The sequence below is a fragment of the Bradyrhizobium sp. BRP22 genome (assembly GCF_020194175.1).
In the GTDB taxonomy this organism is placed as follows: domain Bacteria; phylum Pseudomonadota; class Alphaproteobacteria; order Rhizobiales; family Xanthobacteraceae; genus Bradyrhizobium.
On record NZ_JADYVX010000001.1, the window covers coordinates 1 to 56947 of the forward strand.

At 61.8% G+C, this 56947-nt stretch carries 49 protein-coding genes, 1 tRNA gene and 2 pseudogenes (1 of these 52 cut by a window edge); 26 read left to right on the forward strand and 26 right to left on the reverse strand.

Going from position 1 to position 56947, the window contains the following annotated elements:
• Positions 1 to 12: 12 nt before the first annotated feature.
• On the forward strand, positions 13 to 2025 hold the full coding sequence (locus I6F35_RS00005; RefSeq protein ID WP_225116009.1) for a HAMP domain-containing methyl-accepting chemotaxis protein: 2013 nt from the start codon (positions 13 to 15) through the stop codon (positions 2023 to 2025).
• Between the two features lie 53 nt (positions 2026 to 2078).
• Here the strand turns inward: I6F35_RS00005 and I6F35_RS00010 are convergent, their stop codons facing one another.
• Positions 2079 to 2450 (reverse strand): DUF3175 domain-containing protein, encoded by a 372-nt coding sequence (locus I6F35_RS00010; RefSeq protein WP_225115593.1) that lies wholly within the window; start codon positions 2448 to 2450, stop codon positions 2079 to 2081.
• Between the two features lie 194 nt (positions 2451 to 2644).
• Between I6F35_RS00010 and I6F35_RS00015 the strand changes: the two genes are divergently transcribed.
• From I6F35_RS00015 to otsA, 3 genes are all read left to right on the forward strand, one after another.
• Complete coding sequence (locus I6F35_RS00015; protein WP_225115594.1) at positions 2645 to 4147, forward strand: MFS transporter; 1503 nt, start codon at positions 2645 to 2647, stop codon at positions 4145 to 4147.
• Between the two features lie 6 nt (positions 4148 to 4153).
• The gene (otsB, locus tag I6F35_RS00020) at positions 4154 to 4990 is read left to right on the forward strand and encodes a trehalose-phosphatase (RefSeq protein ID WP_225115595.1); all 837 of its coding nucleotides are present in this window, start codon (positions 4154 to 4156) and stop codon (positions 4988 to 4990) included.
• 205 nt (positions 4991 to 5195) lie between these two features.
• Positions 5196 to 6641: an alpha,alpha-trehalose-phosphate synthase (UDP-forming) gene (gene otsA, locus I6F35_RS00025; protein WP_225115596.1), complete on the forward strand. Its 1446-nt coding sequence runs from the start codon at positions 5196 to 5198 to the stop codon at positions 6639 to 6641.
• 955 nt (positions 6642 to 7596) lie between these two features.
• Here the strand turns inward: otsA and I6F35_RS00030 are convergent.
• Positions 7597 to 7887: a hypothetical protein gene (locus I6F35_RS00030; RefSeq protein WP_225116010.1), complete on the reverse strand. Its 291-nt coding sequence runs from the start codon at positions 7885 to 7887 to the stop codon at positions 7597 to 7599.
• 245 nt (positions 7888 to 8132) lie between these two features.
• Between I6F35_RS00030 and I6F35_RS00035 the strand changes: the two genes are divergently transcribed.
• Positions 8133 to 8222: transfer RNA gene (locus I6F35_RS00035), tRNA-Ser, on the forward strand.
• A gap of 370 nt (positions 8223 to 8592) precedes the next feature.
• Here I6F35_RS00035 and I6F35_RS00040 read toward each other — a convergent pair.
• Entirely contained in the window at positions 8593 to 9684 is a 1092-nt protein-coding gene (locus I6F35_RS00040; protein WP_225115597.1) for a histidinol-phosphate transaminase, read from the reverse strand.
• 466 nt (positions 9685 to 10150) lie between these two features.
• Complete coding sequence (locus I6F35_RS39880; RefSeq protein WP_249792319.1) at positions 10151 to 10582, reverse strand: AraC family transcriptional regulator; 432 nt, start codon at positions 10580 to 10582, stop codon at positions 10151 to 10153.
• An 872-nt stretch (positions 10583 to 11454) separates the two neighbouring features.
• Here I6F35_RS39880 and I6F35_RS00050 point away from each other — a divergent pair.
• The 4 genes from I6F35_RS00050 (at position 11455) to I6F35_RS00065 (ending at position 15432) form a co-directional block, all read left to right on the forward strand.
• The gene (locus tag I6F35_RS00050) at positions 11455 to 12849 is read left to right on the forward strand and encodes a Rieske 2Fe-2S domain-containing protein (RefSeq protein WP_225115598.1); all 1395 of its coding nucleotides are present in this window, start codon (positions 11455 to 11457) and stop codon (positions 12847 to 12849) included.
• A complete protein-coding gene (gene benB / locus I6F35_RS00055) occupies positions 12788 to 13279 on the forward strand; it encodes a benzoate 1,2-dioxygenase small subunit (protein ID WP_225115599.1) in 492 nt (163 codons plus the stop codon). The genes I6F35_RS00050 and benB overlap by 62 nt, the downstream gene beginning before the upstream one ends.
• Before the next feature lie 25 nt (positions 13280 to 13304).
• Positions 13305 to 14330 (forward strand): 2Fe-2S iron-sulfur cluster binding domain-containing protein, encoded by a 1026-nt coding sequence (locus I6F35_RS00060; RefSeq protein ID WP_225115600.1) that lies wholly within the window; start codon positions 13305 to 13307, stop codon positions 14328 to 14330.
• Between the two features lie 172 nt (positions 14331 to 14502).
• Entirely contained in the window at positions 14503 to 15432 is a 930-nt protein-coding gene (locus I6F35_RS00065) for an alpha/beta hydrolase (protein WP_225115601.1), read from the forward strand.
• A gap of 349 nt (positions 15433 to 15781) precedes the next feature.
• Here the strand turns inward: I6F35_RS00065 and I6F35_RS00070 are convergent, their stop codons facing one another.
• The 4 genes from I6F35_RS00070 to I6F35_RS00085 all read right to left on the reverse strand — a co-directional run bounded on the left by I6F35_RS00070 (position 15782) and on the right by I6F35_RS00085 (position 20160).
• A complete protein-coding gene (locus I6F35_RS00070; protein WP_225115602.1) occupies positions 15782 to 16411 on the reverse strand; it encodes a hypothetical protein in 630 nt (209 codons plus the stop codon).
• A gap of 9 nt (positions 16412 to 16420) precedes the next feature.
• Positions 16421 to 18676: a molybdopterin cofactor-binding domain-containing protein gene (locus I6F35_RS00075; RefSeq protein WP_225115603.1), complete on the reverse strand. Its 2256-nt coding sequence runs from the start codon at positions 18674 to 18676 to the stop codon at positions 16421 to 16423.
• Position 18677: 1 nt separating this feature from the next.
• Positions 18678 to 19142, reverse strand: coding sequence for a (2Fe-2S)-binding protein (locus I6F35_RS00080; protein WP_225115604.1), 465 nt, complete (start codon positions 19140 to 19142; stop codon positions 18678 to 18680).
• A gap of 82 nt (positions 19143 to 19224) precedes the next feature.
• A complete protein-coding gene (locus tag I6F35_RS00085; protein WP_225115605.1) occupies positions 19225 to 20160 on the reverse strand; it encodes an AraC family transcriptional regulator in 936 nt (311 codons plus the stop codon).
• 498 nt (positions 20161 to 20658) lie between these two features.
• Here I6F35_RS00085 and I6F35_RS00090 point away from each other — a divergent pair, with 498 nt between their 5' ends.
• From I6F35_RS00090 to I6F35_RS00105, 4 genes are all read left to right on the forward strand, one after another.
• Positions 20659 to 21672: an aldo/keto reductase gene (locus I6F35_RS00090; protein WP_225115606.1), complete on the forward strand. Its 1014-nt coding sequence runs from the start codon at positions 20659 to 20661 to the stop codon at positions 21670 to 21672.
• Positions 21673 to 21762: 90 nt separating this feature from the next.
• Positions 21763 to 22617 (forward strand): VOC family protein, encoded by an 855-nt coding sequence (locus I6F35_RS00095; protein WP_225115607.1) that lies wholly within the window; start codon positions 21763 to 21765, stop codon positions 22615 to 22617.
• Positions 22618 to 22709: 92 nt separating this feature from the next.
• The gene (locus tag I6F35_RS00100) at positions 22710 to 23024 is read left to right on the forward strand and encodes an antibiotic biosynthesis monooxygenase (RefSeq protein WP_225115608.1); all 315 of its coding nucleotides are present in this window, start codon (positions 22710 to 22712) and stop codon (positions 23022 to 23024) included.
• A 414-nt stretch (positions 23025 to 23438) separates the two neighbouring features.
• Positions 23439 to 24779 (forward strand): winged helix-turn-helix domain-containing protein, encoded by a 1341-nt coding sequence (locus I6F35_RS00105; RefSeq protein WP_225115609.1) that lies wholly within the window; start codon positions 23439 to 23441, stop codon positions 24777 to 24779.
• Between the two features lie 124 nt (positions 24780 to 24903).
• Here the strand turns inward: I6F35_RS00105 and I6F35_RS00110 are convergent, their stop codons facing one another.
• Positions 24904 to 27705, reverse strand: coding sequence for a winged helix-turn-helix domain-containing protein (locus I6F35_RS00110; RefSeq protein ID WP_225115610.1), 2802 nt, complete (start codon positions 27703 to 27705; stop codon positions 24904 to 24906).
• 246 nt (positions 27706 to 27951) lie between these two features.
• Here I6F35_RS00110 and I6F35_RS00115 point away from each other — a divergent pair.
• Positions 27952 to 28176 (forward strand): annotated as a pseudogene (locus I6F35_RS00115) (DNA helicase); the annotation flags it as partial.
• 274 nt (positions 28177 to 28450) lie between these two features.
• Here the strand turns inward: I6F35_RS00115 and I6F35_RS00120 are convergent.
• The 3 genes and pseudogenes from I6F35_RS00120 to I6F35_RS00130 all read right to left on the reverse strand — a co-directional run.
• Positions 28451 to 28672: a hypothetical protein gene (locus I6F35_RS00120; RefSeq protein ID WP_225116012.1), complete on the reverse strand. Its 222-nt coding sequence runs from the start codon at positions 28670 to 28672 to the stop codon at positions 28451 to 28453.
• 66 nt (positions 28673 to 28738) lie between these two features.
• Complete coding sequence (locus tag I6F35_RS00125; protein ID WP_225116028.1) at positions 28739 to 28984, reverse strand: hypothetical protein; 246 nt, start codon at positions 28982 to 28984, stop codon at positions 28739 to 28741.
• Between the two features lie 62 nt (positions 28985 to 29046).
• A pseudogene (locus I6F35_RS00130) lies at positions 29047 to 29262 on the reverse strand (aminoglycoside phosphotransferase family protein); the annotation flags it as partial.
• A gap of 685 nt (positions 29263 to 29947) precedes the next feature.
• Between I6F35_RS00130 and I6F35_RS00135 the strand changes: the two are divergent.
• A complete protein-coding gene (locus I6F35_RS00135) occupies positions 29948 to 30238 on the forward strand; it encodes a hypothetical protein (protein ID WP_225115611.1) in 291 nt (96 codons plus the stop codon).
• A gap of 58 nt (positions 30239 to 30296) precedes the next feature.
• On the opposite strand, the gene I6F35_RS00140 is transcribed toward I6F35_RS00135, so the two are convergent.
• A complete protein-coding gene (locus I6F35_RS00140; protein WP_225115612.1) occupies positions 30297 to 31256 on the reverse strand; it encodes a LysR family transcriptional regulator in 960 nt (319 codons plus the stop codon).
• Positions 31257 to 31273: 17 nt separating this feature from the next.
• A complete protein-coding gene (locus tag I6F35_RS00145; protein ID WP_225115613.1) occupies positions 31274 to 31750 on the reverse strand; it encodes a MarR family transcriptional regulator in 477 nt (158 codons plus the stop codon).
• 276 nt (positions 31751 to 32026) lie between these two features.
• Between I6F35_RS00145 and I6F35_RS00150 the strand changes: the two genes are divergently transcribed.
• Together I6F35_RS00150 and I6F35_RS00155 are read left to right on the forward strand one after the other, a co-directional pair.
• Positions 32027 to 33610 carry a porin gene (locus I6F35_RS00150; RefSeq protein ID WP_225115614.1) on the forward strand — a complete coding sequence of 528 codons (1584 nt, stop codon included), beginning with the start codon at positions 32027 to 32029 and terminating at the stop codon, positions 33608 to 33610.
• Positions 33611 to 33944: 334 nt separating this feature from the next.
• Positions 33945 to 34448, forward strand: coding sequence for a MarR family transcriptional regulator (locus I6F35_RS00155; RefSeq protein ID WP_225115615.1), 504 nt, complete (start codon positions 33945 to 33947; stop codon positions 34446 to 34448).
• A 52-nt stretch (positions 34449 to 34500) separates the two neighbouring features.
• Here I6F35_RS00155 and I6F35_RS00160 read toward each other — a convergent pair whose 3' ends face one another.
• From I6F35_RS00160 to I6F35_RS00175, 4 genes are all read right to left on the reverse strand, one after another.
• On the reverse strand, positions 34501 to 35592 hold the full coding sequence (locus tag I6F35_RS00160; RefSeq protein ID WP_225115616.1) for an amidohydrolase family protein: 1092 nt from the start codon (positions 35590 to 35592) through the stop codon (positions 34501 to 34503).
• A gap of 107 nt (positions 35593 to 35699) precedes the next feature.
• Positions 35700 to 36575, reverse strand: a complete 876-nt coding sequence (locus I6F35_RS00165) for a helix-turn-helix domain-containing GNAT family N-acetyltransferase (protein WP_225115617.1) — start codon at positions 36573 to 36575, stop codon at positions 35700 to 35702.
• Positions 36576 to 36641: 66 nt separating this feature from the next.
• Positions 36642 to 37652 carry a tripartite tricarboxylate transporter substrate binding protein gene (locus I6F35_RS00170; protein WP_225115618.1) on the reverse strand — a complete coding sequence of 337 codons (1011 nt, stop codon included), beginning with the start codon at positions 37650 to 37652 and terminating at the stop codon, positions 36642 to 36644.
• Positions 37653 to 37697: 45 nt separating this feature from the next.
• The gene (locus I6F35_RS00175) at positions 37698 to 38384 is read right to left on the reverse strand and encodes a cyclase family protein (protein ID WP_225115619.1); all 687 of its coding nucleotides are present in this window, start codon (positions 38382 to 38384) and stop codon (positions 37698 to 37700) included.
• Positions 38385 to 38527: 143 nt separating this feature from the next.
• On the opposite strand from I6F35_RS00175, the gene I6F35_RS00180 reads away from it, so the two are divergent.
• A complete protein-coding gene (locus tag I6F35_RS00180) occupies positions 38528 to 38695 on the forward strand; it encodes a hypothetical protein (protein ID WP_225115620.1) in 168 nt (55 codons plus the stop codon).
• A gap of 180 nt (positions 38696 to 38875) precedes the next feature.
• Positions 38876 to 39265, forward strand: coding sequence for a c-type cytochrome (locus I6F35_RS00185; protein WP_346283128.1), 390 nt, complete (start codon positions 38876 to 38878; stop codon positions 39263 to 39265).
• 33 nt (positions 39266 to 39298) lie between these two features.
• Here I6F35_RS00185 and I6F35_RS00190 read toward each other — a convergent pair whose 3' ends face one another.
• From I6F35_RS00190 to I6F35_RS00200, 3 genes are all read right to left on the reverse strand, one after another.
• Positions 39299 to 40468 carry a LysM peptidoglycan-binding domain-containing protein gene (locus tag I6F35_RS00190; protein ID WP_225115621.1) on the reverse strand — a complete coding sequence of 390 codons (1170 nt, stop codon included), beginning with the start codon at positions 40466 to 40468 and terminating at the stop codon, positions 39299 to 39301.
• Between the two features lie 154 nt (positions 40469 to 40622).
• A complete protein-coding gene (locus I6F35_RS00195; RefSeq protein ID WP_225116014.1) occupies positions 40623 to 41216 on the reverse strand; it encodes a hypothetical protein in 594 nt (197 codons plus the stop codon).
• A 71-nt stretch (positions 41217 to 41287) separates the two neighbouring features.
• Entirely contained in the window at positions 41288 to 42694 is a 1407-nt protein-coding gene (locus tag I6F35_RS00200) for a selenium-binding family protein (protein ID WP_225115622.1), read from the reverse strand.
• A gap of 408 nt (positions 42695 to 43102) precedes the next feature.
• Between I6F35_RS00200 and I6F35_RS00205 the strand changes: the two genes are divergently transcribed.
• Positions 43103 to 44695: a class I adenylate-forming enzyme family protein gene (locus tag I6F35_RS00205; RefSeq protein WP_225115623.1), complete on the forward strand. Its 1593-nt coding sequence runs from the start codon at positions 43103 to 43105 to the stop codon at positions 44693 to 44695.
• A gap of 119 nt (positions 44696 to 44814) precedes the next feature.
• On the opposite strand, the gene I6F35_RS00210 is transcribed toward I6F35_RS00205, so the two are convergent.
• Complete coding sequence (locus I6F35_RS00210) at positions 44815 to 45609, reverse strand: thioredoxin family protein (RefSeq protein WP_225115624.1); 795 nt, start codon at positions 45607 to 45609, stop codon at positions 44815 to 44817.
• Between the two features lie 213 nt (positions 45610 to 45822).
• On the opposite strand from I6F35_RS00210, the gene I6F35_RS00215 reads away from it, so the two are divergent.
• Entirely contained in the window at positions 45823 to 46086 is a 264-nt protein-coding gene (locus I6F35_RS00215) for a hypothetical protein (RefSeq protein WP_225115625.1), read from the forward strand.
• Between the two features lie 89 nt (positions 46087 to 46175).
• Here the strand turns inward: I6F35_RS00215 and I6F35_RS00220 are convergent, their stop codons facing one another.
• Positions 46176 to 46736, reverse strand: a complete 561-nt coding sequence (locus tag I6F35_RS00220) for a carboxymuconolactone decarboxylase family protein (RefSeq protein WP_225115626.1) — start codon at positions 46734 to 46736, stop codon at positions 46176 to 46178.
• Positions 46737 to 46895: 159 nt separating this feature from the next.
• Positions 46896 to 47360, reverse strand: coding sequence for an Lrp/AsnC ligand binding domain-containing protein (locus I6F35_RS00225; RefSeq protein WP_225115627.1), 465 nt, complete (start codon positions 47358 to 47360; stop codon positions 46896 to 46898).
• Between the two features lie 161 nt (positions 47361 to 47521).
• On the opposite strand from I6F35_RS00225, the gene I6F35_RS00230 reads away from it, so the two are divergent.
• Positions 47522 to 48535, forward strand: coding sequence for a 1-aminocyclopropane-1-carboxylate deaminase (locus I6F35_RS00230; protein ID WP_225115628.1), 1014 nt, complete (start codon positions 47522 to 47524; stop codon positions 48533 to 48535).
• 306 nt (positions 48536 to 48841) lie between these two features.
• Positions 48842 to 50068, forward strand: a complete 1227-nt coding sequence (locus I6F35_RS00235) for a trypsin-like peptidase domain-containing protein (protein ID WP_346283130.1) — start codon at positions 48842 to 48844, stop codon at positions 50066 to 50068.
• A 25-nt stretch (positions 50069 to 50093) separates the two neighbouring features.
• On the opposite strand, the gene I6F35_RS00240 is transcribed toward I6F35_RS00235, so the two are convergent.
• Positions 50094 to 51035: a metallophosphoesterase gene (locus tag I6F35_RS00240; protein WP_225115630.1), complete on the reverse strand. Its 942-nt coding sequence runs from the start codon at positions 51033 to 51035 to the stop codon at positions 50094 to 50096.
• Positions 51036 to 51088: 53 nt separating this feature from the next.
• Complete coding sequence (gene recQ, locus I6F35_RS00245; RefSeq protein ID WP_225116015.1) at positions 51089 to 52948, reverse strand: DNA helicase RecQ; 1860 nt, start codon at positions 52946 to 52948, stop codon at positions 51089 to 51091.
• 100 nt (positions 52949 to 53048) lie between these two features.
• Here recQ and I6F35_RS00250 point away from each other — a divergent pair, with 100 nt between their 5' ends.
• The 3 genes in view from I6F35_RS00250 to I6F35_RS00260 are tightly spaced (each overlapping or abutting the next) and all read left to right on the forward strand, a layout consistent with a single transcriptional unit that may run on beyond the window.
• Positions 53049 to 54395, forward strand: a complete 1347-nt coding sequence (locus I6F35_RS00250) for a cytochrome c (RefSeq protein ID WP_225115631.1) — start codon at positions 53049 to 53051, stop codon at positions 54393 to 54395.
• Positions 54395 to 54886: a (2Fe-2S)-binding protein gene (locus I6F35_RS00255; RefSeq protein WP_225116016.1), complete on the forward strand. Its 492-nt coding sequence runs from the start codon at positions 54395 to 54397 to the stop codon at positions 54884 to 54886. Before I6F35_RS00250 ends, I6F35_RS00255 begins: the two co-directional genes overlap by 1 nt.
• Positions 54883 to 56947, forward strand: the 5' portion of a protein-coding gene (locus tag I6F35_RS00260; RefSeq protein ID WP_225115632.1) for a molybdopterin cofactor-binding domain-containing protein. The gene runs 164 nt beyond the window's last position; only the first 2065 of its 2229 coding nucleotides appear in the window; its start codon is at positions 54883 to 54885; its stop codon lies beyond the right edge, outside the window. The genes I6F35_RS00255 and I6F35_RS00260 overlap by 4 nt, the downstream gene beginning before the upstream one ends.

Below are 56947 nucleotides of genomic sequence, written 5' to 3' on the forward strand. Positions count from 1 at the left end.
CTGCTGGGGCGTATGGGGTCGCGAATGCCGCCCCTTCGATTTCGTGCAAAAATTATCCTGGGCTTTGCCGCGGTGCTGGCGATTACCGCAGTCAGCATGGGTTTTGCCTATCTCGGCTTTGAGCGTGTCTCCGCCGGCGTCGCCGCCTACCGGGCGAGCGTGCGGGAGGCCGACCTGGCGCGCAATATCGACCGCGAGCTGATCTCCTACCGCTCGCTGGCACGCTATTATGTGGTGACCGGCAAGGAGGATGACGGCAAGGCGGCGCTCGCGGCCGAGGCCAACCTCAAAGAGGCCATCATCCAGGCGATGAAGGGCACCACCGACCCCGCGCGGCTGGAGCAGGTGACAAAGCTCGAGCGCGAGTTCCGCGCCTTCACCAAGATTTTTGCCGAGATCCTCAAGGTCAAGGAGGAGAGCTCACTGATCGCGCAGAACCAGCTCGCCCGCGGCGGCAACTCGCTGCGCTACAAGCTCGACGATCTCGCTTCCACCGCGACCGAGGCGGGCCTGGCGGCAGTCGAGATGGGCGCCAAGCAGGTCGCCTCGCAGTTCCAGGCGGCGACCGCACTCGCCAATACCTTCGTGGCCAATTCCGACAAGATCACCGGGACGAGCGGGGTGGCGCGGCTGAAATTCGTCGAGAACTCGCTGAAGGCGATCTCTTCGACCGACGAGAAGATCGTTCTCGCGCTCAAAGAGCTGACGAAGATGCTCGAAGAGTATCGGGAGGCGCTGACCAAACTGATCGAGAACGCCAAGTCGATCGACGAATTGACGATCGAGATGACGGAGTCGGCATCCGCCATCAACCGGGGCTCCGGCGTGATGAAGTCGGACCTGCTCGCCGACCAGAAGCGCATGGAATCCGAGTCGGATGCCGCGATCGGCGCGACCGAGCGGTTCATTCTGATGCTCGCCGCTGGTGGCTTCGCGCTCGGCGCCGTTCTCGCTTTCCTGTTGGGCACCGGCATCTCCCGCCCGATCCGCGCGATGTGCGCCGCGATGCGCGAGCTCGCCGCCGGCAATTTCGACGTCGTGCTGCCGGGGCTTGGCCGCAAGGACGAGCTCGGCGAGATGGCCGGCGCGGTGGAGGAATTCAAGCTGCAGGCGATTGCCAAGGCCGAGCGCGACGCCGCAAGCCATGAAGCGCAGAACAAGGCGAGCGCCGCGGCGCGCCGTGCCGAACTGATCCGCTTCGCCGATGAGTTCGAGGCGGCGGTCGGCTCGATCGTCGGCAATGTCTCGGCCTCGGCGGTGCAGCTCGAGACTGCGGCGGGCACGCTGACGCGGACCGCCGAGACCACGCAGAACCTTTCAAGCCAGGTAGCGGGCGCCTCCGAGGAGGCCTCCAGCAACATGCAGTCGGTGGCCTCCGCCACCGAGGAATTGTCGGCTTCCGTCGACGAGATCGGACGCCGCGTGAAGGAATCCAGCCGGATCGCCGATGCTGCGGTGCGGCGGGCCGAACAGACCGACGCCCGCATCGGCAAGCTCTCGCTCGCCGCGCAACAGATCGGTGACGTGGTCAAGCTGATCACCGCGATCGCCGAGCAGACCAACCTGCTGGCGCTGAATGCGACGATCGAAGCCGCACGCGCCGGCGATGCCGGGCGCGGCTTCGCAGTGGTCGCCTCCGAGGTGAAATCGCTCGCCAGCCAAACCGCGCGGGCGACCGAGGAGATTTCCAGCCACATCTCGGGCATGCAGTCGGCGACGCAGGAATCCGTGGCCGCCATCAAGGAGATCGGCGACACCATCGGCCAGATCTCGGAGATCGCCGCCAACATCGCCGGCGCGGTCGAGCAGCAGAGCACGGCGACGCAGGAGATCGCGCGCAGCGTGCAGAATGTCGCGCAGGGCACACAGGAGGCCGCCACCAGTGTCACGCTCGTCAACCGCGGCGCCACCGAGACCGGCTCGGCGTCAGAGGAGGTGCTGAACTCGGCGCGCTCGCTGTCAACCGAGAGCACGCGCCTGCGCGACGAGCTCGACCGCTTCATGGCGAACATCCGAGCCGCGTAACCTCCGTCGTCCCGGGTCAAGCTCGGGACGACGGTGGAGAGTGGGCTACGCGCTCACTCCCGCCCGAACTGGTGCTTCAGCTCCGTCTTCGCGCGCTCGAGCCGGGCGCGCTGCGCCTGCGGCAGCGTCTTGCCGGCGCGATTGATGTAGAAGGTCAGCATCGACAGCGCCGAGCGGTAGGCGCCGGACTTGCGGCGCGAGCTTCGTTCGGCAGAGCGCTTCAGCGATGCCGCGATCTTCTTCGCGCTGGTCTGCTTAAACACGCCACGATCGAGATCGAGCGCGTCGCTCCGCTCCGTCACCCGCTGCGACCAGCGCCGCGATGACTTGCGTGTGCCCGACTTTCGCCGGGCGGTGGTGGTTTTTCTGATCGTGCGCTTTCGCGCGGTGGTTTTTCGTGCGCTGGTCTTGCGACTTGGTGCCATTGCAAGCTCCTGTTTTCAGGTGGAAACATCGGCAAATCCCTCCGGGTTCCTATGCCGTGACGCCGGAACCGACGCCGGAACCATGGTGCTTTGCAGACGTTGTCGTGCGTGGCGGGCATCTGTTTGCCGCAAATGTTGGGGATGACCACCTTGGGGCAAGCTGCGTTCCGAGGTGATTCCTTGTTGGTTCCGTGATGGATTTGCAGCCGATCCAGCCCAGTCCTCCGCCTGTTTCTGCAAATGTTGGCGCTGACGCGCCGCCATTGCAGGATCATGATCGCATCATCGAGACCTCGATTCCCGTGCGTCTCGACAATCTCTATTGGAGCGGCTTTCACACCCGCGTGGTGACGGCGCTCGGGATCACCTGGATCCTCGACGGGCTCGAGGTCACGCTCGCCGGCGCGCTGTCGGGAGCGCTGAAGGAGAGTCCGACGCTGCAATTCTCCAACTTCGATGTCGGCTTCGCCAACAGCGCCTATCTCGCCGGCGCCGTGCTTGGCGCGATCGGGTTTGGCTGGCTCACCGACCGCATCGGCCGCAAGAAGCTGTTCTTCATCACGCTCGCGGTTTATCTCAGCGCCACCGCCGCGACCGCGCTATCGTGGAATGTCGCAAGCTACGCGCTGTTTCGCTTTTTGACCGGCGCCGGCATCGGCGGCGAATATACCGCGATCAACTCGACCATTCAGGAACTGGTGCCGGCGCGCTATCGCGGCTGGACCGATCTCGTCATCAACGGCAGTTTCTGGATCGGCGCTGCGATCGGCGCTGTCAGCGCCATCGTCCTGCTCGATCCCGCCGTGATCAATCCCGATCTTGGCTGGCGGCTCGCCTATCTCACCGGCGCCTGTCTCGGTCTCGTCGTGTTCGTGATGCGGATGTGGATTCCGGAAAGCCCGCGCTGGCTGATGATCCACGGCCGCCCCGATGAAGCCCATCGCATCGTCGACGACATCGAGCGCTCGGTGAACGGCCAGGTCGAGGCGAAATCGCAGGCCTTGCCGAAGATCAAGCTCAGGATGCGCGACCACACGCCGCTCCGCGAAGTGGCGCACACGCTGCTTGTCACCTACCGCCAGCGCGCGCTGGTCGGGCTCGTGCTGATGAGCGCGCAGGCGTTCTTCTACAACGCGATCTTCTTCACCTTCGCGCTGGTGCTGACCGACTTTTTCGGCATCCCGGCAAGCCATGTCGGCTGGTACATCCTGCCCTTTGCCGCCGGCAACTTCTTAGGTCCCCTGTTGCTCGGCCGCCTGTTCGATACGCTCGGACGCCGCACCATGATCACGTTGACCTATGGTGTGTCGGGCCTGCTGCTCGCGATCTCGGGCTATCTGTTCTCGATCGGCGCGCTCAGTGCGCAGGGACAGACGATCGCCTGGATGGTGATCTTCTTCTTTGCCTCGCCCGCCGCAAGCGCCGCCTATCTCACCGTCAGCGAGACGTTTCCGCTTGAGGTGCGGGCGCTCGCGATTGCGCTGTTCTACGCGATCGGCACAGGCATCGGCGGCGTGATCGGACCTGCCTTGTTCGGCGCGCTGATCGATACCGGATCGCGCAATTCCGTCTTTGCCGGCTACCTCCTGGGGTCGGCGCTCATGGTCGTCGCGGCCTTTGTCGCGTGGCGCTACGCCATCGCCGCCGAGCGAAAATCGCTTGAAACTGTCGCACGGCCGCTAGCTGTTGTGGAGTAGTATGAGATGACTGAGGAACTGGTTGACATGCCACTGGACGAAGAATTCCTCCCCGAGGACGACGCCTCGCCGGAAACCGTGCCGGTGCCGAGCGCTTTGGTCGGGCATTTGAGCGAAACCGCTGTCTTGCTCGACGTCGACGGCACCTTGCTCGATTTCGCGCCGACGCCGCGCGAAGTCTGGGTGCCGCCGGGGCTTGCGAAGACGCTCAAGCGCCTGCTCGAGCGCACCAACGGCGCGCTGGCGCTGGTCAGCGGCCGTTCGGTGAATGACCTTGACCTGATTTTCGCGCCCGACGTCTTTCCCGCGATCGGCGGCCACGGCGCGGAGATGCGGCTCGATCTGCAGAGCGATGGCGCTGGCGGCCACGCGCTGACGCTGGACAAGGAGCTGAAGCGCCGGCTTGCCGCCATCGCCAAATTGAGCCCGGGCATTCTGCTCGAGGACAAGGGCTATTCGCTGGCGCTGCACTATCGCCTCGCGCCGCATGCGGAGCGGGCGATCTACGAGGCGGTGTCGCTGATCCGCGCCGATCTGCCGGACGCGCCGATCGAGGTGCTGCCGGGCAAGCAGGTCTGCGAGATCAAGCTCGCCGGCTTCACCAAGGCGACCGGCGTGCGCGAATTGATGAAGCATCCGCCGTTCAAGGGCCGCAAGCCGTTCTTCATCGGCGATGACGTCACCGACGAGACGGTGTTCGCGATCATGCCCGAGCTCGACGGGCTCGCCTTCTCGGTCGGCCGCCGGGCCAAGGGCGTGGCCGGACATTTCGATGCGCCGAGCGATGTGCGCGAATTTCTTGCGCATCTGCTCGATGATGAGCGCGAAATCGCCGCGCCTTAGCCGAAACCTCAACCGCAAATTGGCGCGGAATCACCGCAGTTCCTGCTGGTAGGGGCAGCTCGCTCGCAAAAATTTTTCTTTTTGTGAGTTGACAGCCGGTTCCATGCGATCATGCCTGAATTTGGTTTCAATTCGGAGAAAGCGTGGCCAGGAACCATATTGATGAATGGTTGTTAATACGCGAGTGCCAACGGGAGGGGACCTATTGAACCTCGTCGTCGTTTCAAACCGCGTCGCGCGTGGAAAACCGAACGAACCCATGACGGGCGGCCTTGCCGCCGCTCTTTTGCCTGTCGTCGAGAAGTCCGGCGCGATCTGGGTAGGCTCCAGTGGCCGGGTCCGCGACGGGAACCAGAAGGAGCCCTTCGCGGAGGTGGAAGCGCTGGGTGCCGGTGCGCTGGCGATGCTCGATCTGCCGGCCGCACATTACGGCGGCTACTACGAAGGCTTTGCTAACTCCGCGCTGTGGCCGGCGCTGCATTCGCGCGCCGATCTGATCCGCGCCTCGGAAGAGGACTATGCCAGCTACCGCGAGGTTAACGCGTTCATGGCGCGCGCGCTGCTGCGCTTCCGCAAAGAGGACTCGGTGTTCTGGATCCAGGACTACCATTTCCTCGCGCTGGGCGCGGAGCTGCGCGATCTCGGCATCGACAAGCCGATCGGCTTCTTCCTGCACACGCCATGGCCGGCACGCGCGGTGATCGAAGGCGTACCGCATCATCGCGAACTGATCGAGGCGATGCTCGCCTATGACCTCATCGGCTTCCAGACCGAGGAGGATTGCGAGAACTTCCTTCGCTATGTCGAAGCCGATCTCGGGCTCGCTGTGCGCAATGGCAGCGTGATTTCGCGCTATGGGCGCAGCCGCGCGGCGGTCTTCCCGATCGGCATCGATCCCGGGAAATTCGCGCAGCAGGCGACCAAGGCGATGACGCATCCCGACGTCTCACGATTGCGCCGCAGCCTCAACGGCGAGCGGCTTGCGATCGGCGTCGACCGGCTCGATTATTCGAAGGGCCTGATCAATCGCATCAAGGCCTTTGACCGGATGTGGACGATGCATCCCTCGCTGAAGCGCACGATCTCGCTATTGCAGATCGCGACGCCGTCGCGCGGTGGCATCGAGGCTTACGGCAATCTGCAGAGCGAAGTCGCAAAACTCGTCACCGACGTCAACGGCATCCATGGCGAGGTCGACTGGACGCCGATCCGCTATCTCAACAAGGGTTTCAGCCAGGCGGTGCTGGCCGGCCTTTACCGCACGGCGCAGGTCGGCGTGGTGACGCCGTTGCAGGACGGTATGAACCTGGTCGCGAAGGAATACGTCGCGGCCCAGAATCCGGCCGATCCCGGCGTGCTGGTGCTGTCGAAATTCGCCGGCGCCGCCAATGAGCTCGACGCCGCGCTCATCGTCAACCCGCATGACGTCGATGGCATGGCACGCACGATTGCCACCGCGCTTTCGATGCCGCTCGCCGAACGGCGGCTGCGCTGGGAAGCGATGATGGACAAGATCTGCACGCATACCATCCAGCAGTGGTTCGCCGATTTCGTCGAGGCGCTGCAGGACACCGGCGACGAAAAGCCCGAGCGCTCGCCGCCGCTGGCCGAACCCACGCACTTGCCCTTCCGCAGCGCGCGCATTCACTAGCTGCATCATCGCGATTGTGCGCCATCGATGTCGTCCCGGCGAAAGCGGGGTCGCAATGACGGGAGGCGTTCTGATTTGAATGTCAAACAGCTCTCCGCCGTCATCGTCCGGCTTGACGGGGCGATCCAGTATTCCAGAGACGGTGGTGCTTATGCCGAGAGGCCGGTGGTTACTGGATGCCTGGCCTGCGCGGGGCATGACGGTGGAGTGGATGTGAGTTCGCGTTCTCGCGGCGCATGGTGCCCGAGGTTTGCGTCTCGCTTCACCCTCTCATCGGATAGAGGGCGCAGGGAAAGCCGGGTGCCGGTTGCACCGTGGGCCCCGTGCAACAGAAAGCACGGGGGTAGGACCACAGGTCAACCGGAGCAACACCGGCTTTCCCTGCGCGATGGTTTACGGCTTACTTCGCGCTCTTCCCGGTGACCGGGCTTTCTTGCCACCGTCATCTCTCGCGCGAACTTCTTCGCGCAAAAAACTTAGCGCCAGCGTCGGGGCGCCAGAACCACACGACTTCGCCGTCCGCTGACGTTGCGTTCGTCTGTCGCAACGCCAACGTCCACCGCATCTCACCGCAACGTTCGTGACGATCGCGACCCGCCCCTCATTTAGGTGAGACGCGCGGAGTTAAATCACTGATTTGCCCGACGACGGAAGCGGAATATTTTTTACTGCGAGGCTGGACGGGGCAAATCACGTTGGAATTGCTTGGATAATTTCTCTCACCGCACACGCGCTAGTAACCCCTCATGGTGAGGAGCGCGTCTTCGCGCGTCTCGAACCACGAGGCCCCAGTCTCACCCGCGGCCATCCCTCGAGACGCCGCTAGAGCATTTTCGGTTCTGATTGAATCAGAACCGAAGCTCTAGATTCTTGTTTTGACGCGTTTTCTTCACGCGAACCGGTGTCCACTTCGCTCGAAAACGCTCTAGCGCGGCTCCTCGGGATGAGGAGCGGATCAATAGCAATAGGGAACACCATCGAGCACCGGGCAGCGCGCCCGCCGCGGGTCGCTTGGATTTTCCATCGGCACCACGCCCTTGCCCTTGCCGACGAACACGCCTTGCCCGACCTTGACTGAGGATCGATCGCCGACGATCACGCTCGGATGCGGCGAGGTCAGGCTCGAGCGCGTGCCGTCGCTCCAGATGATGGTATCGCCGGAAAGCACCCCGCGCCGCCCGTCGTCGCAGCTCACGTCCGTCCCCGCCTTGGTGCAACTCTGCGCCAGCGCCGGATCGGCGCCCATAGCCGCCGCCACGACCAGGCCGAGAATCGCAATTGTCCGCTTCACGCCGCCCTCCACCACTGATTTGCCTTGCGGTCGTCCCCGCCCGCGGGATTCCGGTTCAACTGGCCGACCCCTGGGCCCCGATCCCGGCCGGAGATCCCCCAAAAAAAGCCAAGCTATTCCAAAAGTTTAAGGAAATTTCAGCTTCCAGCCCCTCTCTCCCTTGCAAAATCCGCCCCATCCCTTCAAGAGAGGGCGCTCCCGGAGAGATGGCCGAGTGGCTTAAGGCGCACGCTTGGAAAGCGTGTGTGCGGGAAACCGTACCGTGGGTTCGAATCCCACTCTCTCCGCCATACGTATTGATTCTAAAGAATAATCTATCGTGCGGCGGCGTCGGATTTCAGACAAGGCCAGGATCTTCGGCAACCATTCATCGGAAATTGAATAGCGCAGGCGTTGGCGGTCTTTCGGTTCTTAATGACCATGACGGCCATGAAACCATCCGGAGCCTCGTCCGGCGACGTTTGAAGCGTGCCCCGCCTTTCGGTGGAAGGCCGGCATCTGGACGCGTGTGGTGGACGCACCCTTGTATCGTGCTCAATGGCGGAAAGCAGGCGCTCTACGCATCCTCGATTGGGCGTGGTGACCTGGGCCCCGTCCCTCTTGGCCGGTTCAAGGCAGGCGGCGAACTGGACCGCCCGTATCGGAAAGGCCCGAGGATCCTTACCCCAACAGCTCGGCGATGACGGCCCGTGCCATTGCATTCTCGTGCGGCAGGCCGATCGAAATTCGGACCCAATCGTCAAGTGGCGGGAAAGCGCGGCCGACCTCGATGCCCTTAGCGCGCATTGCGGCAGCGATTTCGTGGTGCGGACGTCCCGTCTCAAAGAAGACGAAGTTCCCGCGGGAATCTGAATGCCGGAGCGTCATGCTGCCCAGCAGCTCATGCCATTTGGCCCGCTCCGCCGCAACCTTTGCGCGCGTCGTGGTCACATAGTTGGCATCCTGAAGGCTCGCTAATGCCGCCGCAAGCGAAAGGCGATCTACTGCGTCGGCGGATCCCACCCCGGCGTTCTTGAGCGAAGTGGCAAGCGCTTTGGGCGCGATGCCATAACCGACCCCAAGACCGGCCAATCCGAAGATCTTGTCGAAGGTTCGGAACACGACCACGTTCTCGCCCTCTCGGACGAGGCCGATAGCCGTTCGCTGTTCGAAATCGGAATCGAATTCCAGGTAGGCTTCGTCGACAATGACAAGCGTTCGTTTCGACATCTCGCGAACAAAATCGATAAAGCTCACAGTATCACTGACTGTGCCGGACGGGTTATGAGGGTTAACCAGATAGACTGCCCGAGTCCGCTCGTTCACCTTGGAGGCGATGACTGGAAGATCATTCTCGAGTTCATAATTGAGCGGCACACCGATCACGACGCCGCCGCTGGGGAGTACGGCATCCACCAGCGCGGTATAACCCGGCTCAGAGTAGACGAACTCTCCTCCGCTTGGGCCGTCCTGAGCGAGACGAAATCCGAGTGGCTCAAGGATATCCCCGATCATAACCTCGTCCATTGATAAACCTTCGCGCGCGGCGATCCTTTGCGTAAGGATGTCACCGAGTTCCCGACCGTAGCGACAGAGTTCGCTAAGCTCGTCGCGAACCACCGCAAGAGCCAGCGGCGAGGGGCCGAACGGGTTTTCATTGAGCGACAGTCGTGTGCGAGCCGGCTGTCTTGCGCCTTCGGCACTGACCCTGATGAGGCTCGCTGGTCCGCCCAGCGCGAGCCCGATGGGGAAAGGATGATTGCGGCGGTTCAAGACCGTGATCCTATGCGATGTTCGACTGAAGGGTGCGCAACTCTATGACGCGGCGGTTAGTGGATGATTGCAAACGCGCCTAGTGTGGTTACGACTGTAAGGCGATCAAGTCGTTTCCGGGTTCAAGACCGGGCATATCCGGCGAAAGATCAAACGACTATAAACTTAACGGCCGCGACATTGCCGGTCGCCTAAATCGCCATTTCGGCAGGTATTTGCTTTCATCGCTGATGACGTTTGATAGTGGCTTGAAACCTCGCAGCATCGGTAGCCAGATTACTGGACACAAAACAGCGACCTGAGCGCGAGGCAGCTACCGCTCGGACGGTTAGCCCGGGCCGATCAGGCGACAGGTAGGCAATGACTCTATTTCCGCACGTCGCTTGTTGGACACCATCGAGCCAATCGCCTAGCCTCCAACATGTCGCGTTGAAGACGCTTGTCAGACTGTGCCGTATGGATTGAGCTAGCCAGGATCTCGCAAGAGAAAACTCGGATGTTGTCCGAACTGTCTGCGAAACGATCGATTGAAATAGGCATAGTCGCCGAATCCGCTCGCGTACGCGATCTCGCGAATAGGCTGGCCGGTTTTCAGAAACGATCGTCGTTTCAACAGAAATGCCGCACGTTCAAGGCGGACTGAGTTTATGTATCGGCTGCAGGTCGAATTTCTCGTTGTAAAGAGCTTCTGAACATAGCGTAGGGAGATACCGGCCTCGCGGGCCACATCGCCGGGGCCAAAATCAGGATCGGCAAAACGTTCCCTGATGATGTCGCAGATACGTCCGAACAGCTTATCCGTGTGAACTGAACTATGTCCTGGCTCGGAGGGGGCGAATAGCGCGCCCAACAAGTCCAAGAGCGCTAGACGCATGTAATCCTTGGTTGAATCTGACATTGATTGCTCGTCGTCAACGCTATCCTGCAGCAGTCGACGGAGCTGTCGTGCGACAGCGATTTCGCTGGATCGAAGCGGGCACCGCGGCTCCAAACCAAGGTAAGACAAGAGGGTACCACGCGGTAGTTGCACGGAGGCCCAGTGGTTACTTTCTTCCTCAGACAGATACGCGATGGGCCGGGCCGCATCCACGAGTGCGACATCACCGACGCTTAGTTCTATGGTTTGATCGTTCTGAACTATTCCAGAGTGACCGCTCATCTGAAACACCGCGTAGTAGTGATCCTTCGCGTCGGTACGGACGTCCCGGTTCGTTCGCTCGAACCGATGGGCGCTGCAACTGAGGTCGACGGCCCTCAAGCCGTAGATACTTCGGGCCTGCACTCGACCCGAAAACGCGCTGGGTTCGACCATGCTCGGCGTGTACCGCCCGCATATCGATTGCACAGCACATTGCCACTCCTCGTAATCCATACTTGAACTTGCGAGAAATTCGCTGCTTGAGTGCATCGCCGCCGCCTCTATCAAGCGTTCTCGATGGCTAGAAAAGCGCTCTTAAACATAGGTCAACAAGAGCGTCCTCAAACGGGAAATATTTCAAGCCGCATATTGAGGATAACAAGACCAAACCATTTCTTGGATCACAGATGATCACCTCCCCGAGAAATGGGTGTGAGGCCAATCGATTTGTATGGAAGTCCCTTGCCGTCTCACGACCGCTGATCAGCATTGTGCGCGTGTGTCCATCTGGAACGGGCGCGAGAGTCTCACGACGGATGAGGAATCCGGCCGTAGAGTCGGGGCCGTGTCGTCGATAGTTCCAATACATCGTCGATCATCAACCGACGCAGGCAATTGACGAGGTCAGGCCCATGGCAGCGAGCATCATTGAGCGTCTTGACGCGGCATTGATTGAGGATTCCACGAACGGGTTGTTTCGTTGTGACCGCACGATCTTTACCGACAAAGAACTCTTCGAATTGGAAATGGAGCATTTGTTTGAGGGTAACTGGGTCTATCTCGCGCATGAGAGCCAGATTCCAGACCGGAACGACTATTTCACGACCTGGATGGGGCGGCAGCCCGTCTTTGTAACACGCAACAAAGACAACGAACTTGGCGCTTTCATCAATGCTTGCAGTCATCGTGGCGCGATGCTTTGCCGCTACAAGCGCGGCAACAAGCCGACATTTACCTGCCCATTTCACGGCTGGACGTTCAGTAATGCCGGTAAATTGCTGAGAGTGAAGGATCCAGACGGCGCCGGCTATCCGAGCCAATTCGGCAGCAACGGCTCACACGATTTGAAGACAGTTGCGAGGTTCGAATCCTATCGGGGCTTTCTGTTTGGGAGTCTCAATCCGGATGTGCAGCCGTTGCCCGAATTTCTCGGTGAGGCAACAAAGATCATCGACATGATGATCGACCAGGCGCCTGACGGACTGGAGGTGCTACGCGGCTCTTCCAGCTACATCTATGACGGCAATTGGAAGTTGCAGACTGAGAATGGTGCCGACGGCTATCATGTGTCCTCAGTGCACTGGAATTACGTTGCGACGACGGGCCGTCGCAGTGCGGAAACGGATGACGTCAAGGCAGCCGATGTGGGCAAATTGGCCAAGCAGCGGGGAGGGTACTATTCGTTCAACAACGGCCACCTGGTCCTCTGGTCCCGGTGGGCCGATCCGACCAGCAGGCCAGCCTATGCTCAGCGGGAGACACTTACCGCGAAGCACGGCAGAGCCAAAGCCGAATGGATGGTCGAGACCCTCCGCAATCTTTGCATCTATCCGAACCTCTATCTGATGGATCAGATGAGCTCCCAACTGCGCGTGAGCCGCCCCCTGTCCGTGGATAAGACCGAGGTGAGCATCTACTGCATCGCGCCGAAGAATGAACCGGCGGAGCAGCGCGCTCGCCGCATTCGCCAGTACGAAGACTTCTTCAATGCCAGCGGAATGGCGACGCCCGACGACCTTGAAGAATTCCGCGCCTGTCAACAGGCTTACATGGCCTCTTCCATGCGGTGGAATGACTTATCGCGCGGCGCAACGCACTGGATTGAAGGTGCCGACGAGGCAGCGCGGGCCATCGATCTTCATCCGGTGAGAAGCGGCGTGAAGATCGAAGACGAAGGTCTTTTTCTCGTTCAGCACAGGCATTGGTCTTCGGCGCTTCGCGCGGCTGTCATCAAGGAGAGCAAGCATGAGCACTATTTCCCTGTCCGCTGTCGAGGCGTTCCTTTATGCGGAAGCCCGCGCTCTTGATGATCGGAATTGGGACGCGTGGCTCGCCTTCTACGCTCCCGATGCGAGCTTTTGGATGCCGGCTTGGGACGACAACGACAGGCTTGTTGAGGATCCTCAAAGCGAGATCTCGTTGGTCTACTATGCGCGCCGCAGCGGCTTGGAAGACCGAGTGTTTCGCATCAAGACCGAACGGTCGAGCGCAAGCACCCCCGAGCCGCGGACATCGCACAACATCTCGAATGTCGAGATCCTTTCTCACGGCGATGGAAAGGTTGACCTTAGGTTCAACTGGTTGACGCTCAGCTATCGGTACAAGATCGTCGACACATATTTTGGAGTTTCCTTCTACACGCTCGAGATTGCCGGTGAACGTCCAATGATCAAAGCGAAGAAGGTGATTCTGAAGAACGACTACATCCACCATGTGATCGACGTCTATCACGTGTAACGATGACAGGCATTAGAGCGGATGCATGCCCAGGATAGCTCTTAACTTCGAAAATGGAATCACCAGGTTCATCGATGCAGGTGAAAATGAGAGCATCGCCGACGCGGCTTATCGGCAGAGCGTCAATGTGCCGCTCGACTGTACCAACGGCGTTTGCGGCACATGCAAGGCCTTCCGGCAATCCGGACAGTTCGATCCGGGATCGCCGTCCAAGGATGTGTTGAGCGACGCAGAGGCAAGCGAGGGCTATATCCTCTGTTGCCAAACAAAGGCCAGGAGCGACATGGTGATCGACATCTTGGCATCGTCCGACGCCTGCAAAGTGAAGCCCAAGAGGACCATTTGCGAAGTCGTCAATCTCGAGCCTTTATCGGACCATCGTCTTAGGCTTTCGGTCAAATCGCTCGAGGGCGAGCTCCCGATGTTCTTGCCGGGACAGTACGTCAACATTACCGTTCCGGATGAAGGGATAAGTCGGCCGTATTCATTCACCTCGGCGCCGGGTAGCGACGTGGCAACCTTTCTGATCCGGAATCTGCCCAACGGCAGGATGAGCGTGTATCTTAAAGCAAGGGCCAAACGAGGAGAACGGCTCGTTCTCGACGGCCCGTTTGGCAATTTTTATCTTCGCGTATCCACACGGCCAGTGTTGTTCATCGCTGCTGGGACCGGCGTCGGACCATTCTTGTCAATGCTTGAATACCTTGCCATGACGGGAAACCGCGACCAGCCTGTGCGGCTTCTTTACGGCACGCGCGACCCCGCTGATCTCGTCGAGCTCGAGCGGGTCGAGGGGCTTCGAGCGCTCCTTCCAAACCTCAGCTATGTCACGACCTGCTCGAATCCTGCAAGCCAGCATCAGCTATCCGGGCGCGTTACAGACCATATGAGCGCCGAAGCGCTGAATCATGGCGACGCGGACGTTTACTTGTGTGGACCACCCGAAATGGTCGAGAGCGCTCGACAGCACGCAGCGAAGTGTGGCTCACCGCCTGCAAACATCTATTTCGAGAAGTTCGCTCCGGCTGCGGCGACATTGTATCAGCCCTGAACGGTCGAAATCCACGCTCGCATGATTGTGGACGTCATGGCGTGTCAGATACCGAACTCCGCTGCACAACGGGAGCGATTTTAGCAAGGCCGAGAACGGTCTTGAGCAGTGACGGAAGTCCCGCCGTCGACAAATGAAAAACACTACGTGAGCAATCAAGAAGGATGGAATCATGTCCGTCATCGACGCACTTGCGCCCGGTAGTCACAACATCTGCATTGACGGGGTCGAACAGTGCTATCATGTCGCTGGACAGGGCCCGCTTTGTATCGTGCATCCAGGCGGCCCTGGCGTCGATTGGGCCTACCTCAAAATGCCTGAGGTCGAGCTGCACCTGACAATACTCTACATTGAGCCCATTGGAACGGGTGGCTCGGGACGGCTCCCCGAACATCCTGAGGGATATAATGTCGAACGCTACAGCCATCAGCTTGAAGGTCTCGTCGATGCGCTTGATCTCACCGACTTTTTCCTGCTGGGCCATTCGCACGGCGGGCTTGTCATCCAGCAATATGCCCTCACGCATCCCGATAGGGTCGCGGGAGTCATAGTCTATGGCAGCTCTGCAGTGGTGGGGGCCGAGTTGCTAAAGGCGGCTGGCCAGAACATACTAGCATTTGCGCAGCGCGAGGCCGGCTTGCCCGAAGCCGACGAGGTTGTGCAGGCCTGGAGATCGATCCCCTCCGCTGTTAGCGACGAGGTCTATACGCAAACGCTTCGACGGCTGCTGCCTGCATGTTTCGCCGATTACCGGCGAGCCGACGTCGCTTACCGGCAGTTACGCTCCAGTTTGCGCGCGACGTTTGTGGTGGGCGACGACAAGCCGTTCGATGTCCGGAAAACGCTGCAAAACCTGTCCATCCCAGCTCTTGTCCTCGCCGGCGCGCATGACTTCATATGTGGTCCAAAATGGGCCGAGATCTTGCATGCGGCTCTTCAAGGATCGCAATTAGTCGTTTTCCAGCTTTCAGGCCATATGATCCATGTCGAGCAGCCGGTCGCGTTCGCCGGAGTCATTAGCGCTTTCGTGTTTCGTAATCGGAATAGTCGCAGGCGTCGGCGGTCATCACGTAACAGCAAAGTCATTAGACTACTCAATTGATTCATCTTGCCGGATGATCGGCGGAAAGATCGTTAACGGCAGACCATTTGGCGAACCGATAGCAGTATATTCTTGTTGCCCGCTAGGGGGACGCCAACAGCCAGCGCTGCGAGATAGGCAGCCGCTAAGCGTTCGCTTGGCATCTTGATGGATTGTCGTCGCTTAGGAACAGGTTATTAAGGCGAAGCAATAAGGAAGCGACAAAAGCGGCAACGCTCTGCCGCCCTCTTAACCCGCTCGCCGGCCCGGAGCTTTCTTCGTCTCTCGAGTGTCGGGAAAGGCGGTAGCGCTCCCCGCCCTCGCTTTAGACGGCAGCCTCTGAACTTTGCCGACGAGGACTGCCAATTGATCAGTTCGGACACGGCTGTCCGGCAGCTCCCCACAGGGCCATGTCTTTGACGTGATCCTCGAACGTCCCCGGCGGGGTCGAGCGGCCTGCCCCAGGCGCCCATCCGCGTGGAATGAAGCCGTTCAGCGATGCATCGTGCCGCAAGTGCTCGACGAGACCAGCGGCGTCGCGGCCGCCATTGCGCCTGGGATCCTTCAGTTGCGCACAAATCTCGGCGCCGGTCTTGCCGAACCAGATGAAAGCCACTGGAGCAAGCTGCCAGTCGATGCCGGCGCGGGGCGGCGCCGGCGCCGGCTCGTTGGCCTGGGTGGATGTCATGTGACAGGTCGAGCAGGGGATCGCCTCCGCGCCGGTGCGGCTCTCTCCGCCATGGATGTTCATGCCGTGCACGCGCGGCCTGGTTTCGCCTGCCGGCGTCCATATCGGAATCGCCTTGGCGTCGACGTGGCAGTTGGCACAACGCGGATGCGTCACCACCGCTTCAATCCGCTTCCAGGCCTCCAGCCCCTCGGCGCGGCTGACGCTGCCCGGCGGCGCATCCTTGGCGGCCTCGTCCTTGGCCGCGACAATTCCGGTGAGGGCCGCGACTGCCGAAGCCGCAAAGGCGGCCGCAATCAGAGATTTCTTCATGGCTCGCCCTCACACGAAATCAATGAACTTGTTGAAGGGCATTTCGCGGATACGCTTTCCGGTCGCCGCGAATATCGCGTTGGCGAGCGCCGGTGCGGCAGGAGGAACGGGCGGCTCCCCGACACCTCTCACTTTTGGATCGTTCTCGAGCCCGCGTACTTCGATGACCGGACATTGATAGATCCGCATGGCTTCGTGATGATTGTAGTTGGTCTGCTGCGCTGCGCCTTTTGAATAAGTGAGCTCGCAGTTGATGGCGTGGCCGAGTCCCCAGACGACGCCGCCCTGCACCTGGCTCTCGAAGTTGACGGGATCGATCACCTTGCCGACGTCGGCCGCGACCCAGACCTTGTCGATCCTGATGCCGCGGTCCGTCGCCGTCACCTCGACGACCTCCGCGGTCGGCGTCCCGAACGACTCCACGAACGCGACCCCCCGGCCCCTGCCGTTGCCGAGCGGCCCCTTCCAGTCCGACATCTCCGCGACCGTCTCCAGCACCTTGCGATAGTGCGGCACGGTGCACATCGCGATGCGCGCCTTCATGGGATCGAGGCCAGCGGCATGGATCAGTTCATCGATGAAGCTTTCGGTGAAGAAGCCTGATGTCGATGCGCCGACCGAACGCCATGTCGTACTGGGCGATAATCCCTGCGCTTCGTAGCTGGTGGCTCGGAAATTCGGAATGTCGTAGTACACATTCCACAAGCCGGCGGCCAACTGCCCGTCCGGATCCTTCGAGGGTGTGCCCGAACGCTCGAGCAATCCCTTGAGCGGAGCCGTCGAAGCCAGCTGCAGATCGGCCGCGACGATCTTGCCCTTGTCGATGCTGCCGCGGTGCCGGGCGATCGCGATCTGCCGCGGGATGTCCTGGAGAAAATCCTCCTCGCGCGAGAACACGAGCTTGATCGGCGTACCCTTCATCTGATTGGCGATCTCGGCGAGAACGCGGACGTTCTCATATTCGAGACGGTGGCCAAAGCTTCCACCAGTCCACTGATTGTGAAAGGTGACCTGTTCGGGCTTGAGGCCGATCGCGGTCGCCGCGACCCATTGCACGAAGCGCGGGCTTTGATGGCCGACCCAGATCTCCATCCCCGTATCGGTGACGAGGCCGATCCCGTTGAGCGGCTCCAGCGGCTGATGTGCCACATAGGGCGCGCGATATTCGGCCTCGACGCGCGTACCGGTCTTCAGGCCGGTTTCGATATCGCCGATCTTGCGCCATTCCTTGCCCAGGAATTCCGGCTTGAACGAGGATTCCAGAACCTTCCAATGGTCGGCCTGCTCGGCGGGATACGCCGACGGCGCCCATTCGCATGCGATCGCGTCGACCGCCTCCATCGCGTACCAGCTGTTGGTGGCGATCACCGCAACGCCGTTCTTGATCTCGAGGATCTTCTTCACTCCCGGCATCGCGCGCGCCTTGCTGGCGTCGTAGGATTTCAGCGGCTGTCCCTTGCCGGGGTTCAGCTTGACGGAGGCGTAGAGCATGCCGTCCATCTTCATGTCGATGCCGAACTTCAGCTCGCCCATCACCTTCGCACGAATGTCGAGGCGCTGCATCGGCTTGCCCAGCATGCGCCATTTCGAGGGGTCGCGCGGCTTGGCATCGAGCACCGGCGGAATTTTTGCGGCTTCGGCCGCCAGCGCGACATAGGCAATCCTGGAGCCGTTGGGCAGGATCACGTGACCGGACTCGGTGCGCAGGTCGGCCACGGCGATACCCGAACGCCTGGCGGCAGCCGCCTTCAGCGTCTCGCGTGCCACGGCGCCGGCAACGCGCAGCTTTTCATAGGTGTCCGGCATCGAGCTTGATCCGCCGGTCATCTGCAGCCCGGACTTGCGCAACCATTCGAGCGTGGCGGCACGCGCCTCCTCAGCCGCCGGACTCTGGTCCGCCGCCACGAAGGGCGCGAACTCGTCGGCAAAACCGGTGTTGAAGTAGGCGGGGCTCGGACTAGCGAAACGGATTTCGAACTGGCCGGGATCGAGGTCCATCTCTTCGGCGATCATGATCGGCTGCACCGAGCCGACGCCCTGCCCGATGTCGGCGTGCTGTGCGATGAGCGTGATCTTGTCCGGACTGATCTCCACCCAGGGATTGAAGGTCACGGAGTCCGGCCCGAGGCCCGCAGCCAACGGATTGTCGCTCGCGCTCGGCGCCGCGGCTTCGGCATTGCCATAGGCGCCGAAGGCGATGCCGCCGGCGACGGCGGCGGAGCCGAAGACGAAGGCCCGACGCGAAAGGCTCTGCATGTGGCCCATCTCACTTCTCCGCCATCTTCCTGGACGCCGCCGCATGGATCGCCGCGCGAATGCGCGGATAGGTCCCGCAGCGGCAGAGATTGCCCGACATCACCTGATTGATCTGCTCGTCGGTTGGTTTGGAGATCCGTGCAAGGAGCGAGATGGTCTGCATGATCTGACCGGTCTGGCAGTAGCCGCATTGCGGAACCTGATGCTCGATCCAGGCCTGCAGGACCGGATTCTGCTCCTTGTTGTCCAGCCCCTCGAGCGTGACGACCGATTTGCCGGCGACCTCGCCGATATGCGCCTGACAGGAGCGCACCGCCTTGCCATCGATGTGAACGGTGCAAGCGCCACATTGCGCAACGCCGCAGCCGTATTTGGGACTGGTGATGCCGAGCTCGTCACGCAGCACCCAGAGCAGAGGCATCTCGGGAACAACGTCGACGCTACGCTTGATCCCGTTCACCATGAGCTCGATCATGTCGATATGTCTCCTAACGGATCTGGTCGGCACAACAGCACTGCCTGATGGACGCCGAGCCGTATTCCCGATTCCTGCGGAATCATGCGCAATCCCTGCGGAGTGCCGTATCGGAACGAGCGCTCTTCACGTCGGCCTGGCCGCAGCACAATTCGCGATACTGCCCCGGCGTGAGACTGGCGGCCTTGCGGAACACGCGCGTAAAATTGGCCTGCGAGCCGAAACCGAACTCCAGGGCAATTTCGACCAGGGACAAGCGATCGCGCGCAAGTTCGTGCCGCGCCGCCTGGACGCGGCGATCGGTCACGTAACGGTGCGGCGACAGTCCGGTCGCCTCGCGAAACAGCCGCGAAAAATGATAGGGGCTGAGGCAGGCCTGAGCCGCCAGATCCTCGAGCCTGACATCGCCGCCGAGAGAGGCCTCGATATAGTCGAGCACGCGCTGAAGGCGTCGCGGATCGAGCGATGGCGCCTTTTCAGGCGCGCGCCAGCGGTCGATCGTGTAGTGCCCCAGAAGATGCGCGGCGAGCGCGACCTGGATTCCCTCCACGAACAGCGCATCGGTCGGCTGGCGGGGACGATGGAGCAGGTCGCGAAGCGGCGAGCAGAGGTGGAAAAGGACCTGGTCCGCGAGGCCATGGGCATAGGCAATCTCGATCCTTGCCGGATCGATATCAAAGTCGGCGAGGGCGCTTTGGTCCAGCAGCGCCGGAGGAAGATAGAGGTGAAGACATTCCATCCGGTCCGAAAGTTCGAGATGGCTCTCCTGCGTTCCCACGGGGACGAGGTAGCTCATGCCCGGCCGGGCAAGACTCTTCTGAACTTCGCCATTGCCGGCGCGGCACACCATCCCCCCGCCTGACAGCAGCATCACAAGCTCGGTGCAGATAGGAACGGGCGTTTCCTGCCGGCCTGCGTCGAACTTCCGGTGTTCGATGCTCAATGCCGGCCAGTCGCTGGCCTCCGCGAGCTTCTCGCTGTTCCGATATTTCTGATCTCCATGCGTAACGAGCACCATCATGAGCTCCGCTAGAGCTGCGGCGAATCCCGGCCCGTATCGTGAGCGAGCGATCATTCTATCCGGCACAGAATCGCAGCCCGGTCGCTGCCGCGCCGATGCGAATTTCTCACAAGCCGCGGCACGGGAGTCCAGAGGCGGCGCCGTTAAAAGAAGTAAAAGACAAGCACGGCAAAGGCCTGGTCGTGCACGCCACGAGGCTGCGCCAACCTGACCCTGTGCTATGTAAGCAAGATGCGTCCGTCATGGCGCAGGAATCGGAAATACCGCGTGATCGCATGGCCTCATGATGGCTCATCGAGCGGCAATGTCGCCGTATCGAGGATCGGAGCCTGGTATGACGCCGCTTATCTCCGCGCTTGCCGCAATGTCGATTGCAACGGCCCACGCCGGCACTGCGGCCGCGGCCGAGAGGTCTCTGCTGATTGAAGTCTGATCGCGGCAGAGCGGCGATCGCGCCGCGTACGGCTCGTCTGTCAGACACAAAGGACTCGCGGTATGGCCCTCAAGGATATTCTGCCGGGTAGACTGGGTTTCGGTGCGGCGCCTCTTGGCAACATGTTTCGCGACATCCCGGAGCAGGAAGCACTCGCGACAGTGAATGCGGCCTGGGACGACGGCATCCGCTATTTCGACACTGCGCCCTTCTATGGCGCAGGTCTCGCGGAGATCCGCATGGGCACCGCGCTGGCCGGTCGGCCACGTGACGACTACGTGATCAGCACCAAGGTCGGCCGCCTGATCCTGGACGACACCGAGGATGTCAGTGCTCGCGACCTCGGCGAGAAGGGCGGGGTCTTCAGATATGGACGCTCGAACAAGATCGTGAACGACTATTCCGGCGATGCGACGTTGCGATCGATCGAGGAAAGCCTGAAGCGGCTGGGCACCGACCGCGTCGATATCGCTTTCGTGCATGATGTCGCGCAGGATTTCTACGGCGATGAGTGGCTGGCGGTTTTCGAAAGCGCGCGCAAGGGCGCGTTCAGGGCACTCGACCGGCTGCGCGACGAGGGCGTGGTCAAGGCGTGGGGGCTCGGCGTCAACCGGGTCGAGCCGATCGAGTTGCTGCTCGCGCTGGAGGGACCGCGCCCCGACGGCTTCCTGCTCGCAGGCCGTTATACGCTTCTCGACCATGCCCGAGCGGTCCAGCGGGTGATGCCGATGGTTGCGGAGCATGAGCTCGCCATCGTCGTCGGCGGCCCCTACAGTTCGGGTGCGCTCGTCGGCGGTCCGAACTTCGAGTATGCGCCGGCACCTCCGGAAATCCTCAACAAAGTGGCGCGGATCAAGGCGATCGCCGATCGCTACGGCATCAGCATGAAGGCTGCAGGCTTGCAGTTCGCGCTTGCCAATCCGGTGGTGGCCGCCGTCATTCCCGGTGCGAGTCGCCCGAGCCGCATCGCAGAGGACCGCGCCGCCCTCGAACAATCGATACCGGTCGATTTCTGGCGCGAGCTCCGTTCGGCGGGTCTCGTCAACCCGGCAGCGCCCGTTCCGGGCGCCGATTGAGGGCCGCCCGAGAACGCAACAGGTTCATCCCGAGCGCCGCTCCGGCCGGCAGGATGGCGTCCGCAACGTCAAATTACCGAGGAGAGCGAAATGACAGATGAAGCGCATAACACCACCGAAATGGGTCGCCGCGCCATGCTCCGGACCGCCGGCGCAGCCATGGTCGCCGGTCTTGCGATTGGCGGTACATCGTCGGCCGCATCGGCCGCTGCACAGGGCAACGACGGAATGTCGTCAGCCGAGCGCAACGAGGCGCCGCTTGGCGCGCGGCTCCAGGGAGTCCAGCACTTTGGGCTGACGGTCCAGAACATGGAACGAGCCTATCAGTTCTATACGGAGGTGCTGGGCGGAACCGAGGTTTTCCGTCATGGCGACTTCCAGGGCGACGGGGTACAGAACACGTTGCTGGCAGACCAGGAGATCGAGGCGAACGCACGCGGGGTCAATCCACGGACGATCGGCGTTCCCGACCTGCGAAGCGGAGCGCAGAGGCTCGATGTCCGCTTCATCCAGTTCGACAATATGGTGCTCGAACTGCTGCAATATCGTGAGGCCGACCAGCCCATGGGCAGTGCGAAAAGCTTTGCTGAACCGGTGGAGCACATGAGCCCCGCCTTTCCGCGCATGATGCACATCTGCTTCTATGTTCGCGACGACGTCGACTTCAACAAGTTCATTGCCGATCTCGAAGCCGAATCCGCGCGCCGCGGCATGACGCAGGTGAGGGCGAACCGCACCGTCCGCGTCATGACCGAGGCGGACCGCAAGGCCGCGCCCCGCAGCGCCAACACGAACCGGGTCACCGAAGCCCCCTCGGACGGCTGGGAGCTGATCTATTGCAAAGGTCCCGAAGGCGAGCAGCTCGAATTCGTCAAGGCGCTTGGCCCCGTCAAGAAGCGCTTCAGCGACGCGCTCGCGAAGCGGCAGCAGACGATCGTACGCTGATCCGCAAAGCAGGCGGCGGCAGACCGGCCGCCGGAGCTCTGCCAGTCGCCTGCTCGCCGATGTTGGCGACAAAAATGTGAGGGACACCTATCATGCAAAGTCTTGGCCGTTATTCGCTTGCCGCGATGCTGTTCGTCATGCCGCCCTTCCTGACGGCGCCGGCGGTGCTGGCTCAGGAAGCGCAACACGTGCGCTACCAGGACATCCCAGAAGGCGCCTATTTTCTCCAGGAGGACCGGGCCAAGCCCGGCCATTTCATCTTTTACGAGATTTTTGCCAGTCAAGCCGACTTCGACGCACATAACGCCATGCCCTATGTGCAGGAATGGTTTGCCAAGCTTCCCGAGCTTGCCGAGGGCGGCGTCGAGGTGATGCGCATGGCGATCCTCAGTATGCCCAAAAAGTAACCAGAATGGCCGAGAACCAATCCGCGGCTTGCAGATAACCAACCGCCGTTCTGCTCTGACAGATTTCACCGGCCCGAGTCCTGTGCTGCGGCGAAATGTCCGCTGCAGCCGGGTTCCCATGCGCCTTAGCCCGTCTGCGTGTAGGCTTCTGGTCAAGAGTTTGTCCGAATAGCTCTAACCAATTTGCCCCCGGATTGGTCAAACTATGGGATTTGATCATTCAGAGGCCTTGGCCGATAAAGCGAATTTACTGACCATACTCCCTGGCGGTTCGCCCCTGATGGGGACCGGGTTATCCCAGTGAAGATGGCGTCTCGATCAATCGTTCCAACGAGGTGGAGCGGTAGCCCTCCTGCGCCTAAGCCGGGCGCAGAGATTTTCTTCGGGCCATATCGGTTCGATCGCGATCGGCGAATGTTGTGGAAGGGCGAGATCTTGCTGCAAGTTGGGGCTCGGGCGCTGGCAATTCTGAGCGCGCTCACCGAGACCCCCGGGCGTCTGGTTGGGAAACGCGAACTACTGGAGCGGGTATGGCCTGATGGCCGTGTAGACGACGCAAATCTTAAAGTACAAATTTCCACTTTGCGAAAAGCACTGCGCGGCTGCGAGGGATTGATCAGGTCCGAATCTTCCTTGGGCTATCGCTTTCTCGGAGAAACGGTGTCGAGCGATCCGTATCTCGACACCCAGCGACGGTGCTTCTTGGCGCCACGGCTTCTCACCGAGCCGATTGGTCGTGACGATGTGATTGCAGATATAGCCAGCCTTCTCAAAGAAAGTCGTCTGGTGACGGTCCTCGGTCCAGGCGGTATCGGGAAGACAACGGTCGCGCTCGCGATTGTACATCGACTGGCCGATACATTTGCGGATGAAACCTGCTTCGTCGATCTTGGCAGGATTGCGCGCGACGATCAGGTGTGTGAAGCACTGGCGTGCGCGCTCGACTTGCCGGTCGGGGAGGCGCCTGCCCTTGAGCAGATACAGTTCGCGCTGCAAGGAAGACGCCTGCTACTGGTGCTTGACTCCTGCGAACACGTTATCGATGCGGTGGCGCTGCTTGTCGAGCAGGTTCTGACCTTCTCCAATGAGGTCATGATACTGGTAACGTCCCGAGAGTCTTTGAGGGTTGGAGCTGAATTCGTCTGGCATCTCGAGCCGCTCGAAGTGCCGCCACCCGGTCTGGTTGATCCCGCGGCGAGTGCTGCACGATACCCTGCAGTTCAGCTTTTCATGAGGACTGCGGCCGACGTGTCGGACGACTTTGCGTTCGACGACGATATCGCGCCGGCCATCGTCGAGGTCTGCCGGCGCCTGGACGGAATTCCGCGGGCCATAGAAATGACGGCTTCCATGGTCGGCACCCTCGATATTGGCGAGATTCGCCGCAGTCTGGATCAACGCTTGTCTTTATTGGAATCCGATCGCCCAGTCGGGAACCTTCTGCGCCACTCTCTTCTATCGACCCTTCACTGGCGCTGCGATCTTCTTCCGTTCAACGAGCGAACGGTGCTGCGCCGTTTGGCGCTCCTCACTGGTGCTTTCACCCTCGATGCAGCAGTTGCGGTCGCCGCTGATGACGTTACGGATGCATCTGTCGTTCGTGAGGCGGTTGTAGCGCTCGCCAACAAATCCTTCCTGATCGTCAATCATCAGATCAGTCCTCCAGAATACCGCCTTTTCGAGACGGTGCGAGCGTACGCGGCGAGTCCCAGGGAGGAAGAAGAAAATGCCGCAGAGCGGCGCGACCGGTGTTGACGCTGTTCGAAGGCAAGGCATGGATATGAGCTCTCGATCAGGGGACTACGGCAGCCTGATCGATGAAGAGCAATCTCAACACTCTTGAGAACCTGATTTCCCGATTGCTCCAGGTCCATGGGCTTCAGGGTGCGTCGATCCCGGCGAGGATGGTTTGAGCGCGGACGAGAAACGGTACACGAGATCTGTCCTGCAAATTGGATAGAAGATCGATCAATGCATTGCGAGCTGCCCACGGTCGTCCCACTTCAAGCTCAAACTCGGCGAGACCGACAGCAGCTTCGCACTCATAGAGATAGAAATCGTGCTGCTTGCTCAGCTCGATCGCCTGGCTGAATAGCTCGCGTGCCGTATCAACGTCCCCAGGTCGATTGCGAGCAATGAGTACCTTGGCGAGGATCGGGTGGTGCTTGCCGATGAGACGAACGTCGGACGGCCCCAGGCACTGGTTCATCGCCGTCATGAGTGCAGATTCTGCACCGTCCAGGTCGCCAACAATTCGGCGCGCGTCTGCGAGTTCGACCCACAGAATCGGATGAAGAGAGCCGGTTTTGACTATGAACTCGTCTGCCAGGCAGGACGTCAGGATGCGTTCGGCGGATCGCGCGTCTCCATCCGCATATCTGAGAAGAAGCGCTCGAAATGCTTCGGCAACGGCATGCCAGGGCCTGTAGTGTCGCGACACGTCCTCCAGTTTTTGCAGGCAGCTGCGTGCACGCTGAAATTCCCCCGACGATATGTTCACCCATGTCGCACCTTGGGCCAGAACAAAATAGGTGGTTGTCAGATGTCCTTTCGCCTCGGCCTCGTCCACCGCTGTGTTGGAAAGCGATAATGCCTGTTCGCAATATCCCATGTAGTGTTTGGCAAGCGCCAACCCGATCTTGCAAGAGATGAACGAGTCGATTCCTCCGAAATACAAGTAAGCGCTTCTGGAAATCGATGGGCAGTCCTGCAGGAACGCCTCAAACCTCCGATGCGCGGACCGTATGGCGGAGTTTTCAAAATCGTTGAATGCGGTTATACGTTGCAGAAGATAGTGCACATCAGGTGCGTTGGATCGCTGTGCGGCCCTGGCAAACGCGTCGAGATAGGGCGTTGCCTGTCGGCGGGTTAGAAGCGTACTTTGAATAATACCGTAGAGGGCTCGTAGCTCCAGGAAATCATCTTCCGCAGCTTGTGCTGCGTGCCAGGCGCGCTCATACAAGCTCGCTCCCTCGAACCCCGGAAGGTATACCTGCGCGGATGCGAGTGATACCAGCAAGCGAGGCCGCACCGCGGCATCGAATGCTGAACTATTATCGACGAGCTGAAATGCCCTGGTTAGATAGGGGACTCCTTGAACCAATGAGGTGACCGCAAGCCAAAGCCGTTCTGCGGCGATTACAAGTCTTACGCCGAGTTGAGGATCTGAGGAAAACGCCCAGTCAAGAGCCACCCGAACCTCGTCCAGATACCCCCGCATTTTGGTGTTCTCGGACGTCTCGTCATAAAGGTCCCAATCGATGCCGTCGAGCAGCCGGAGGAAGTACTCCGCGTGACGTCTCCGCGCTTCGTCGCCAACAGAAGCGTCCAATTGAGCTATATATGCCCTTGTCGTATCCAGCAGGCGATACTCCGCATGCGTCGATTCCGGGTCGGAGGAGAGAAGCGATCGGCGGGACAGTCCAATTATCGCGTCGCGCGCAGCGGAAGCGTTGAGTGGATCGCCACTTGCCACGGCGATGCCGGCGTCAAGCGAGAAGGGCCCGGCAAAGCAAGCGATCTGTCGAAGAACGGATTGCTCCGCGTTGGATAGCAAATTATAGCTCCAGTCTATCGTCGAGAACAGCGAACGTTGCCGGGGTACGGCGCTTCTTCGATCGATATTGATCACTGACGATTTTTCGTTCAGGCTGCGTAGCGCTTCCTCGAAGCCGAGCACCGCGGCAATCGAAGCGGCAATTTCAATCGCCAGCGGGATACCATCAAGCCGCCGGCAAATCTCTGCGACGGCAGCAGCTTTGCGATTATCGAAATGCAGTTTCGGCGCCCGCTGATGGAGGCACTTCAGGAATAGCTGGACTGACGAATAGGTCTTGATGTCCTCCGCATTCGCTTCCGCCGTCTTTGGGGGAACTGTAAGCGGAGCAAGTCGCCAGACAGCCTCGTTGTCAAGCTGCAGCGGCTCACGCGTCGTAACGAGAACATCTACGGACGCCGTGTTGACAAGCAAGCTGTCAACGAGTCTCGCCACCGGGCCAAGCACATGCTCGCAACAGTCCAGGATCAGAAGCATCCGCCTGTCGCGGAGGACCGACACGATGTGCTGGATATCTGGCCAGTCCGTTACTCTTAACCCGATTGTATTGGTCAATGCGGTGTAGACGAGGTCAATCGAGGATATTCTACCGAGATCGACAAAGCAGGCGCCATCGGCGTAGTTGGCGGCTCGTTCGTTTGCGACCTGCAATGCAATCGTTGTTTTCCCGATGCCGCCCGCCCCAAGAATGGTCACAAGTCGTCGACGATTAAGAAGGTCATGAATCCCATCAGCTGCCGCCTCGCGGCCGATCGGCTTTACAACGATTTTAGGGATGCCGAACCGAGGGTGGTTTTCGGAGCGACTGGCCGGCTCTTTCACAATCACATCGACGTCGAAACGGTAGCCCTGAGATGGATCAGCTTGAATTGCACCGCCGTAATCACGCAAAGCCTTTCTCAGACCTGAGATTTGGACCCGCAAATTGCTTTGGTCGACGTGCAAGCCCGGCCATGCGCTTTTGATCAGGGTGCTCCGACTGACGGTTGCGCCAGGCGCTTCAAGGAGGACTTGCAGGATCGCTAAAGCGCGAGCGCCAAGCCGAACGGGGATGCTTCCGTCCCATAGTGTACGGGTAGCTGCGTCAAAGCGGAACGGGCCGAAGAATATCTCTCGGTTCACCATCGCACCTGTTTGGCACCCATATCTCGCGGCGCACTGTAAAGTATTGGCTGCTTGCTTACCAAATTATCCGGGATGTCCGCTGATGGGGACCCTCAGCAGACCTGGGCGTGACTACTCAGATGTCTGCTCTCAAGTGATGGTACCGTTGTCGATGACGGTCCATTAAACGGGACAGGCTTTTGTCGAGGACGGTGGGTTTTGGTCCAGGACCGTCGAAAATACTCGATCTTTCAATGGGGGTTGACTGAAAACCCCGAATTGGCAGAGCAGGTTCGCGTGCTGAAGTCGTTTGCGTGGGACCGGGGCCTGATCATCGTCTTCATCTCCCAGATTGACCGATCATACGATCCGGCGAAGAAGACGTGTCCTGACATTCGAGATGGTCGGCTGCCTAATCCTCTGGACTTGCGGATGTTCAACAAGGCCTGCTTCTTGAATAAGGGTCAAGTTCAGTTCGAGGCCGTGAGCTAGCGCGTCAGTCAGTCCGGCCTTGCTTCTGTGATGCATTTGGCGGCTGTTCGCGCCTTCGCCACGCTCGAGCGAAACCAATCATTAGGACTCTGTCAGGGCCGCTGTTGGCGACTACGATTCGTTCTTTGAGAACGAAATGAAGTCAGATGCAGAACAGTCGAAGGCAAAGTGCATTGCTCGCAGGACGTCGACGCTCTGCGCATGGATCTGGGAGGAGTCGATCAATGGAGCGCTTTCGAGCGAAGTGGACACCGGTTTGCGTCAAGAAAACGCGTCAGGCCGTTGTTGAAGCCAAAGGAATCTGGAAAAGCTCGGTGTCCTCTTCATTTCTCACGGAGATGAAGTTTCCTTCGCGCACCATCTCGGGCTTTTCCGTCCCGATCCTGTGGGCGATGAAGCTCCCGTGGTCCCTGGCCTCATCGTCGTTCGCGCACGCATGGCCGGACAGGTCATGAGCTTCGACTTGGCCAGTCAGATGGAAGAAATACCTGGGCATGTCGGCCAACTGTAAGCCGGCTTGCTTGTTCCTAAACCAAAACAGGTTGCCTGGCCCATTGGCGTATCAGTCGCCTTTCTTGTCGCCGCTCGGGCCAGGCTTGGGTGGTGGCGGGCTGCCCACGCTACCGGGTGTACCACCGGTCCGGGCCCCAGGTTTGAGCGGCGGGGCGCTCCCGCCCACCGCACCTGTCGCAGCGGCCGGATCGCCGGGCTTGGGCGGCGGTGGACTGCCGACGCCTTGCGCAAGAAGCTGAATCGGCGCGAGCGCGAGCGCCATTGCGATCGGCACGGAGAGCCTGGTTTTTGACATTTGTTTTCTCCCACTGGTGTCCTACGACAACCTTCGGGCCGGGCGCGAAGTTCCTCATCGCGCGCCAGCACGCGGGCTGCGCCGTCGCCATCCCACCATTCCATGACGGCGCCGCCGAGACGTTCGTCCGTCTCGAACGACAGCTTGAGCATGGCAGGTTCGCCGTGCCGCAGCACCGGCAGCAACCGGGCGGCACGGGTCACAATGGGTTCGCCGTCAGAGTCGAGGTGCCATTTTGAAAGGTAGGAATCGAACATCCGACCAGCGTATAGCGGCATTCCGCCGGGTTGTTCAGGGGATATGGCTCGTTTCGCTCGGTCCGGCCGATGTTTAATGATGGCGGCAACGATCCGGTAACAGCCGGAAGGTACAGCTTGCGGGATCAATGTGGATGACAAGTCCAATGTGGACGAAGCTGTTCTTCGATCGCTCGAAACGCGATCCTGCGAAACTCCACGCCCTTGTCGCCGAGTACGCGAGCTGGCCGCTTTGGAAGAAATGCGCCGCGCTAGCCGGGGTCGCTGTTGCGGCAGTATCTTTTCTTCTTCACCCTTATCTTGTCGGCCACCTGACGTTGGGTTCGGAGCATCTTCAGTCGAACGATCATTCCCTCGGAGGAGCCGGTCCTCTTCGTCATTGTCGTGACAATCCTCGAAGCCGTCTTCGCGTTCATGTTCTACGCGCTGGTGAAGGCCTTCTTCTTTCCTGATCGGTTTGGACGCGATCAATAGTCGCCATCACGCGCATATCAGCAATGCGATTCGATTTCTCCGATTTGCGCACAAGTCTTTCAAGCGCCGTGCGCTTTTTCCGAATCGGCTTTCCGCGATAGCTCTGCGGTCAGATCAGTTGCAGCCGTTGCGAGTCCACAAGGCATGTCTCCCAGGCGATTGACAGAACCACGCTGTTGCGTGGGCGATGTTGCTGCCGTGATCCTCATCAAGGCATTTTCGGAGAAACAAGATGACCAGCCTCAAGCTATTCGTCGCGTCGGCCATTCTGCTTTCGGCGTTGGCGGCGCCGCCGGTGTTCGCGCAGGCCGCAATTCAGGAGCCCGGCCTCCAGGCGTTCTATCACCCCAACTCGGACGTGCTGAATTCGGGTGCGCGCGGAAACAACCTTGTGAATGACGCTGGCGCCTACGCAGCAATGGAGGGCGGCCGTGCTTCCTCCTGCGCACAGCGCGTTCGGCCGCACAATTCCGGATCCCGCACCGCTGCTGCAGTGGACAATCGGCAGCTTCGCTGCGACTGACGCATCGTCTATCCTGAACCTCGAACGACGGCGCGGGTTTGCTTCGGCGACCCGCGCTTTACACGCTGAGAACGCGAGCGCTTCGGTCGCTTTTTCGATCCCGAACCTCACCCGGGTCCGCGGAAAGCAAAGCGCGAATTTCTCGCAGCTCCTCCAGGATGAAATTCAGGACCACGCGCGTGCGTGGCGCAAGATGTCGGCGTGAGGGGTAGACCAGGCTGAGCGGAATGTTCGGAGACGGGAAGTTGTTCAGGACCCGGACGAGCTGGCCGCTGCGCAGATCGTCGAACACATCGACCAGCGAGAGATAGGCAATTCCGTATCCGCTTCGTGCGGCCAGATGCACAGCGCTGGTGTCATTGGCGAGAAATCCGCCCGACACGCGAAATTGCTGGGCGGCTTCATTGGTCACGAATGTCCACATGTCCGAATTTTGGCGAGTGGCGTGGACAATACAGGTGTGCTGTGCAAGTTCGGCGGGCAGGGAAGGTTCGCCGTGCTTTTCGATATAGCTGGGCGCGGCCACGGCGACGCGTGACATCGTGCCGGCATGACGAACGACCAGCGATGCATCTGATATCTCGCCGGCGCGCATCGCAAGGTCGAGACGATCTTCGATCATGTCGCCAATTCGATCGCTCACCACCAACTCGACCTTCAGCCCCGGGTGATTCGCCAGCAACTCGGGCAAACGTCGCGCGAGGAAGCGACCTGCGGTACCCGTCAGACCGACCCGGACCAATCCGATGGGAGAGGCGCTCTGTCGTCCCACAGCCGTCAGCATGTCCTCCACGCCAGTCAATATCGGTCGGGCCAGGACGACAAGCATCTGCCCGTCATCGGTGAGGCTGATCTTTCGCGTGGTGCGATGGAATAAGCGAACGCCGAAGTGCTCCTCGAGCTGCGAAATCTGGCGGGCGACCGCAGCCTGGCTCACGTCGCGCTCGCGTGCGACGGCCGAAAACGACAGAACTTCCGCGACGCGTACGAGAATGCCAAGGCTGCCGAGAAGGTCCATTGCCGGTATGCCTATCCTTAAGGCCCCGCCACCTTCAGTCGTGCTTTCTCCAGCCTTTCCTTTAGGGAGAATAATTTTCCACTGAGCTCATCGAGCTCGTCGGGCGCGAACTCCGCGAAGATGAATTCGTTCAATGAAGCTCTTCGCGGCGCCAATCCTTCCAGATGCGCCAACGCCCGATGCGTCAGGGACATGTTGACGATTCGTCCGTCTCGTCGCGATGTCCTTCTGTGAATCAGGCCGTGTCTCTCAAGGATTTTTGACTGTGTTGTGACAAACGATGCTTCGACGTTCAAAATCTTCGAGACGTTGCCGACCGACAACTCGTTGTCTTCACCGGCATCGGCCAGCACCAACATGATCTTCCATTGCGGGCCGGTGATTCCGAGCGTTTTCGCCCAGGAATGATAGAGTTCATCAAGCGATGCGTGGAGCGACGCTATTTGACTACCCAACTGTCGAATAGAGTCTCGCTTCGTCATCTGCGAATACATCTGCTCCGCTCTTTGACTGTCTTTGACTGTTGCGTGACCGAGTGTATCTCGGCTGCAACAAGGACGATTTTGTTGCCGTTTGATAAGGGTGTTATCTAGATCAGGACAGATAAGTTCGTTACTTGTATCCGGGCAAGGGGCTGGTCAGCTCGGCGCGATAAATTTTCCGTCAGCTTGGGACACTTGTAATTGGGCAATACGCGAGAGCGATCGGTCTTTGGCCACTCGCTCCGCTTCGACTGACACCAGCCCGTCAGATCAGGAGGTTGCAATAAAATGACTGTCGTTAGGACATTCGTACTTGGTGGGGCGGCGAGCCTCATCACTCTGACGGGCGCGCAAGCGGCAGATCTTCCGGTGAAGGCGAAAGCCGTCGAATACGTGAAGGTCTGCTCGCTGTACGGCGCCGGCTTCTGGTACATCCCGGGCACCGACACCTGCATGAAGATCGGTGGCTATCTGCGTGTGGACGCGACCTTCAATGGCGGCATCCATGGTACGCCCGCCTGGAACGGCGATATCGGTCAGGGGAATCGTTATCGCGACTATTTCGCCGCCCGCTCCCGTATGGCGCTGACGGTCGATACGCGCACCGCTACCGAATATGGCGTGGTCCGCACCTTCGCGCAGGCCGACTTCCAGTTCTCCACGCTGGGCGGCAGCACCTACAGCCCGAACTCGATCAACGGCTCGCTGCCGGTGGCCGGCTCGCAGCTGCTCGACACGCCCGGCGGTGGCTATGTCGCTGTCGAATACGTCTTCATTCAGTTTGCCGGTTTCACGTTTGGTAAGTCTGCCTCCGCTTATGCCACGCCTTGGCAGGGCTTCCCGGGCAACATCAACTCCAACCTGCTCGGCGGCCAGAACACCGACACCGGCGTGAACAACATCCAGTACACCGCGCAGTTCGGCAACGGCGTGTCGGCCAGCATCGGCCTGGACGATCCGACGGTGTGGGACCGTACCGCGGTCTACAACCTGTCGCTGCCGCTGAACGCGACGTTCAACACCGGCAACGCCTATGCGGGCGTTCACGCGCCTGACGTGGTCGGCAACATCCGCGTCGACCAGGCCTGGGGTCTGTTCCAGATTTCGGCCGCGGCCCATGAGGTCAGCGGCTCCTACAACACGCTGAACGCGCTCGGCGCGCCGGCCGGCGCCGTCGGCCTGCCCGGTGCGGCACCGACCGCGGCGTCCGAACTGTCCGGACACCCCGACACCAAGTGGGGTGGTGCGGCGATGATCGGCGTGAACATCAAGAACATCCCGACTGGCCCCGGCGACGACATCAAGTTCGATGCGAGCTATGCCAAGGGTGCGACGAAGTACGTGATCTCCACCTCGTCGGCCTCGCCGAGCTTCGCGATGTTCGGCAGCAGCGGCGCGTTCGGCGCCTATCAGAGCATCGGCTTCGGTGCCACCACCGACGGCGTCTACCTGCCGGTCGCGGCTGGCGGCGATGGATCGCTGCATCTGACCGAAGCCTTCGGCATCCGCGGCGCCTTCAACCACAACTGGGATCCCTACTGGTCGACCAGCTTCTTCGGCAGCTATTCGGCAGTCCGGTATGATGGTGCGGCGAAGGCGTTCATGTGCCTCAACTACACCACGCCGGCCAAGGCGGTCAGCGCGGACTTCGTCTGCAACCCGAACTTCAACGTGTCGCAGCTCGGTGCGGTCACCCGCTGGACCCCGGTCAAGAACCTGACCTTCTCGGCCGAATTCCAGTGGTTCCACCTTGACCAGAGCTTCCAGGGTACCGCTGTCCTGGGCCCGTCGGCGCCCAAGCCGGCCGCCCGTTACGAGTTCAAGGATCAGGATACCTTCCTGCTCCAGCTCCGCGCGCAGCGTAACTTCTGAGGACAAGGAGCCGCGGCATTTCGCGGCTCTACCAACGTCAACAGAGACCTGCCGCAAACAGATCTTCATGTTGACCTCCAGGGACCTCCGGCGATGCCCCGCCGGAGGTCTTTCCATTTCACATGACATATTGTTCACGTGACATGGTGTCCGCGCGACATATTGTTCTTGCGCGCGGTTCCGCATTTGCTCATATTTTATGCAGAACCAGCCGGTGAATTTCGATTTTCGCTCTGGCGTTTCCTAGGGCCGCCGATGCAGCATCCTTCGCCCCTGTCGGTGCTCCGGGCCGCCTCCGCAAGAGCAGTCGGGAATATCGTCGGTCATGCCCATTATGTCCCGCGAGCATATTGAACCAGCAGAAATGTCCTATCTTGACGGTTCCCTTGGCTATGCCCTCCATCGGGCTCAACTGGCGGTGTTTGAGGGAATTCTTCAGTGTTTCGCTGAGTCCGAGGTGACGGCTGCCGAATTCCTGGTGCTGGTGGTGGTGGCCGAGAATCCCGGTATCAACCAGGCCGATCTCGCCAAGAGCCTCGAGGTGGAGCGGCCGAGGATCGTTCCGACTCTCAACAGCCTGGAAAAGCGCGGGCTGGCCAAGCGGACCCAGGTCGCGGAAGACGCGCGCGTCAGGCAGATCCACCTTACCAAGAGCGGCAATCAGCTCGTGAAGGTCCTGCAACGGCGCGCCCGCGACCATCAGAAAAGAATCATGGCGCGGCTCGACGAGACCGAGGCAAGGGTGATCCTCTCCTGCCTCTGGAAACTTGCCGGGCGGGAGGAGTGTCCGGCCGACGAACGCGTCCGTCGCAACGGGGCTCACCTGCGCGGCGTCTGAGCCTTCGCCGCGAACGTCCTATGAGCCGACGCTCCCACTGCTTGGTTGATGATCACACCTGGACGTTGATCAGCTTCGCCGCCGTGAGGCCGAGGATGCCGGCCTTCTCCTCATCGCTCAGCGACGTGCATGCGAAGATGTGGTCGACCGGCTGCAACTGCCACGGATAGGGATAGTCGCTGCCAAGCACGAGCTGGGATGCGCCGACCTGCGCGACCAGGTGCCTGATGGCTTCCGGCGTGAACACCAGCGAATCGAAATAGATCTGTTTGAGATATTCGGTCGGCCGCTTCTTCAGCTTGATGTCGGGATTGCAATTGGCCGGGCTGACCAGGCAGGCATGATCCGCGCGATCGGCGTAAGACGGCAGATAGCCGCCACCATGTGCGGCGATGATCTTGAGGCCGGGGAAGCGGTCGAACGTGCCTTCAAAGATCAGGTGCGCCAGCGCAATGCTGGTCTCGGTCGGAAAGGCCACGAGATTGGAGAGCCAGCCGTTGCCGGCAAGAAGCTTGTTCAATTCCGCTATTCCCTGCGGATGGATGAACAGCGGCACGCCAAGCTCTTCGGCCTTGGCCCAGACCGGGTGAAACTTGGGATCGGAAAACGGCATGCCCTCGACCATGCCGCCGATCGCCGCGCCCTTCAGTCCCTGCTTCTTGACGGCCGTCTCCAATTCCTTCACGGCGAGATCGGGCGCCTGCAGCGTCAGCGAGGCGAAGGCCGCAAAGCGATCTGGCTTGGACGCACAAAGCTCGGCGAGCTTTTCATTCTGGATCTGCACGATCGAACGTGCGAGCTCACGATCCCGGCCATACCAGAACGGATTGATCGATAGCACCTCCATGTCGACGGCTTGCGCGTCCATCGCCGCCAGCCGCCGATCGAGATTGATGAAAGCTTCTTCGGCACCGCGCACAGGAGGGACCTGCGTCTTGCCGGCATCGTTGCCCAGCAGCGCGCCGGCTTCCCGGATCTGACAATGCGCATGAATGTCGATGGTCTTCACGCGCTTGCCGTTGACACTGACCGGCAGTGTTTGCCGCGTCGGTTGCTGAGCGTGCGCACTCCGCAACAGGCCGCAACTGCAGAACATGACGCTGACGGCAGCGCCGCCCTTCAAGAAGTTCCGACGGTTGGTCACGAGGTTCCTCCCAGTTTTATTTTTTGAGGCGCGCAAGGTAAGGTAGAGGAGGCGGTCTCAGCAAGGCGACGGCTGCGCGCCACACACAATGCAACCACGGCAATTTTTCAGAGGTGCTTCTCGAAGAACGTGTCCGGATATGGATCGTCGTTGAAGCGCTCGATCTCGTTCCAGCCGCTGCTGCGGTAAAGCTGCTGCGCCTCGGGCAGCGCGCTGTTCGTATCGAGACGAAGGATCTTGATGGACAGCTCGCGGGCGACGTCCTCGGCGGCCTTCATCAGACGACGTGCGAGGCCAAGACCGCGCGCCGAGGGCGCGACCCACAGCCGCTTGATTTCCGCGATCTCGCCGCCACCCCCCTTCAATCCGACGCAACCGATCGGCAGGCCATCCGACTTCGCGACCAGGAATGCGCCGCGCGGGCGGACCATGTCCACAGCCTCCGGATCGCGCGACAGCGAGACGTCAAACCCGCTCTCGAAGCGGCGCGCGAGTTCGGCATAATATTCGCCGAGGCAATATTGGGCGTCGTCGCGTCGCGGGTCCATTTCCTCAAGTACGATGCGGCTATGGCCGAGTGCAGAAGCGACAAGGTCCATTGCGCGCAGCAGTTCTTCCGGACGGGCGTGGCGGGCCAGGAAGTCTTTGGCCTGCGCGTTGGAGAGCGCTTCATAGGCGCGGAATTCGGAACGGCCGGCCTTGGTCAATCGAACAATGCGGCGACGCGCGTCCTCCGGATGCGGCACGGTCTCGATCAGGCCTTCGTCTTCCAGGCCGCGCAGCAGGCGGCTCATCAGGCCTGAATCGAGGCCGAGATATTCGCGGATCGCCGCGACATCCGATTGCCCATGCCCGATCGCGTTGAGCACGCGGGCGGTGCCAAGCGGCCGGCCACGCCCGAGAAAGGACGTGTCGAGGGCGCCGACCTCGGAGGTGACGGCACGGTTGAAGCGGCGAACACGGGCGATGGCGTCGAGCGGCATAATCTCTGACTTTAGTCAGATAAATGCCCCTGTCAATCGACGGGATTTTCTCACCGTTCGGCGCGGCTACACCGGCTTTATGCCGGCCCTTGCAATGACGTCGCGCCATTTCGGGATTTCATCCTCGATGCGCTTCTTCATGCCTTCGGGTCCGTTGGCGATGATTTCGAAGCCATCATTGCGCAACTGCTCGGCAATTTTCGCCGTCTTCAGGATTGCGATCGACCTGGCCGAAAGCAGTTCGATGACGGCCGGCGGCGTTTTTGCAGGCGCAAGAAAACCCTGAAACGTGTCCGAGATGAAGTCCGTGTAGCCAAGCTCGACCATGGTCGGAACGTCGGGCAAATCGAACCAGCGATGCGCGCCGGTTACCGCGAGCGCCTTTAGCGCGCCCGACTTGATATGCGGATGCGCCGGCGGCAGCGCCGCCAAAGCGACCTGCGTGGTTCCGGCAAGGATCGCCTGGATCGCGGGGCCCGCGCCGGAGAACGGCACGTGGGTCAGATTGGCCTCGCAGGCGATCTTGAAAAGTTCGCCTGACAGATGCGGCGTCGTTCCGATACCAGGGCTGGCATAGTTCAGTTCGTTCGGATTGGCCTTGGCACGCGAGACGAGATCGGCGACCGTATTCACGCCGAGATCGGGCGCCGCCAGAATCACGTTTGGCGAGGTACCGAGTTCGGCGATGGGCGCGAAATCCCTGTACGGATCATATGGGATTTTGGCGTAAAGCCCGGGATTGACGACATAGGCGCTCGAGGTGACCAGCAGCGTATAGCCGTCAGCCTCCGCATGTGCGGCAACGCCGATGCCGATATTGCCGCCCGCACCGGGACGGTTCTCGACCACCGCCGTGCCGCCGATCGCCTGGCCCAGATGCGTTGCGAGCACGCGTGCGATGATGTCGGTCGGCCCCGCCGGCGCAAACGGCACGATGATCTTAATCGGGCGATCGGGATAGGTCCCTGCGCTCGACGGTCCCGACGTGAGGCTTGCGCCTGCCATCAGGCCGATCAACGTTCCACCGGCGCGCAGGATCTCCCGGCGCGACCGGTGTTGATGTTTCCTCTCCTGCATTTTTTCTTTTCCTGTCTGTCCCTAAAGCGGGATGCTCAAAACGCTCTACATGTCGAACACCGCGACGGCGCGGATCGGCGAAGCCGTGCCCTCGCGCCACTTCATCGGCAGGCCGATGAAAGTGAACTGTCCCTTGCCGAGCAGCGCTTCCAGATTGCAAAGGCTTTCGATGTGGGTGATGTCCAGATCGAGGCATGCCTTGTGCACCAGCAGATTGACGTCGCTGTCAGGTCCTGGGCGCATTGAATCGATGCCAAAATGCACGATGCCCTGGCCGGCGAGCCACTCGGTGGCGGCGACGTTCACGCCGGGATTGTCGGTCGAATAGGCCTTGCGCGGAAAGGTGCGTTCGTGATGGCCCGTGCATAGCAGCACCGTGCCACCTTTCGGCACGCCGACCCCGGCTTGCTTCACGGCGGATTCCAGATCGGCGGGCGAAATCTCGGCGCGCGGCGCGATGTGCCGCAGATCGAGGCAGATGCCTGGCACGATGCATTTTTCCAGCGGATATTGGTCGATCGATATGCCGCGCGGGCCGAAATGCCGCGGCGCGTCAATATGGGTTCCACCATGATCGGCCATCGAGATGAACATCGACGACAACCCGTACACATTCCCGGACTCTGCCAGGGCCTCGTCATGGTTCTTCCACATACCATGGATGATCGGCGGATGGCCAGGATAGCTCGGCGTGCGATGGTAGAGCTCGCGGCTGAGGTCGACGATTTTCATGAGGTGCACCTTCCCGGATAGGACTGCCGCCATCAACGCGTCATTACAATGCGAACGAATCGGCGGGCTCGCGCGGCGTTAACCTCATCCGTTTACAATCCGTAAACACCTCCAGGCGCAGCCTTCGCGCCGGAGGTGTTGCGATGCTCATCTACCCCGTACCGGTCGAGGTGACGAAGGCGAGGATTCAGCTGCTCGCCTATCAAATGGAAAAGGCCCCGCCTCGTATCATCAACGAAGCCGTCCTCGACGTCTTCGCGGCCAAGAACAAGGTCGAGCGCGACTCTGTCGCTGTCGACATCAAGGCGTAGAACGTGCTGACGTCGGCCTGCCGCTTGTGATGAGAAAAAGCTGGCCGCCTATGTAGCGCCATGCTGCCCCGCACTATCGCTGCGGAACAACGGCGGTGGACCTATCGGAGCGCTCGGGCGTTGACGGCACGCCATCCCGGTGATGGCGATGCTGTCGACTGGCCAGCGAGGTCAAGCCAAATGATGCGGCAGTTGATCGTGACGCTCAGCGGAATGCTCCTGCTGGCGTCGTCTGCTTTTGAACGGGCAGCCGCACAGGGCGCGGACGTGTCGGGACAGCAGTTGTTCAACAATGCCTGCCGCACCTGCCACACCGTCAAGGAGGGCGACAATCGCGTCGGCCCTCATCTGCACAACATCATCGGCCGCAAGGCCGGTTCGTTGCCGAATTATCGCTACTCCGAGGCGATGCAATCCGCTGATTTCGCGTGGGACGAAGACAAGCTCGGACGCTTCATCGAAAATCCGGAGGCGCTGGTGCCGGGTAACGGCATGACGCCCTATACCGGAGTCCGGTCCGCCGAGGACAAGGCGAAGATCATCGCTTTCCTGAAGTCGTCCGGCCAGTGAGTCGCCCGATTTCCCAATCGCGTAAGCCGATGTTCACTGCGTCGGCACGACAAAGATCTGGCCGGGATAGATCCGGTTGGGATTGCGGATCTGCTCCTTGTTCGCCCGGTAGATGACGGCATAGCGCTGGCCCGCGCCGAACGCGCGCTGGCTGATGCGCCAGAGGCTGTCACCGCGGGAGACGGTCGCGGTCGTGATCTTCGGCACCACCACGGCGGAGGGCGAGCCCTTGTCGGCCGGAATGGTCGTCTCGGCGGCGGCGAGTTGCGGATTGGTCGCGGCGGCTTCCGAAGGCTTGGCCTGCGCCGGCAGCGAGGCGGTTGTCAGCGTGTCCGGAACGTTGAACGGCACCTCGGCGCGCGCGCGGACCGCGCCGGAAGCGGGCTCCACCTCATCGAGCCTGATCCGGTAGTTACCTGCCGTCACGCCGGCATTGATCGCGACAGAGAGGCGTCCGTTGTCGTCAGCGGTCACGGCGGTGACAAAGCTGTCGTTGAGATAGAGCCTCACCGCAGCGCGGGGGCGTGCGCGGCCGCTGACACGGAGCTTTCCGCCCGGCTCGGTCTCAACCGCTTCCACCACGATCATGCGCTCCGCGCCAGCCGCCGCGGCGGGAGCCTCTGACAACACCTGCACGGGCTTATCCGGTGCGATCAGCGCCACGATCGGCTGCTCCTTCGCGGCAGGCTCCAGCGCCACCGCGACGCTCTGCTTGGACGCGATCTCCTTGCCGTCGGGCCGCTTGACGCGCAGGGTCAGATCGTAGTTCCCCGGCGGGAGCGGACGCGGGACCATGGCGAACTGTCCCGACTGATCGGCGACGATGTGATCATGCAGCTCGCCGTTGCGCAGCAGCTCCACGATCGCGCCCGGTGTCGCCCGGCCCGCGACCACGGCTTCGCCTGTCGGCTCGATGCGGACGACGTCGAACTCCGGCGTGCCATCGCTGCCGGCGGGCGCCGGAGGCAGTCCGGTAAGCGCGGTTGCGAGATTCGCGGCCTCCGATTGCAGGGTCGACAGAGCGGATGATGATGGAGCCTGATCGCGCTTGCCTGGTCCCGGGTCCGTGGCTGTCGTGGCGGATTTGGTGTCGACGCGGCGGGTCTGCTGCGCGGCAGGAAGAAGGAAGAAGAGCGCGGCGACGCCGGCGACGGCAAGTGCCAGGATCGGCACGACCATTCGGCTTATCAACGTGGCGCTCATGATGTTCATCCGTTTGCCCGAATCGCTTGATGGCGCAAGGCGCAGAATTTCGGGAACAGTGCTCCGATCTGTTCTGTCCATCAAGTAGACTTCAGGCAGCCAGTAGTTTTGCGGATTGGTCAGTCAGGCTGACCTAACGGGGTGTCGTTGGTCGTCAATGCCAGCCCGCCAGATTGATCGTGAGGGCGACGGCCCCCACCAGCACCAGGCTCAGCGCCCAGACGGTGTCCAGATTGAACCAGCTCTGCGCCACGAACCTCACGCCGAGATAGCGGTAGACCAGCCACGCCAGGCATCCGCCGGCGGTGATCATGGCTGCGGTGTGGACCAGGGCGACGAGCAACGCCATCGCGAGGTTCTGGTTGACGACGCCTGCGGCCGCCGCGTGGCCGTCATGGATGCCAGGGGGCTGGCAGAGCCCGAGATAGAACGGCAGGATCATCAGCCCGGCGCCATGGGCGATCGCGACTGCGAACGACCACAGGCCGAGTTGCGTCGGCGGTATCCGCGCCAGCGCGCGGGGATGGCGGGGGTTGAGCAATCGCGCCAGGCCAAAGGCGATGACGAGCAGGCTGGCGCCGGCCTGTATCTGGCGCTGCCATTCGACCAGCACCATCAGCAGCGCGAACGGCAGCAGCACCAGCAGCATCGCCAAGAGATGGCCGACCGACAGCGGCAACAGCGCGCCAAAGAGTGCGCGCGGGGATTTCTCCATCAGGCCCGCGGCGACCGCGAGCGGCCAGCCCATGCCGGGATTGATCCCGTGATAGAGGCCGCTCGCGACGATCCCAAGCCAGAGGGCTGCCGAACCTGCTTCGCTCAATTCCAGACCGACGGATAGCAGAAGGAATCCGTCGAGCAGTCGCCGCCTTCAAGGCGGATTTGATGCGCGCGATAGCCGTCGGGGAAGCTCACGAAATAGTCGCGGGCAAGCTCCAGTCCGCCATTCGGGCCGACATTGGCCATGACCTTCGCCCCCGGCACGCCGTCTGGATAGAACTGGTCGTCCCAGCTTGAATAGAGCGAGTTGGTCCAGTACACCCGCTTGCCGTCACGGCTGATCTCGACCATCTGCGGACCGCCGGTGAAGGCTTTTCCGTTGGGGTGGGGCGTGCGGCGCGCGATGCCGCCGATATGCACGGAGCCGGCAAGCTTCGGCTTTCTGGGATCGCTGACGTCGTATTGGCGCATCTCGCCGGTGCCCCAGCAGGAGACGTAGAGGAAGCGGTCGTCCATCGACAGATCGATGTCGGTCACCAGCGGCGGCACCGCACCGAAGCCCTGCAACAGCGGCGGCAGCTTTTCCTTCGGTGCGGGCTCGGCGGGAATCGTGGCCGTCTTCTCGATGTGGAACTTGCCGCCCTCGCGCCACCAGGTCCAGATCGAGCCTTCGAGGTTGGTGGTGTCGACGACGACGCCAACGAAGCCATATTCCCGGACGGGATCGTGCGCAGGACGCACCTCGAGCGCCATCTGGTGGTTGGCGCCGAGATCGATGGTCTGCACGTTGCGGCGGGCGCGAAGATCCCAGAAATGGAGCCGGTGGCCGTATTTGTTGCCGAGCAGATCTTCCGGAACAATGCCGTTCTCGAATTGCGGCGGCAGTGCCCACTCGCTGCTCACCATGTAGTCGCGCGGCAGATTCCACCAGAAATCATAATGCAGCGTCTGCGGGCCGCGATCGATCTCCCAGCGTCCGAGCACGTCGAAGGTCTCGCAGTCCATGATGAAGACGCCGGGAGGCCCTTTGGTGCCATCCTTGCCGCCGCCGCCGAGCGTCGAGACATAAATGCCATCGGGCCCGCAATGGATCGTGTGCGGCCGCGAGTAGCCGGTCTTGTCGAAGACTTCCTCGGGCTCGATGATCTTGTGAATCTTCGCCTGGGTCGGATCGGGCTTTGTATCCACGATATAGATGCGTGAAGACCGCAGCCCTGGGATGATCAGATAGCGGCGTTCGACGAAGGCGTGTCCCGTGAGCGGCGACAGTGCGGACGAGCAGGCGTTCCAGCCGAAATGATGGAATTCGTCGCCCTTGTTCGGCATCGTCACGGTGTGGACGATCTGGCTGTAGGTCTTGGAGCCCGGCTTGACGTCGATCACGGCGAGCGCGTCGGGCTTCGAGAAATCGGGGCTGAGCAGCAGCGTATAGGCAAAGCTCTCCGGCGGCGCTTCCATGGCAAGCTTTGGCGACGCGTGGAACGTGGGGTCCGGTCTCATCGTCATGACTATCTCCCAATTATGTCGGCTTGCGCCAACGGCTCGGACGCTCGGAGCGAAGGTGGCGGCTTGCTTTTGGGACTTGCGATCAGGACTCCGTGAGCGAGGGTTGGCAGCGCCAGCTTACGGCATCGCGCGCCCGCACGGAATATGTTTGCGCCTGCAGTAGCGAAAACTTCGCCGTCAACGGAGTATCGTAGCCCGGGTGAAGCGTCAGTCTAATCCCGGGCCGACTTGCACATGTTGATGCGGACGAAGCAACATGGCGGCTCGCAGCCGTGCAACATGGCGTGATATCGGCGTGACATCGCGCCCGTTCCTTACATCTGCAATGCTCTTGCTCCGGGTTGAAATCGCGCGGTAACGGGGCCCGATCAGCTTCCTGGAATCACCCAACGCCCATAGGAGATTCCAATGACAGCTCTTCCGATCGAAGTGCTGACGCAGCGCGCGCAATCCCGGCCTGAAAGCACGGCCTTCGTCTTTCAAGAAGACGTGTGGACATATCGGAGGCTTGCTCAGGAATCCGAACGTGTCGCGCGAGGCCTTGCGGCAAGTGGCGTCAAGGCCGGCGACCGCGTCGTGCTGCATATGACGAATCGGCCCGAAATGCTCGTTGCGTATTATGCGTGTTTCCGGCTGGGCGCGATTGCGGCGCCGCTTCGCACCGCGTTCAGGTTTGCCGAGCTCGCGCCGATGCTGCAGCGGCTCCAGCCTGCGCTCTATATCGGTGAGGCCTCGCTCTATCCCAACGTTGCTGCGGTCGACGCTGCGATCCTTCCCCGCGAGAAACGTGTCGTCCTCGACGACGCCGATGGAGCGCACGCCACGCAGTCGTGGGAGACGCTGAAACGGTCCGCGCAGGCGGATTTGCCGACCCCGGCCTCAAACGAGCCCGCGGTGATGATCAACACCTCTGGCAGCACCGGCCAGCCCAAATTCGTCGTGCATACGCAGGATACGCTTGCGGCAACGACGCATCTCCTCTGCAAGCATTTCGGGCTTTCGGCGGATGACGCCGTCGTCTCGCCATTGCAGCTGGCACATGGCAGCGGCCTGTTCTGCTCGCTGAGCTTTGTCCAGAGCGGCGTGCCCTTCATCATGCTGCAGAGCGCCGACCCTGACATGGTGCTCGACAATATCGAACGCTATCGGGCGACTTGGCTATTCGGTTTTCCCTATCAATATGCCGGAATGCTTGAGGCGCAGCAGGCAAAGCCGCGCGACGTGTCATCGCTCCGCGTCTGTCTGACCGGGGCTGACGCCTGTCCGGTCGAGCTGCAGAAGCGGTTCACGGAAGTCTTCAAAGCGCCGCTCTATAACGTCTGGGGCGCCACCGAGGTCGCAGGCCAGCTGACCTTCGGACTGCAACCCGGACCCGTGATTCGCATCACCGAAGACGCGCAGATTCGGCTTGTGGACGAGAATGGCGCCGATGTTGCACATGGTGAGATCGGCGAGCTCCTGATCCGCGGAAAGAATGTCTTCGTGGGCTACTGGAACGATGAGGCGGCCACGACGCAGAGTCTGAAGAACGGCTGGTATCACACCGGTGACCTGATGCGGCGCGGGGAGGGCGATGAGCTCTGGTTCGTGTCGCGCAAGAAGGACATCATCATTCGCGGCGGAACCAATATCTCGCCTGCCGAGATCGAGGAAGCCTTGGTTGGCTGCCATCCGGCCGTGGAGGAGGCAGGCGCGGTTGGCAAGCCTGATCCGGTGCTCGGCCAGCGCGTGTTCGCCTTCGTCAAGCTCGCGGCGGGAGCGAAGGAAAGCGTCGTTGCCACCGAGATCCTTCAGAACGTCGCGGGACGCCTTGCACCATACAAGGTTCCCGAAGGCCTGCGGGTGATCGATGCGTTGCCGCGCAACGCGCTGAGCAAGGTTGACCGCAGGGCGCTGGAGCGAATGATCGGCGAAGATGCGAACGCTGGCGCGCGGTCCGAAGCCGGGCTCTCGCGCGCAAGCGTCGAGCCGCCTGCTCGTCGCGTCGCACAGAAGCGATAGCTCTGCTCGGCTGGGTCATGATTGGGCTGACGGCTGACCCGGCCCTTTGCGCGACGGTCGATCGGGCTCCTCCCGATCGACCGTCGCCGTCAGTCAGGTCCCGTTGAATTAAGCCTGACTCATTGCTTCGTGTTTGGGTCCTTGTTCCGGAATGCCGCCTCGCCGGCATCAGACACCTCCACCCACTTCTTGTCGGGCGCTGCGTCTGCGACGTAGTTGTCGTGCCAGTTCCACCACTTGTAGGTCGGCGTTTGGGGATAGCCTTCGGGCGAATCCTCCCAAACCTCCTGGCGGCCCAGCGGCGTGATGTCGAGGTAGTTCCAGGTGCCCCCCATCTGCTCGTCGCCGCGGTTGTTGATGAAGTAGGTGCGGAATACGCGGTCGCCGTCGCGGTAGAACACGTTGGTGCCGTGCCATTCATTCACGCCGAAGTCGGTGTCGAAGCTGTCCGTGATGGTGAACCACGGCATCTCCCAGCCCATCCGCGCCTTCAGCCGCGCGATGTCCGCCTGGGGCGCACGTGAGGCGAAAACGAGGGTGGTGTCACGGGCATTCAGGTGGGCGACGTGTGCGACCTGGTCGGCCACCATCGAGCAGCCCCGGCAGGCGTGGTCGGGCCAACCGAACACGCCCGGCTCGAAGAAAGCGCGATAGACGATCAACTGACGCCGGCCCTCAAACAGGCCAATCAGGCTGACCCTGCCGGCAGGCCCCTCGAACGCATAGGCCTTCTCCACGGCCATCCAAGGCATGCGCCGGCGCTCGGCGGCGAGAGCATCACGGGCCCGGGTCTGCGCCTTCTCTTTTTCGAGCATTTTCTTGCGGGCCGCTTCCCATTCCTGCGGCGACACGACCGGCGGTGTGCGCATGGCAGACTGTCGGCCTTTCCGTCCGTTCTCAACCGATGTGTTCATGGCTCTTGAAACCTCCTGATTGGGCGAACTCCCGCGCCTCGTGGCGTGAGGCGCAATTCATTCGCCGCTCATGGCTCGTCGTTGGTCATGAGGCAGCTTGGCACCAGGACGTGGAGCGGTGGGAGTAACAAGTGTGGCGCTATTTGGTTCGAAGGGCGGAGTGAGACCGCCGCTCCGGTGTTAGCCTTACGTCGCCTTCAAAGGGAGAACCGCATGTCGATCCTGAAGCTTCTCGGCGCGGTAGCCGTGCTCTCCGCCTTTGCAACGCCGGTACCTGCCCAGCCGGTGGTCTCCGAGCCAGGCTACTGCGCGTTTTTCTATCCCAATGCGAACTGCCAGAACAAAGGACCTGGCAGTCCCTATACGGATCCCAATTACCAGCGCAGTCAGAACATGCAGACTTGGCCGGGCAACCAAACGATGGGTGCGGCGCCGGGCCGGTACCGCGCGCAGTCACCGGCGGGACGTCGGAATTGATGCCGTATGTCGTCCGATCGTGCTGTCGAAAGTGCGTCTCGCGTTCGCTTCACCCGGGGCTACGGGGAGAGAAGCGGGCTATGCTCTCGTCAATCCGGCACCGGCACATCGAAGGTGTTCAGCGTGACCGAGACCATGCAATAGACGCCGACGAGATAGGACAGCTCGGCTGCACCATGTTCGCCGAATTCCTGCACTGCAGCCCGATAGGTCAATTCCGGCAGCACGCCGCCGTTCACGAGCGCCGAGGCCATGTCATAGGCGACCGCCTCCTGCCGCGTCAGATCGACCGGACGCTGGCCGGCGACGATGGTGGCGAGCTTCTCGTCGGAGAGGCCGCGCGCCTCGGCGACCAGCACGTGGGCATAGAGCTCATATCCCGAGCGAAAGTGCGAACCGGTGACGAGGATCGCGACCTCGCGCACCGGTGCCGGCAATAAGGGATTGGAGGCGACGGCCTTCACCAGATCCCATACCGGCCTGCCGTATCTCGGCTCGCGCAGCCAGGGATTCCAGGGGCCGAGCAGCGCGCCATCGTCGCGCATGTTCACAAAACCCTTGAAATGACTTTCGATGCCTTTTCGCATGTCGTCGTAGAGCGGCTTCTGCTCGTCGGTCAGCTCGGTCGGATCGAGGATGGGAAGGCGCACGGCAAAGCTCCTTTGGTGGGAAAGCTCAAGAGTAAGCGCAAGCGAATACGGAAGCCTCGCGCGCTGGCTGGCGCGACGCAAGTGAAGTTGCCGTGACATCCGTTCGTGCAAGATGCGGCCGGCTCGGCCCATGATTTTTCGGCAACTTGCCTCAAGTTCTCAGAACTCCAGCGCCGCATTGTCCACGACCTCCTTCATCACGAAGAAGGTTCGCGTCTGCCGAACGCCCGGCAGCGCGATCAATTGCTCGCCATGGATGCGGTTGAAGTCCTCCATGTCGCCGACGCGGATTTTCAGGAAGTAATCGAAATCACCCGCGACGAGGTGACAGTCGAGAACGAATTTGAGCTTTGCGATCGCCTGCTCGAAGGACGCAAAACTTTCGGGCGTGGAGCGGTCGAGCACGACGCCGACCATCACGAGCGCGCCCTTGCCGACCTTGCGCGGGGCGACGATCGCGCGAACCTCTTTGACAAAACCTTCCTCGAACAGGCGCTGGGTACGGCGATGGCAGGTGGCCGGGCTGACGCCGGCCTTGTCGGCCAGCTCGGCATTGCTCAGCCGGCCGTTCTTCTGCAGCAGTCGCAGGATCTTGAGGTCGATGCGATCGAGCTCGCCGGTCATGGAAGATTCTTTCATTACGAAAGATATTTGTGAGAGAGTTGGCGCGTAAAGCTATATCTTGCGTAATAGAGCAGAAAACAGTCGTTTGAAATAGAGAGCACCTTCCGTGCAGCCGGTGCTAGGGATTTGCATCGAAACCAACGCCATCAACGGGAATGACGATGCTGGAAAAGTTCGCGCGCTATCCGCTCACCTTCGGGCCGACGCATATCGAAAAGCTGGAGCGGCTGTCGAAACATCTCGGCGGCAAGGTGGAGATCTTTGCCAAGCGCGAGGATTGCAATTCGGGACTCGCCTTCGGCGGCAACAAGCTGCGCAAGCTCGAATACATCATTCCCGACGCGATCGCGTCCAATGCCGACACGCTGGTCTCGATCGGTGGCGTGCAGTCGAACCACACCCGCATGGTCGCGGCCGTCGCCGCCAAGATCGGCATGAAGTGCCGCCTGGTGCAGGAGAGCTGGGTGCCGCACGAGGACGCGGTCTATGACCGGGTCGGCAACATCCTGCTCAGCCGCGTGATGGGCGCGGATGTGCGGCTGGTCGACGAAGGTTTCGACATCGGCATCCGCAGGAGCTGGGAGCAGGCGATCGAGGAGGTGAAGGCCGCCGGCGGCAAGCCCTATGCGATTCCGGCCGGCGCATCCGTGCACAAATATGGCGGGCTCGGCTATGTCGGCTTTGCCGAGGAGGTGCGGGCGCAGGAGAAGCAGCTCGGCTTTGCCTTCGATTACATTGTCGTCTGCACCGTGACCGGCTCGACCCATGCCGGTATGCTGGTCGGCTTCGCCGCTGACGGCCGTGCGCGAAAGGTGATCGGTATCGATGCCTCCTTCACGCCGGCGCAGACCAAAGCGCAGGTGCTCTCGATCGCGAGAGACACCGCTGCTCTCGTCGAGCTCGGCCGCGAGATCGTCGAGGACGATGTCGTGCTGCTCGAGGATTACGCCTATCCCGCCTACGGCGTGCCGTCGGAAGCGACCAAGGAGGCGATCCGGCTCTGCGCGCGGCTGGAAGGCATGATCACCGATCCCGTCTACGAGGGTAAATCCATGCAGGCCATGATCGACCTCGTGCAGAAGGGCTTTTTCCCGGCCGGCTCGCGCGTACTCTACGCCCACCTCGGCGGCGCGCCGGCGATCAACGGTTATGCGTACACATTCCGAAATGGGTGACGCGATGGAGGAGCCGTAGGGTGGCAAAGCGTAGCGTGCCCACCACCCCGAGTGTGAAATGGTGGCACGGCGCAAGTGCGCCTTTGCCCACCCTAGGGGCTTCTCACTTTGTAGTTGACGAGATTACATGCTAGGAACAAAATAAGAACATTGGGACGCGTATCCTTGGCGGCGGCGCTGACAGTCAGCGTTCGCGTGCAACTTGCGGATGACTTGCGAAGCTTCCTATGATGGGGCCCTGGCTGGGGGTGAAGTATGAGACTTGCAATCAGCGCGGTTGTCGCGGCCGCGTGCGTTTTTTTGTCCGTGACATCGTCGCATGCCCGCGGACCGTATGGCTCGATCACGATAGGCAACTGGCAGGGCGGAGCCTATACCGACGACAGCAGCGGTAACTTCACCCATTGTGCCGCCGGGGCCTCCTACCAGAGCGGCATCTACTTCCTGGTCCTGATCGACGCCCGCGGCAATTGGCGCCTGGGATTTTCCCATCAGGGCTGGCGGTTGACGGCCGGCGAATCCTTTCCGATGACGCTGACTTTTGACGGCCAGCAGCCCTTCAACGTGTATGGGCGGCCGCTTGGGGCACAGCTCGTGGCGGTCGACATGCCGCTTAATTCGTCGCTGATCAATCAATTCCGCAAGGCGCGGACGATGAGCGCGTTCGCCGAGGGCCAGCTCTTCCAGTTCAACCTGAACCAGACCGCGCAGCTACTGCCCGCGCTGGTCACTTGCGTCGAAAGCGTCAGGAAGAACGGGCTCGCCAATGCCGGTGAGTTCGCGGTCGCACCGCCGAAGCAGGCCGCCGCACCGTCGACGGCTGAGCCGGCCCAGCCCAGTGCCGCGCTGCCGAAGCAGGCCAAGCCCGTCAACAAGACCGGCACCGGCTTTGTGGTCAGCGGCAACGGACACATCGTCACCAACAACCACGTCATCAGTGGCTGCGACGAGATCAACGGCAATCTCGGCGGCGAAGCGCCGATCAAGCTGCGGCTGGTTTCGAGCGACGAAACCAACGATCTGGCGCTGCTGCAGGCGCCCAGCCCGTTCAAGGAAGTCGCGACCATCCGGGAGTTTTCGGTGCAAACCGGAGACGGCGTGATTGCGATTGGCTATCCGTATCACGGGCTGCTGACATCGGATTTCACCGTCACCACCGGCATCGTCAGTTCGATGAGCGGCATGTTTAACGACACCCGCTTTCTGCAGATCAGCGCCGCGGTGCAGCCGGGAAACAGCGGCGGTCCGCTGCTCGACTTCACCGGCGCCCTGGTCGGCGTAGTCTCGGGCAAGCTCGATGCGATCAAGGTGGCGCAGGCGACCGGCAACATTCCCGAGAACATCAACTTCGCCATCAAAACCGGTGCCCTCAAGGATTTCCTCGACAACAGCGCGGTGGCGTATCGTGTCACCACACAACGTGACCCGAACAAGGAAACTGCCGAGATCGCGAAAGCCGCCCGCGGCTACACGCTCCTGATCTCCTGCACCGCGAGCGAGCAGGGCGCGAGGGCGAAGAAGCCGGCTCGTTGACGCAGGCACACCCGCCTATGGCGCCTCACCCCGCGCATCGCAGCGTGTGCAGCGTGATCTCCGCGGGGCAGTTGAGGCGGACCGGAAGCAGGCTGGTGCCGGCGCCGACCGAAGTGTAGCCGGCCATCTTGCCGTAGCGCCAGGCGCCGGCGCCGAACTTGCGCGGCAGCCATGCCTCCAGCTTGATCGGGATGCCGCCAGGCAGGCAGAGCTGGCCGCCATGGGTGTGCCCGCTCAGCATCAGATCGAAACCGGCACTCGCCGCGGCCCGATAGACTTCCGGCGTATGCGAAAGCAGGATCGAGAAGGCGTCTCCGGAAATCGGCGCGGCGGCCTTGCCGATGTCGTCGGCGCGGTAGAAATGTGCGTCGTCGACGCCGGCGAGATAGATCGCTTCATCGCCGCGCCGGATCACCTCGCATTCGTTGAACAACATCCGGATGCCCATTGCCTCCAAGGCCGGCGTCATCCGGATCGTGTCGTGATTGCCGAGGATGCCGTAGATCGGCGGCTTCAGCGCTGCGACCAGGGGCGCAATATAGTCCAGGCTCTTGTCGAAGGGACCAAAAGTCTGTCCGCGATAGTCGCCGGTCAGCACGCAGATGTCGTAAGTGAGATCCGTGACCATGCCGGGCAGCCGTCGCATGGCGCCGGCGCTCATATCGGCGTGCAGATCGCTGATGTGCAGGATGGTGAAACCATCAAAGCTCTTGGACAACACGGTCGAGGCAACCTCGTTCCGCCTGATGCGCACGCGATCGGCGTTGGCGCGCGCGCGGCCGTACAGCCCAGCGACCTTGAGCGCCGTTGCGATGACGCTCGGCGCCAGCAGCGAGTTCTCCAGGTTGAAGAACAGCGTGCCCTGACCGAACAACTGCGCTTCATGCTCGGTTTCGTCGTTCAATCGCCGCCTGACGTGCTCGGCGCCGATCCGCTTGATCAAGTCCTGAAGGCCTGGTTCGTGCATGGGCGCCACCATAGCAAACGGAAAGAGCGTAGCCCAACGCCCAGATCGAGCGGTTAGCCCTCGGTCCTCTTCACCACCGCGATCAGCTCGTCACCGTAATGTTCGAGCTTCTTGTCGCCGATCCCGGCGATGCCGCGAAGCTGATCGAGCGTCGTCGGGCGCACGGCGGCGATGCCGTCGATGGTGGAATCGTGCAGCACGACATAGGCCGGCACGCTGCGCTGCCGCGCCACCTCGGAACGCCAGGCGCGCAGCGCGGCGTGAAGCGCAGGGTTCGCTGCCTTGCCCTGGCCGGCCGCGACCGGCGCCAGCTCACCGCGCCGCGACTTGGAACGGATGGCGCGGCTGCGCGCGCCTTCCGCCTGCTCGCGCAAGAGAACTTCGGTCTCGCCCTTGAGCACGCCGCGCGCGCTCTCGGTCAGCTTCAGCGCGCCGAAGGCATCGCTGTCGGCGCGGAGATGCCCCATGGCGACAAGCTGGCGCAGCACCGCGCGCCACTGCTTCTCGTTGAGCTCGCGGCCGACGCCGAACACCGAGAGCTGGTCGTGCCCGAACTGCTTGACGCGGTCGGTGAGACGGCCGACCAGCACGTCGATCAGGTGCATGGCGCCGAAGCGCTGGCCGGTGCGGTAGACGCAGGACAGCATCTTCTGCGCCAGGATCTTGCCGTCGCGGACCCGCGGCGGCGACAGGCAGTTGTCGCAATTGCCGCAATTCTCGTCCCCGAGCGTCTCGCCGAAATAAGCCAGCAGCCGCCGCCTGCGGCAGCCAACGCTCTCCGCCAGCGCCACCAGCGCATCGAGCTTGCCGATCGATACGCGCTTGTAGGCATCCGAGCCGGTGGATTCATCGATCATGCGGCGCTGCTGCACGATGTCGGAGAGGCCATAGGCCATCCACGCGCTCGACGGCTTGCCGTCGCGTCCCGCGCGACCGGTCTCCTGGTAATAGGCCTCGATGCTCTTGGGCAAATCGAGATGGGCGACGAAGCGCACGTCCGGCTTGTCGATGCCCATGCCGAAGGCGACGGTGGCGACGATGACGATGCCGTCCTCGTTGATGAAGCGATCCTGGTTGCGGGCGCGGATGCTCGGCTCGAGACCGGCGTGGTAGGGCAGCGCCGGAATCCCGGCTTCGCTAAGCGACGCCGCGACGTCCTCGACCTTCGCCCGCGACAGGCAATAGACGATGCCGGCGTCTCCCGCGTGGCGTTCGGTGATCAATGCCTTCAATTGCGCCATCGAGTTCACCTTGTCGACGATCTCGTAGCGGATGTTCGGCCGATCGAAGCTCGAGACGAAGCGCGGCGCATCGTTGAGCGAAAGCCGTTCGGCGATCTCCCTGCGCGTCAGCTCGTCGGCGGTTGCGGTCAGCGCCATCCGCGGCACGTCGGGAAAGCGCTCGGCGATTACGGAAAGCCCGATATATTCGGGCCGGAAATCATGGCCCCATTGCGAGACACAATGCGCCTCGTCGATCGCAAACAATGCGATCTTTGCCTGCGCAAGCAGGCCGAGGCAGCGCGGCGTCACCAGCCGTTCCGGCGCGACATAAAGCAGATCGAGATCGCCTGCGATCAGCCGGCGCTCGACCTCATTGGCTTCCTGCGGCGACAGCGTGGAATTCAGCACGGCCGCGTTGACGCCGGCCTCGGTGAGCCCCGCGACCTGGTCGCGCATCAGCGCGATCAGCGGTGAGACCACGATGCCGCAACCCTCGCGCAGCAGCGACGGCAACTGGTAGCAGAGCGATTTGCCGCCGCCGGTCGGCATCAGCACCAGGCAATTGCCGCCATCGGCCACATGCCGGACGATCTCCTGCTGCGCACCGCGAAACGCGGTCAAGCCGAATACGGAACTGAGCACGGAAAGCGCATCACGGGTGTCCGGCGCGCGATTGGGGGCAAAATCCATGTCGGTTGCAGTCAAGAGGCGGTGATCAGGGCCTTGTCGGCGAACGATGCCGGAGGATTTGTGTTAAAACACGGTCCAATCACAAACTCAAATGGCCGGCATGGCGAGATCGCCACGGATCATCGCGAGCATTGTCGCTGTCGCACTGATCGTGGGTGCGGCGGCTTTTGCGGTCGTGTGGCGGCCGGCAATCGCCGCGATCGAGCGTCCGTCCCCAGCATCCTTCGATCCGGCCGTGATCAAGCGCGGCCGCGAACTCGCGGCGCTCGGCAATTGCAATAGCTGCCACACCCGGCAGGGCGGCCAGGATTTTGCCGGCGGCCTGCCGGTGCCGACCCCATTCGGCGTGATCTATTCCTCCAACATCACGCCGGATCCGGAGACCGGCATCGGGCAATGGTCGGAGGCTGCGTTCGCTCGCGCCATGATGACTGGCGTCGACCGCGAGGGCCGGCATCTCTATCCGACCTTTCCCTATGACCATTTCACCAACGTCACCGACGAGGACGACCGGGCGCTCTATGCGTTCCTGATGACACGGCCGCCGGTGCATGCCCCGGCACGGCCGAACGAGCTCATGTTTCCGCTGGACCAGCGGCCGGTCATCGCGGGATGGAAATTGTTGTTCCTGCGCGGCGAGACGTTCCGGCCGGATCCCGCAAAGAGCGCCGAATGGAACCACGGCGCCTATCTGGTTGACGGCCTCGCCCATTGCGGCTCCTGTCATACGCCGCGCAACGCGCTCGGCGCCGAGCGGGCAAGCGCGCAGTTTGCCGGCGGCGAGGCCGACAATTGGCGGGCCTATGCCCTGAACGACCGCGCGCATGCGCCGGTGTCCTGGAACGCGGAGTCGCTCTACGCTTACCTGCGCAACGGCTGGCATCCCGATCACGGCACCGCGCGCGGGCCGATGGCGGAGGTGGTGAGCAATCTCTCCACGGTGTCCGACCGCGACGTACGCGCCATCGCCATCTACATGGCCGACATCTCCGGCGCGCCGAAGCCGGAAAGCGATCGCGGCGCTGTACTCGCGCAAGTCGAACCGGCATCTGCGCAGGCGGATGCGGCGGGTGCCGCGATCTACGCTGCGGCCTGTGCCTCCTGCCATGAATCTGGCCGGCCGCTGCCCTATGGCGGCGTCAACCTGGCGCTGAGCACGGCAGTCACGAGCCCCGATCCCCGCAACCTCGCCAATACCGTACTTTCGGGCGTTGCAGCGGTCGCGGGCGAACGCAGTCCGATCATGCCAGGGTTCGCCGACAGCATGACCGATGCACAGGTCACCTCGCTGCTCAATTACCTGCGCGCGCGTTTCAGCAAGGAACAGCCCTGGACCGGCGTTGAAAAGACCGTCGCGGATGCGCGCCGCAGCCAAACCGCCCTTCTCCAGAGTTCAGTCGGTCCGCGTAATGCGCCGGCCGACCCTTCGCAGCGAGACCAGCCATGATGACACTGAAGGTCAACGGCCAGGACAATCAGATCGACGCCGATCCCGATACGCCGCTGCTCTACGTGCTGCGCGACGATCTCAAGCTCAACGCCGCCAAATTCGGCTGCGGGCTTGGCCAATGCGGGTCGTGCACTGTCATCGTGGATGGCAAGGCCGTGCTGTCCTGCGTCACACCGCTGGTGCTGCTTAAGGGCAAGCAGGTGACGACACTGGAAGGGCTCGGCACCGTGTCCGCGCCGGCGCCGATCCAGCGCGCCTTCATGGAGGAGCAGGCGGCACAATGCGGCTACTGCATCGCCGGCATGATGATGCGGGCGCAGGCGCTCTTGCTCAGAAACCCAAAGCCGACCGATGCGGAGATCCGCGCCGAACTGCAGCCGAATCTGTGCCGTTGCGGCACCCATATGCGCATCCTGCGCGCGGTGCACCGCGCCGCGAGATTGATGGATACAGCGGACGCATCGGCAAACGCGAGGAGCGGCCAATGAACGCGCCCGTCATCCTCGATCGTCGCCGCGTGCTGCAGGGTGGCGGTGCCCTCATCGTCAGCTTCTCGCTCGGCCGCGCATTGGCGCAAGAAGGTTCGCCGGCGGGTGCCGCGCCCAAGCGGCCGGGCAGCCTTGCCGTCGCGCCCTACCTTGATTCCTGGCTCCGCATCGATGCCGATGGCCGCATCACCGCCTTCACCGGCAAGGCCGAGCTGGGGCAGGGGTTCAAGACAGCATTCCAGCAGATCGCCGCCGAACAGCTCGACGTGCCGTTCGAAGCGATCCACGTCGTCACCGCCGACACACAACTCACGGCCAACGAGGGCTATACCGCAGGCAGCCACTCGATGCAGGATTCCGGCACCGCGATCCTGAATGCCGCCGCGCAGGTGCGCGAACTCCTGATCGCGCAGGCGGCGGGGCGGCTCGGTCTCGCAGCCGAGAATCTGAGGACCGAGAACGGCGCCGTGATCGCGCCGGACGGCCGGCGGCTGACCTACGGCGAACTGGTTGCCGCCGACCTACTCCATGTGCAGGCGCAGCCGCAATCGAAACTGAAGGACCCCGCCAGCTTCAAGATCATGGGTCACGCGGTGCCGCGCGTGGACATCCCGGCCAAGGTGACGGGCGGCGAAGCCTATGTGCAGGACATGCGATTATCAGGCATGGTGCATGCGCGCGTGGTGCGGCCGCCGAGCTACGGGGCGCAGCTCGTCGAATGCGATAGCGCGGCCGTCGAGAGACTACCCGGCGTCCTCAAGGTCGTGCGCGACGGCAACTTCCTCGCGGTGATCGCGAACAAGGAATTTCAGGCGATCAAGGCGATGAACGCGCTCGCTGCCGCCGCGAAGTGGAAGGAAAGCCAAAACCTGCCAAAGCAGGACGATCTGCTGAATGTGCTCACTGGGCTGCCGTCCCAGGATTCCATTATCTTCGAGCGCAGCGATCCCTCCGTCTCCGGCCAGAAGACTCTCGAAGCCACCTACACCCGTCCCTATCAATCGCACGGCTCGATCGGGCCATCCTGCGCCGTGGCGCATTTCGTCGATGATGCGATGACGGTGTGGACGCACACCCAGGGCGTCTACCCCGACCGCCAGGCGATCGCGGAGATGCTGCGCATGTCGCCTGCGAGCGTCCGTCTGATCCATGTCGAGGGCTCCGGCTGCTACGGCCATAACGGCGCCGACGATGTCGCGGCCGATGCCGCGCTGATCGCGCGTGCGCTGCCGGGCCGGCCGGTCCGCGTGCAATGGATGCGCGAGCAGGAACACGCCTGGGAGCCGTTCGGCCCGGCGATGGTGACCAAGCTGAAGGCCTCGATCGACGGCGGCGGCCGCATTGCCGACTGGAATTTCGCGGTGTGGAGCAACACCCATTCGATGCGGCCGGGCAATGCGGGCACGCTGCTCGCCGCGCAGCACATGGCGCAGGCCTTTGCCGTTCCGCCGCCAAAGCCGCTGCCCTTGCCGGAAGGTGGCGGCGACCGCAACGCGATCCCGCTCTACACCTTTGCCAATGCGCGCGTGGTGCATCACTTCATCGCGGCGATGCCGCTGCGGATCTCGGCGATGCGCGGGCTCGGCGCCTATCACAACGTGTTCTCGATCGAGAGTTTCATGGATGAGCTCGCCGGCCTCGCCGGCGCCGACCCGGTCGAGTTTCGCCTGCGGCATCTCGAAGACCCCCGCGGGCGTGATGTGGTCGAAAAGGCCGCGCAGGAGTTTGGCTGGAAGCAGGATCGAAAACCGCCGCCCGGTCGCGGCTACGGCTTTGCCTTCGCGCGTTACAAGAACCTCGCGGCCTATTGCGCCATCGCGTCGGAAGTTGAGGTCAACAGCGAGACCGGACGTGCGCGGCTCCTGCGCGCGGTCGCCGCCGTCGATTCCGGACAGGTCGTCAATCCGGACGGCCTGACCAATCAGATCGAGGGCGCGATCATGCAATCTATGAGCTGGACGCTGTATGAGAGCGTAAGCTTCGATGATACGAGGATCACCAGCATCGACTGGCAGACCTATCCGATCCTGCGCTTCGATGCGGTGCCCGATCGCATCGACG

Excerpts from the sequence above, each read along its gene's own strand:
- I6F35_RS00050 (WP_225115598.1), top strand. The coding sequence starts at position 11,455 with ATGGCAGCGAGCATCATTGAGCGTCTTGACGCGGCATTGATTGAGGAT.
- I6F35_RS00170 (WP_225115618.1), bottom strand. The coding sequence starts at position 37,652 with ATGCAGGAGAGGAAACATCAACACCGGTCGCGCCGGGAGATCCTGCGC.
- I6F35_RS00010 (WP_225115593.1), bottom strand. The coding sequence starts at position 2,450 with ATGGCACCAAGTCGCAAGACCAGCGCACGAAAAACCACCGCGCGAAAG.
- I6F35_RS00175 (WP_225115619.1), bottom strand. The coding sequence starts at position 38,384 with ATGAAAATCGTCGACCTCAGCCGCGAGCTCTACCATCGCACGCCGAGC.
- otsB (WP_225115595.1), top strand. The coding sequence starts at position 4,154 with ATGACTGAGGAACTGGTTGACATGCCACTGGACGAAGAATTCCTCCCC.
- I6F35_RS00100 (WP_225115608.1), top strand. The coding sequence starts at position 22,710 with ATGCAAAGTCTTGGCCGTTATTCGCTTGCCGCGATGCTGTTCGTCATG.
- I6F35_RS00135 (WP_225115611.1), top strand. The coding sequence starts at position 29,948 with ATGACCAGCCTCAAGCTATTCGTCGCGTCGGCCATTCTGCTTTCGGCG.
- I6F35_RS00165 (WP_225115617.1), bottom strand. The coding sequence starts at position 36,575 with ATGCCGCTCGACGCCATCGCCCGTGTTCGCCGCTTCAACCGTGCCGTC.
- I6F35_RS00195 (WP_225116014.1), bottom strand. The coding sequence starts at position 41,216 with ATGGGCTGGCCGCTCGCGGTCGCCGCGGGCCTGATGGAGAAATCCCCG.
- I6F35_RS00080 (WP_225115604.1), bottom strand. The coding sequence starts at position 19,142 with ATGATCGAGCTCATGGTGAACGGGATCAAGCGTAGCGTCGACGTTGTT.
- I6F35_RS00060 (WP_225115600.1), top strand. The coding sequence starts at position 13,305 with ATGCCCAGGATAGCTCTTAACTTCGAAAATGGAATCACCAGGTTCATC.
- I6F35_RS39880 (WP_249792319.1), bottom strand. The coding sequence starts at position 10,582 with ATGTCAGATTCAACCAAGGATTACATGCGTCTAGCGCTCTTGGACTTG.
- I6F35_RS00185 (WP_346283128.1), top strand. The coding sequence starts at position 38,876 with ATGATGCGGCAGTTGATCGTGACGCTCAGCGGAATGCTCCTGCTGGCG.
- I6F35_RS00120 (WP_225116012.1), bottom strand. The coding sequence starts at position 28,672 with ATGCCCAGGTATTTCTTCCATCTGACTGGCCAAGTCGAAGCTCATGAC.
- I6F35_RS00030 (WP_225116010.1), bottom strand. The coding sequence starts at position 7,887 with ATGGGCGCCGATCCGGCGCTGGCGCAGAGTTGCACCAAGGCGGGGACG.
- I6F35_RS00110 (WP_225115610.1), bottom strand. The coding sequence starts at position 27,705 with ATGGTGAACCGAGAGATATTCTTCGGCCCGTTCCGCTTTGACGCAGCT.
- I6F35_RS00005 (WP_225116009.1), top strand. The coding sequence starts at position 13 with ATGGGGTCGCGAATGCCGCCCCTTCGATTTCGTGCAAAAATTATCCTG.
- I6F35_RS00145 (WP_225115613.1), bottom strand. The coding sequence starts at position 31,750 with ATGTATTCGCAGATGACGAAGCGAGACTCTATTCGACAGTTGGGTAGT.
- I6F35_RS00225 (WP_225115627.1), bottom strand. The coding sequence starts at position 47,360 with ATGACCGGCGAGCTCGATCGCATCGACCTCAAGATCCTGCGACTGCTG.
- I6F35_RS00095 (WP_225115607.1), top strand. The coding sequence starts at position 21,763 with ATGACAGATGAAGCGCATAACACCACCGAAATGGGTCGCCGCGCCATG.
- I6F35_RS00200 (WP_225115622.1), bottom strand. The coding sequence starts at position 42,694 with ATGACGATGAGACCGGACCCCACGTTCCACGCGTCGCCAAAGCTTGCC.
- I6F35_RS00150 (WP_225115614.1), top strand. The coding sequence starts at position 32,027 with ATGACTGTCGTTAGGACATTCGTACTTGGTGGGGCGGCGAGCCTCATC.
- I6F35_RS00250 (WP_225115631.1), top strand. The coding sequence starts at position 53,049 with ATGGCGAGATCGCCACGGATCATCGCGAGCATTGTCGCTGTCGCACTG.
- I6F35_RS00215 (WP_225115625.1), top strand. The coding sequence starts at position 45,823 with ATGTCGATCCTGAAGCTTCTCGGCGCGGTAGCCGTGCTCTCCGCCTTT.
- I6F35_RS00070 (WP_225115602.1), bottom strand. The coding sequence starts at position 16,411 with ATGAAGAAATCTCTGATTGCGGCCGCCTTTGCGGCTTCGGCAGTCGCG.
- I6F35_RS00125 (WP_225116028.1), bottom strand. The coding sequence starts at position 28,984 with ATGTCAAAAACCAGGCTCTCCGTGCCGATCGCAATGGCGCTCGCGCTC.
- I6F35_RS00085 (WP_225115605.1), bottom strand. The coding sequence starts at position 20,160 with ATGGTGCTCGTTACGCATGGAGATCAGAAATATCGGAACAGCGAGAAG.
- I6F35_RS00140 (WP_225115612.1), bottom strand. The coding sequence starts at position 31,256 with ATGGACCTTCTCGGCAGCCTTGGCATTCTCGTACGCGTCGCGGAAGTT.
- I6F35_RS00105 (WP_225115609.1), top strand. The coding sequence starts at position 23,439 with ATGTTGTGGAAGGGCGAGATCTTGCTGCAAGTTGGGGCTCGGGCGCTG.
- I6F35_RS00090 (WP_225115606.1), top strand. The coding sequence starts at position 20,659 with ATGGCCCTCAAGGATATTCTGCCGGGTAGACTGGGTTTCGGTGCGGCG.
- I6F35_RS00230 (WP_225115628.1), top strand. The coding sequence starts at position 47,522 with ATGCTGGAAAAGTTCGCGCGCTATCCGCTCACCTTCGGGCCGACGCAT.
- I6F35_RS00065 (WP_225115601.1), top strand. The coding sequence starts at position 14,503 with ATGTCCGTCATCGACGCACTTGCGCCCGGTAGTCACAACATCTGCATT.
- I6F35_RS00240 (WP_225115630.1), bottom strand. The coding sequence starts at position 51,035 with ATGCACGAACCAGGCCTTCAGGACTTGATCAAGCGGATCGGCGCCGAG.
- I6F35_RS00190 (WP_225115621.1), bottom strand. The coding sequence starts at position 40,468 with ATGAGCGCCACGTTGATAAGCCGAATGGTCGTGCCGATCCTGGCACTT.
- I6F35_RS00075 (WP_225115603.1), bottom strand. The coding sequence starts at position 18,676 with ATGGGCCACATGCAGAGCCTTTCGCGTCGGGCCTTCGTCTTCGGCTCC.
- I6F35_RS00205 (WP_225115623.1), top strand. The coding sequence starts at position 43,103 with ATGACAGCTCTTCCGATCGAAGTGCTGACGCAGCGCGCGCAATCCCGG.
- recQ (WP_225116015.1), bottom strand. The coding sequence starts at position 52,948 with ATGGATTTTGCCCCCAATCGCGCGCCGGACACCCGTGATGCGCTTTCC.
- I6F35_RS00255 (WP_225116016.1), top strand. The coding sequence starts at position 54,395 with ATGACACTGAAGGTCAACGGCCAGGACAATCAGATCGACGCCGATCCC.
- benB (WP_225115599.1), top strand. The coding sequence starts at position 12,788 with ATGAGCACTATTTCCCTGTCCGCTGTCGAGGCGTTCCTTTATGCGGAA.
- I6F35_RS00210 (WP_225115624.1), bottom strand. The coding sequence starts at position 45,609 with ATGAACACATCGGTTGAGAACGGACGGAAAGGCCGACAGTCTGCCATG.
- I6F35_RS00015 (WP_225115594.1), top strand. The coding sequence starts at position 2,645 with ATGGATTTGCAGCCGATCCAGCCCAGTCCTCCGCCTGTTTCTGCAAAT.
- I6F35_RS00155 (WP_225115615.1), top strand. The coding sequence starts at position 33,945 with ATGTCCCGCGAGCATATTGAACCAGCAGAAATGTCCTATCTTGACGGT.
- I6F35_RS00180 (WP_225115620.1), top strand. The coding sequence starts at position 38,528 with ATGCTCATCTACCCCGTACCGGTCGAGGTGACGAAGGCGAGGATTCAG.